This window comes from Paenibacillus azoreducens (assembly GCF_021654775.1).
In the GTDB taxonomy this organism is placed as follows: Bacteria; Bacillota; Bacilli; order Paenibacillales; family Paenibacillaceae; genus Paenibacillus_AQ; species Paenibacillus_AQ azoreducens.
On the sequence record NZ_AP025343.1, the window covers coordinates 4571501 to 4629171 of the forward strand.

Here is a 57671-nt window from a genome sequence, read left to right on the forward strand (position 1 = left end):
GAAAATTGTGGTAGCTCCTTCGATCAGCCTCATTTTGGCGTCGCTGTCTAAACCGCCCTCAATGACGAAGATCTGCACGCTGACAACATTCGTTGTCGCTTCTGCTTCTCCCATAAAGACGGTATCCTGATCGTAAAGATTAAAATAGGTCCAAACCGTACTTTTGACGAAGGGTGACTTTGGCAAGGTTTCGCATTCAAGCGCAAAATCTGTAAGTTCTCCGACAATTGATCGCCGTGCCTTCACATCGAACACAGCTTCAGGTGCGTGAACTATAATCATTGGCATTGTATTTTCCTTTCCTTAGACATATTATGAGGCCGCCGCATCTCCACGCAGTGGCCTCTGACAACTAGAAGGAAGGTACTTTTGCGGCCATTACTAGCGATCAGATGTTCTGACCACCCGAGACCTCGATTCTCTGCCCATTAACCCAGCGATTGTCGGAACCGAGTAAGCTGGCGACAGCGGGACCAATGTCGTCGGGTAGGCCGACTCGACCAAGAACAGTCATCGCGGCAAACGTGTCATTGTAAGCAGGTACGTCGCGTACAGAACCTCCAAGAAAATCGGTTTCGATTGCTCCGGGTGCAATGGTATTAGCGGTGATACCACGGTGACCGAGTTCTTTGGCCATATAGATGGTTAGAATCTCGACCGCCCCCTTTGCGGCAGAATAGGCGGAGAATCCGGGAAAAGAGACGCGAGTGAGACCCGTTGAGAAGTTCACAATACGACCACCATCTGCAAGAAGTGGCAGAAGGGCCTGTGTCAAGAAAAATACGCCTTTGACATGCACATTGAACAGGCTGTCGAACTGAGCTTCAGTAGTTTCGACATAATCGGCCATTTCTCCGTGGCCGGCATTGTTCACCAGATGATTGAAGGTCTCGCTCCCCCAAGTAGACTGCAGGGTCGAACGGACCGTCTCAGCAAAGGCCGCAAAGCTGGAAATGTTTTCAACATCGAGTTGTAGAGCGACCGCTTTACGCCCCAGCGCTTCGATCTCCGCTACGACAGATTTTGCTTCTTCTGCTTTGCTGCGATAGGTCAAGATGACATCGCCGCCATGACGCGCAATACTGATGGCTGTATTGCGACCAAGTCCGCGGCTTCCGCCAGTGACGATTGAGATATTGTTCATTGTAACTTCATCCTCTCAGAGATCATTATAATTTACATTGATATCATAAAAGATAAAGTTCACTTGAAGTCAAGGTTATTTTGATTATAATAATAAGTGCCTAATTAAACAGATAAATTCACTGATTTCATTATATTTCTCTATTTTTCATAGCTTAAATTTGGAAGAATCAATTTATGTTGCCAAGTATTCATTTAAAGTACACTTTAACAGATGGCGGTGAAGATTTAGTTATGTTGACTATAAAAGAAGTTACTGAAATGACAGGAATAGCGGCTCCCACACTTCGATATTACGAAAAGGAGGGGCTGCTTCCACATGTGAAGAGAAATGAAAATGGGAAGCGGTTATATGACGAAGAAGATTTAAGCTGGATACACTTTGTTACTGCGCTTCGAGCAACAGGAATGCCGATTGCTCAAATTCAGAAGTATGTATACTTGTATAAAGAAGGGGACTCGACGATTGCGGAACGAAAAATGATGATGCTTCATCATAAAAAAGAAATTGAGAAAAGCATAAGAGAATTATATTTTAACTTGGATAAAATAAACTATAAACTTGCTCTATATGATGTATTAGAATCCCAGATTGAACGGACTAGCATTAAAATTTGACTTATATCGCAATTTCGGAAGGAATGCGCGCTGCGGGTGTCATCGAGATTTATGGCAAAAAGCAACCATCTCGGTGAATGGCTGCTTTTTACTTGGTATGTGGTTGACCTTTACTTACGGCTGCTTATAGAGTTCCTATTTAAACCATTTGCATGCACAATGCCGTTCAAGATCACTTCAATTCCCCAATAGAACCGTTCCTTCGAAACGATGTCCCCTGAGAACAACTCCTCCTTCATACTGTGAATGAGAGGGAAGTGAACTGGATCCGTAGCCTGGTAGGAATGCTGGATGGCCGCCATATGTTCTTCTCCGTGCTTGGATCTAGCCGCCTGCTCGAAGGCGACGGAGGAAACGTAAAGCAATAACAGATCCATACCCCATGCCGCGGAGGTGGACGTGATCCCGCCTTTCTGCAAGACCGCAAGCAAGTATTCGTTCAACCGGAATGCATGGGTTCCAATCGGAATCGCCTGAAGCGATAGCTCGGCAAGGCCGGGCTGCTCCATCAGTAGCATTACATACGCATCCAGCGCCCGGAACAGCTGTTCCTTCCAATCACCATCCGTAAGTTCCGGCAGGATGAGCTGGCCAAGACCATAATCCAGCACATAAGAGCTCAGCTCCTGTAAATTTTTCACGTATACATAGAGCGACGATGGCCCGGTATCCAGCGCTTTGGCTACCCTCCTCATGCTCATGCCAGAGGTGCCTTCCTCTTTCAGCAGTTCATAGGCAGTCTTCACAATTATCTCATGACTTAGCGGTTCTTTGGCCGGACGAGCCCGACGACTGATAATTTCTCGATTTGGTTTCATCATACTTTCCTTATATCATGCCGGAAGCAAATAGTAAATCCTCTGTTAGATTTACTTATGCCTACATTGTTTTTAGCGGCATATAAATTTTACCCACTTCTCTCTGATTAAATTCAAGGGCTGTCAGATCTCTGTAAGATAAAAGTTGGTCTAGTATTGGTCAATTGAACCTGTCTACAAATGATATAATGTCTTTGTTGGTGGTAAATTTATGTCAGTACTAGTGTTACTCGTTATTTCACCGGGCCAGTTGCAGCAATTTGTGCGATTTCTTCATTCAATGTTTCAGATTCGTACAACCCGCCGTGGTAGCAGATCACACGTTTAATATCATAAGCAGCGAACTTCGCTATTGATTGATACGCTTTGTCTAAATCAGGCGTCTGCATCGGGTTTGGACCTTGAAATTTAGATCCGCGAATGACCAGTGCATCGCCAGCAATTAATGTTTTTGAATCAGGATGGTATAAGCTTATGTGACCCTCTGTATGACCTGGCGTATGAATAGTAATGAGGCCGTCAGCAATATTTAGTTCTTCGCCACCTTCTAATGTGCGTTCTATAAACGGTGTTGTCGGAGCTACGTAACCCTCACTAAATTGGGCATCTAATGGTGAAGGTAATCCTTTAACAAGAGGTCGATCACCTTCAATATATGGACGCTCTAACTCATGTGCAAATACTTCAATGTTTGGATTAACTTCAAGCAGTTTGGCCAGACTTCCAACATGATCGATATCTTGGTGTGTCAAAATGATCGCTGTTAATTGGCCGATGGATAAATCACATTTTTCTAATTCCGCAGCGATCATTTTTGCGCTATCTGGCATACCTGTGTCTACAAGTATTACAGCATTTTCACTTGTAATCAGGGTAGGATTAAGCGGCCATTTCCCCCCTGGAAAAGCCGGCACATCGATGTTTAAAGTGATTGGTTCAATAATCACTTTTGTCATATTAAATTTAGCCTCCATGTGTGTATTTATTAAAATTAAATACGATCAAGAATTTTGTAATTCGTTGTCAGATGATTTCATTATTTCACTTGTCAAGGCAAGATTAAGCTTCGTTATACTGCTCGTGGTATGAATTCATCAATTCAGTAAGATTCGGCGCTGCATCATCTGAAAAGCACAGGGTGAGATTATCATTGGACTCTCGAGCTTTTTCCGAAGCGTATTCGTACATTTTCTCCTCGTATTCCTCAATTGCCTTAGCTTGATCATCATGCCGAATAATCGCAAGAGCTAGTTCCATTGCGTCCTGCATCGCCAAATTGACTCCTTCGCCGGCGAAAGGTGACATGACATGAGCCGCGTCACCGATAAGAGTAACGCCGGGATTTCTGTTCCACTTAAACCCGATCGGTAACATGTAGATCCGTCTTGGAAGAACAACTTCTGCCGCATAGCGGATATAATTCTTTAGCGATTCATCCCAATCTTGGAAGAGCTCTAGCAGTTTTGCTTTCGCATCCTGCGGATTTTCAGACCCAATACCGATTGTATCGAGCCATTCCCGATCAACCTTCAGACTCGCATACACTTTAATGCGCCCGTCGCCATTCAACTGCCCCAAAATGCCTTTGTGATCGTCCAATGCAAACACTTTACCACGACGGTTAAATGCTGCTAAATCAGGATGACGATTAGCAGCGTCCACTACATTTAGCTCGAACATGGTTAGTCCCGAATAACTGACATCCGTATCCGAAAGCAGTGGACGAACACGGGAGAAGGCGCCGTCCGCTCCAACTACGAGATGCGCGGTATCTACGAAGCCGTTCTCGAAATGAAGCTCGGTCATGCCATTGGCGAGTGAAACGGCCTTGTTCAGTTTATATCCGTACCGGATGATCGCTGAGTCTAACTTGCTTAAAAGTAATTCGCAAAGCACGCCACGATCGATCTCTGGCCGGCCTCCTGGAGCATCCTCATCGGCCACTTCATCAATGAAGCATTTTCCAGTCTTATCGAATAACCGAAAGTCCTCGCCTTCGTATCGTGCCACTTTTTGAAAAGCCTCATAAAGTCCTGCTTCCTTTAGCGCTTGCTGCCCGGAGTCCTCATGTATGTCAAGAGAACCCCCGCGCTCGTGGCTCTTGTCTGCCATCTCACGTTCATAAATAACCGTTGGAATGCCATGTTGTTGAAGAATAAGTGCAAGTGTGAGTCCACCTGGGCCGCCTCCGATAATGGCGATATGCTTTTGATTTTTCGTAGTAGTTGTCATTTTAATCTCTCCTTAGCTTAATTATGGGATTTTATACGAACAACGTTCTTAAGGAACACCGTTCGTTTAAGGCAGTAGATGGGCTTTTACGTTAGTGAAAGCTACTTCGATTGAGGTGACTGGGATCGCGCAGTTGTAGTATCGGTACGTTTTGCGAAAAATAAACTGAGCACAAGTGCAGCCACTGCAAATCCAAACGTAATCCAGAACGTAGAACCAAAAGCATGCCCTAACTGATCGAGTGTATGATCGACTGGAAGTTTTCTAATCTGTCCAGAAAGAAAAGCCATCGTAATCGTTACACCGAAAGATGACATAATTTGCTGGGCAGAAGTCGTTATCGGTGTCACGCGGCTGACTAATTCCTTCGGAGCCGACTTGAGCACATGGGTATTGATCTGCATCAACGTTAAGCCCTGGCCAAGCCCTGCGAAGGCAAAGCTGCACATGATGTACAACGGACTGGTATGGGCAGTAATTTGTGTCAAGGCAAGTAACGATCCGGATAAGGACAGAATACCAATCAAGGCAACCGGGCGAACTCCGAAACGGTCAAACAACTTACCACCGACGTTGATCCCGATCGTCGACAGGATTGCCTGCGGGATGACATACAGCCCCGCCTCAAGCGGCGAAAGTCCCTTTGCCTGCTGCAAAAACAGCGGGAATAATAGAATGCTACCGAACAATGCGATCTGATTGAGCCAAGCAACGATAATCCCATGAACGAATGCAGGAGAGCGGAACACCCTAAGCTCCAGAAGCGGATATTTTTGCCGCAGTTCATGCCAGATAAATATAGCCAGCAGGAGAATTCCGCATACAAGCGAAACAAGCGTCCATATATCAGACCATCCCTTCTCACCTCCTTGATGAACTGCGAACACAAGCGATGCAAAGGAAACCGGAGCCAAGAGTGCGCCCACTACATCTAGCTTACTGTTATGCCGCGGCTTCGCTGTAGGCAGATACCTCCAAGCCATCAAGAGCGCGATTAGACCAACAGGCACATTGATGAGAAATATCCAATGCCAATTCATATACTCAATGAGCCAGCCCGACAGAATGGGACCAAGAATCGGAGCGAGCAGCATCGGAATGCCGAGAATACCCATTACTGAACCTCGCTTGTCAGGAGGAGAAATGGAGAAGGTTGTTGCAATCCCGATTGGAGCAACCATGCCACCTCCGAGTCCTTGGATGATTCGGAATAGGATCAGTTGCTCAGGCGTCTGAGCCAGCGCACATAACACAGAAGCGACAACGAACAGCACGATGCTCGTCATAAACATCCGTTTCGGTGAGAAACGGTCCGAGAACCAACCTGCGAGCGGAATGACGGCCGACAATGACAACGTGTAGGCAGTAATTACCCATTGAATGGTGCTAAGATTCGTATGAAAGGCGCTTACCAATTTCGGAACTGCGACATTCATAATTGTGCTATCCAAGATGACAAGAAACATCCCAGAAGCCACAGCAAGCAACACCGGCAATATTTGTTTCAATGAAAATGCGGCTTGCGTACTCCCTGAATTATTTGTTGACTGCATGTTTCACGCTTCTTTCTGTTTAATTTAGAAGAACCATTTAATGAACTACAATAGGAACATCTCAGTTATACCATCACGAACACCGTTCGTCAAGTACACTGTTCGTTAAAATTGCAGACAGTTTCGACACATACTGCTGCGGCAATTCATTTATTTCTCCTTTTCGTGCCCTTCGCTCCGCGTAACTGTGGTAACATACTTATGTTTACCATGTAATAATGCCATTCGTACCATCTACTTTAATCCGCTCTCCACTTTCAATGTATTTGTGACATTCTCAATGGCGACGACAGCTGGAATACTATATTCTCTTGCTACAATCGCCGCATGGGAGGTTGCGCTCCCAATTTTCGTAACAGGGCACCGGCAATCTTAAATAAAGGTGTCCAGATCAGCGCGCTATAAGTGGAAACGAGAATATCCCCCTTTCTCAGCTTCTTGAACTCCGAAGGATTCATCACGATACAGACTTTGCCCTCGTACACACTGCAAATCTGCTTCGAATATCATCGTGCTCTCCTCAGTTTTCTATACAAACAAATAATAAAAACACGACCCCATAGGCCGTGCTTGGCAGGTTAGTAAACCGGCGGTCATCACTTAAGCAGTGAGAAGATCTGCGGGCTTTGCGTGCACTGCCTTTCGACAGCTTTGCCGTTTACTTAAGGATATTACATAACAAAAAGGTTCCTGTTCTGCCAGAAAAAGCAGATCAGAAACCTATCATTGATAAAGTGATGCGGTCGAGAGGACTCGAACCTCCACGGGGGTCTTCCACCACCACTGGCGCTTCTGGAAGTGTTGTTACAGACAAGATTTTCACTGCTCCGGATCCACTGCGGTTCACAGCCTTTATCCCAAGCTTATAGGTGGTGCCTGCGGTTAAGCTGGTTATTGTATATTCCGTAGAACCTGTTGGAAGTTGTTCCGTTTCTTCTCCATTAACGAGGAAGACATATCCTTCCTCTCCGGGTACCGACGACCAATGGGCTGTTATTTCGGTGGTGGTTACTTCTGCTACGTCAAAAGAGTCAGGCTCACTCGGCAGCGTCCAAATATCATGAAGCTCCGAATATTCCCCTTCTCCCGTATCGTTTTCTGCAGCTACGCGGTAGTTATAAGGCGATCCAAGATTCCAATCCGGCATCCTGGTAATGAGTATCATCTCCGGAATATATATTTTCAAGCTCTCGATCAAGCAAGTAACCAATCGCTGTTTCGACTCGATTCCATGCTAGATCGATAGTTCTCTCCCCAATTTGCAGATGGGTAAATACACCCGGCTGGTCCGGTAGAGTTAAAAATCCGGTGTGAACCGTTTTTCCTTCTCCGTTCTCATTAATTGCCGAAGTAACAATATCGTAAACACTAGCCATGCAAACAACCTAACATGAAAACTGAAAACACCGCGCAAAGAAGCTCTTCACCGGCAACACCATCCATTGGGAGTTCTCCTTTTGTGAGTGTGATGGATAACATGTGCCACACTTTCACATTAGGAGAATTTTTTTTGGCTTGGGAAGACCCAATTCTGGATAAAGTTTAAACTTTTTCGTGCGCCCTTTAGTTCCTGACGCTTTATATTAGGTTTTACGCATGGCTAGTGTATCGTAAAGCGTGCCCGGCCCTAGCGAGGTAACTGGTGAGAAGGTGTCATTGACAACTGAATTAAAGACCTCTTGCTGCGTTGTATTATTTTGGGCCACGATCCGGTAAGATGTCGCTGACTCAACCGGAGAAATGGTGACTCGTACGGTATTGCTCCATTCTGACTCCCCAACATGGTTAACGGCCTGCACCTGGTACTCGAATCTCTGACCGCCGGCAAGCGTGGTGTCGATGTATGTGCTGTCTGGATATTGAATATCAAACACTTGCCCATTGGTGAGATTTTTTAACCTGTAGTAATACCCATCGGTCAAAGCGGATCCACTAGGTAGTGTCCACTCAAGCTTTGCAGTTGTCTCATCCGCAGAGACAACACTCAGAACTGGAGCCACTGGCTTTTGTTGAGTCTTTTTATTTCTCAATCCTCGTATTTCTTCATAATAGGAATGCTGCCCTCTTTAGGTAAATGAAAGAGCTGACGAATTATAATTAGATATGTGTCAAATCGGTAATCGGATCAAGTTCTTGTCCATTGCGGTAATCGGTACAAGTTCTTGTCCTCGGCTCGGAAGAGGATTCCTCGGCAAATCCGTTCGCCTTATAGTTGAACCGTTTCCGGTACCCGCATTTCCGGCAAAGCTCTTCCACCGCCTCACGGCGCGAAAAGCCTTCAACGATATTCACGGCCCGTTCGCTTTCAATGATTTCCTTAAACGGCTGCCGATGAATATTGCCCAAATTAATGACGCCTTCCCCGTCCAGGCAGCACGGGATGACAGTACCATCCGCCAGCACCCCGGCCTGGCTGCGCATACCATGGCAGAAACCCGGACTAAAGTCCTCTTCCGCATTCAAGTCGGGCCATTCGAATTCATGGTCCATATTGATGTATATCCGGTCCGCAATTTTAATGCCTTTTCCGGGCTCGACCTTTTCTTCGATTTTATAATCCAGACCAAATTCCTTCTCGATATAGGCCAACATTTCGCGGTTGCGGCTCTGCTCCAGGTTCGTCGCATTATCCATGTCGAGATTCCACAGCCGGAGCGATACAATCAGATTCGACTGCTGGACCGCTTCCTTGACGAAGTTCAATACCTTGGCGATATATTCATCCTTGTTCTTGGAGCTGATATGCCCGTCAAAGCTGTGCAGTGAGAAATTCATCTGCCGCAGCGCAGGTTTGTTCATCAGTTTGTGTCCCGCTTTATGCAGAAGCGTTCCGTTGGACGTTATGTTTACTTTAAATCCCTTCTCATGGGCGATATCCAGAAGCTGATCGATATGGGGGTGAAGCAGCGGTTCCCCTTTGACATGAAAATAAATGTACTCCGCATACGGCTTGATTTCATCCAGCGTATGGGTAAATTGTTCAATTGTAATATAATGGGTCGCCCTGTGAGTCGGTGGACAAAAGGTACAGGCCAGATTGCAGCGGCTCGTCAGCTCGACATAAAATTTCTTGAATTTCTTCATAAGCGAATACTCCAGTCTGTTCCTATTTAATCTGTAGCGTCTCACAAAATATTATATTAGAACCCCGCCTCTGGCAACCATAACCGGATCTCTGGCGCTCTTGGCCTGCGAAAAATAACCGAATGTGACATTTCTTGGATTGTTCGATACATATGATCTACTTAGGCGCGATAAAAAACACGAACAGTGCACGTCATTACGCTTCTTTCGGCAAATCGAATGCTCTATTATTTTTTTGATCGCGCTTAGGCTCAAAAAAGGAGCGTGAGGCGAAAGTGATACTAATCGGCGGTCAGGAAGCCGTGGTGGAGACGAGAACGTGGCCTGCTTTATGGCAAAAGGTTTTTATCTCCAAGAAAAGCAGTCCCACCGAATATCGGTATGTTTCTTTGACTCATTTGCAGTTTGAGCTGAAGTTAAGAACGGCGATCGTGGAGGCTGCCAAAGCGCTTCGGCGAAGCGGCGTTCAGTTCGAGGACTTCGAGCATTCCCATTGCAATCCGCAATTTTGGAATTTGAACAGGCAAGGCGGCTTTGAATTAAGGGAAAATATCACCCCCGCCGATGGAATACGGGATATCTTCGTTAATGGTCCCATGTACGGATTCGAATGCGCTACGGCGATCGTGATCGTTCTTTATAAAGGCGTGCTCGAGTGCATCAACGAACAGGATTTCAACAGGCTGTTTGCAGGTTTGCTCCTGTATGACTGGCATTATGACAGCGATCTGCGTCTGATCGAAAAACAAGGCGCATCCCAGGCCTTCCCGGGCGACGTTCTCTATTTTAAAAATCCGGAAGTTAATCCTGCGCAGATAGAGTGGCAGGGGGAAAATACGATCAAAATCGAAGAGGATCTGTATTACGGACATGGCATCGGGATCGTGTCTGCCCGCGGCATCATCGACAATCTGAACAGGCATCGCGTGCCGGGAAGCACGGTGTCCGCCTATCTGACCGACCAAGTGATCTATCCGGATTTCCTTTATTTATCCCGGTTTGAAGCCGGCAATGCCGGAGTGCACCCGGATACGGCCCAGGAAGACTTTATGCATGAGAGCGGTATGGTTTTCCGGATCGGACGGCGACGTTATCTGCTCGCTTGATGGTTTCAGTCGGCAAAATAACCCCGCAAAGAGTATCGGAAAGAAGTCCGACGCCTCTCGCAGAGGGGCGCTTTTGCGAAGCAAAAGTACGGAGTGACGCGTAACCTTTGAAGCCTATTCCGATTACTTTGCGGGGACCCCGGAGGTTTATACTTTCTGATATATCGAGCTAGCTGGCGCATGTTGCGGCAGCTTTTTTCCTGTCTTTTACTCTAAAACATCGAATTATGTCAAAAGAATCATCATTTTGTAAACGTTTTATAGACCATTGAATCGGGTCGGTGCTATAATATGGTATAATTAGTACAAATTAAGGAGGCCTATTTTCCTATGTCGTGGTTGAAAAATCTTCCGTTGTCTCAAAGGATCATTGCCGGGTGCTATTTGGTCGCGGCGCTTTTCGCCCTGCCGGCACTGGTCATCTTCATCCTGATCGGCAAAATCATCATCGGAATCTGTTTCGTGGTCGTACTGGCTTCGCTTACGTATCCTCTTGCACGCTATGTGGAGAGAACGCTTACTTCCTCTTTTGATAGCATAGCCAATGTGACGGCAGGCATTGCCAAGGGCGACTTCACCAATCGCGTGGATGAATCCGGGTCGATGGGAGATGTCAGCCGTTCGTTCAACAGCATGATCGACAAGCTCAAGAAGATTTTGAATGACGTATCGAGCATAACGCGCAAGGTTATAGAATCCAGTCGCGGCATTGCCGATAAAAATTCGGAGCTGAAAATGGTGATGACATCCGTTGCGGCGGCTTCGAATGAGCTGGCGATCGGCGCAGGCGAAATCTCGGCAGACGTGGCGGGCATGACCGAGTCCATTCAGGACATTGAATTGAAGGTCGGAAATTATGCCCATTCCACCAAGGAAATGAAGAAACAGTCGGATCTGACGCTCAGCTTCGTCGAAAAAGGACGCCAATCGGTAGAAAAACAAGCTGATGGCATGCGCAAAAACGTGGAAGCAACCGAAAATGTCGCCAGAACCATCGACGCGCTTTCCAAAAATGCCTACGGCATCAATAAAATCACCAAAACAATCTCCGAACTGGCGGAGCAAACTAACCTGCTTTCTCTCAACGCTTCCATCGAAGCCGCAAGAGCCGGAGAGCATGGCCTGGGTTTTGCCGTCGTAGCGCAAGAAGTGCGTAAACTTGCCGAGGAATCCACGGCTTCGACCAAGGAAGTATTCGGGCTTGTCAAAAGCATTGAGCAAGGTATCAATCAGGCTATAGAAAATATCCAGGTCAATGAAGAAGTCGTACGTCTGCAAAATGAAATGATCCGCGAAGCCGAGCAGATTTTCACGAATATCGTGGAGAGCGTTCAATACATAGACGAGCAGATCAACGCGTTCTCAAGAGAAAGCGATGTGATGCTCGAAAGCGCGCAAAAAATTTCCGGCGCGATTCAGAATATTTCGGCCATTACCGAGCAGTCCTCTGCCGGAACCGAGCAAATGTCCGCTTCGATGAATGAACAGATGAAATCCATTGAAGCTGTCGTCGAGGAAACCGAAGCGATGAGACAAGCCGTATTCCAGCTGCAGAAAACTATTCAAATTTTCAAATTTTAAAAGTTTTCATGGGCCTTATCGCGTTCGGCCATAAAAAACAAAGCAAACAAAACATCCCTGACGGATTCAATCCGTACAGGGATGTTTTGGGTTTGGGGCAATTGCGTAATTTGCATTCCTAAACAAAAAACCGCCTGTTTAGACGGTTTTAGTCAATCATGTTTTTCCAGCCATACATCTTTAAAATCGATCCAACCCAGCGCATTCAAGCTGATTCCGCGGACAAACGGATGCAAAAATGCGTTCAGCCGGCGGTGATGCAGAAAAATCAATGACGCCTCGTCGCGAAGATACTGCTCGATCTCACGTAAAACCATACGCCTTGCTTTTACGCTCTCCGCGCTTATCGCATCGTCGATCCGGGACTTAATCCAGCTAAGCCGCCCCTCGTCCAGATACCGATGCAAATAGCTGCTCCGGTTCAAATATGTTTCGATTTCGCAAACCTCATCTTCGGCAAACACGATGCTTGAGATTGAAAAATCAGCATCTTTCCAGGCGGTATAGTGCTGCATTTCCGTCCGGATTCCCCAAACCGCCAAACGCTTTTGAATCCACTTGGCATCTTCCAAATATTTATCATACACCGCCAAACGAATGACCGCGCCGTCATATCCGGCCTCCTTAAGCGCAGCCTTGACGCGTTCGGGCCGGACCGGATTAATGACGCGGCTTTGGCTCTCGTCGGGCCGAAACCCAAACGCGGGAAGGATACGGGGCCCTCCAAGCTCCGCAATCAGCTCCCTCGGGTGAATGATCATGCGTACGGCTCTACGGAAAGCTTCAGACTGCTGCGGCCCTTCCCGCCGTAAATTCCAGGATAGAATCGTACAAGCTTGCCTTAATTTTTCCTCGTTCTCATTGAGATGAGCCGCAGATTTCTGCGCATCCTGCCTGAAACTGCTCCAAGTATGCAGTACCGCCGGATAACCGATCGATTCCGGGGCGCAATCCTCCGGCATGATGACAATATCCACTTCGTCCAAATAAGGACGGCCTTGATAATAATCCGGATGCGCGGCAAGCTTGATGCGGTGTTTCGTATAAGATACGACCCGAAACGGACCGGTGCCGACCGGCAAATTCCAGAAGCCCTCTTCGCCCCTGCCTGCCAAGCCGGACGGAAGAATGGATGCTGCGACTGAACACATGAAACGGTCGAAGATTCGGTTGGCCTTGCGAAGGCGAATCCGCACGACACGCGGTCCAAGCGCTTCGATCGTTTCGGCTTCCCGAAGCAGCCATTGATTTTCCGTGTCTCCGCGCAGACGTTCGAAAGAAAACACAACATCGTTTGAGGTCAGTTCCTGGCCATGATGAAACCGGATCCCTTTACGCAAATAAAAAGTCCATTCCGTGGCGTCCGCGTTGGATTTCCAGTGATGGGCAACCCCGGGAACAATCCGGCCAAGCTGCTCATCAAAGGATAATAGGCGGTCAAAAATTTGCCGCTGCAGATGCGAGTCGAACGCAAAGTCCGCCGCAGCGGGATCCAGTGTGTGCGGAGCCTGAAGCACGGGGAAAATGAGCGTATCGCTGGCAGGCGTACCCTCCACTCCCGCTTCTTTTTTGTAACCGAAGTAGCCGTTCAGCCAGTCCAGGAATTTTTCCTTAGCCAGCGTTCCGCTGCCATACGTACTGAGCATTTCAAAGGCTTGCTTATAATCGCCGTTTTCGGCAAGCATGATGGACAGATGCAGGAGAAAATCCTCCCGCTCCGCCAAAAACGTGATCCGCGAATAATTTCCCCTTCCCCGGCCGGGGGTCCAGCCGATCAATTGCTCCTCAACCAGCTTGCGCAGAATGAGCTTCGCATTCCGCACGGTGCAAAACAATGCGGAAGCCAGCTCCTCCAAGGTGACTTCAATCGGCGTACAGTTCTCCTTCCCTTCCGAAAACCGGGTACACAGCGTTAAATATTGTTCTTTTAGAAGCACTGAACTCCCCCTCTTATCAACGGTTTTGGGCATAAAAGAGGAAAACCATTTTCGAAAGTATACACTTTTTTGCCCCTTTTGAATAGCAGATAATGAAAGCGAGGATGATGCAAAATCCTAAAGAGATAAAACGGAATTCACATCCTCCCCGATTAAAAAAAGGAAGTGGAGGAAACATCATGTTGGATGTATACACGTTTCAAAAGCTGCTCGAATATGATCAGGCGGACCGTAATAATCATCAAAAACGTCGGATCGAACAGGAAAAAAATATCATTTCTCAGCTCGACAAAGAAAAGAACAGCCAGGTAAAATGGTATTCGCTTCCGCGGGGAATATTCCGCAAAACCTATCGGCGCCAAAGATACCGAACATAGGCATCGGAGGGATGGTTGATGACAAACTGATGGCACAACACCTATCCGTACGGCGACCTTTCGATATACAAGAAAAAAGGGTATTCCTCAAGGCTTTAGACCTTATGGATACCCTAATGATTTCTTTTATTTCCCCTTTTGCGGCTGCAATGGTATTGCTCCGATCATAAGTCCGGTATCGCCCGGATCTTCCAGGTTAATCTCCGAGATCGCCCAGTAGTCGTTTCCTGTGCCGCTCACTTTTTCGATTATTAACGATGCTTTACCCGATCCGATCTTTCCGGTCGAAACGGTCAACGGATAGTCAAACGAAATTTGCACTTTATTCGGCGAGAGCGACTTGACGTCCTTTTTTGCCACATCTCCCATATGCGGGCTGGAGCCGCCGGTCACCCAGAAGTTGTCCTCAAATTCCTGCTTGGTGCTCTTCTGCAAGGAAGGCGCCATCACGGCATATTGCATCGGCCCGCTTCTTCTTTGCACTCCGCGAATCCAGGTTTCCGCCGCTTCCTCCGGCGTTTGGGCCTGCAGCCCATTTTGGAATCCGTCTACCTGATGCTTTAAATGGCTGGCTTCCGGCAGCGAAACATGAATGGCGTTGTCCTTGAAGGTCACTTCACCTTTCAGTTCCTCTACAATCGCGCGCAGGGAAACCATGGTCGTGCCGTTTTCCTCTTTCAACTTTAAATACGACTGCGCAAATTCGGCCTTGTTGATAAAAATCCGCGGAACAGCCGCCGCTGCCAAAGCCGAACCTGAAATAAGCACAAATGCGGAGCAGGCGGCAATCATTATTTTGACCTTTTTCTTCATGTTCAGTTCTCCTATCATATCATGTCACTGTTTATGTACGAACAGTTCCATTTTAGAAGATTAGCTTTCCACGAAAGTTACAACCGGGTTACGTTTTGGTTTAAATATCCTCATCTTTTGCGGCAGGCTCCTGGGGCCGGATCGTAAAGGTTATGCAGGCTCCGCCTTCTTGGCGGTTATATGCGCGGATGCTGCCTCCATGCTTTTCAACGATGATTTTGGCCGTATACAGCCCCAGACCGGATTGCCCCATCTCTCCACTGTAAAATTTCTCGAACAGATGCGGCAGGTCTTTATTGTTGAACCCCTGGCCATTGTCGCAAATTTCAAACTGGAGCATGGATGCATGCCGCTCGATCCGAATTCCGAGCCAGCCCCCCTTCACAGGCAGGTAGCGAAGACTGTTCGATATAAGGTTGTCCAAAACCTGGCTGACCCGCTGCACGTCCACCAACACGATCTCGCCAGCACCCGGCGCAAAGTCCTCAACATGAAAGGAGTGCCTTACCTGGCGAGAACCGCAAATGTAGCCGATTTCGAGTTCCTTATCTTGAAGGAATTGCTGCAGACGGATCTCTCCGGTCCTTAACGGAAAATATTCGATATCCTTTTCGGATGCCACCTGTACGTCCTGAATCAAACGGTTGACCCGCTGGATGTTGTCTTCGATGACTTTCAGATGTTTTTCAGCTTGGCTGCGCGGCATTTCGGGCGTATCCGCCAGCAGCTCCACATTCCCCTGAATCACCGTCATCGGCGTCCGAAAATCATGGGCGATGGCATCCATCATGTCCCTCCGCTCCTGTTCCAGCTTCCATTCTCTGAGCAGCGAGCTTTTGAGGGCGCTCCGCATATTTTCAAATGATTCCGTCAGCAATCCGAGTTCATTTTCCGCCTTGTAACTTACCGTAAAATCAAGGTCCTGATCGCTAATCCGCTCCGAGGCCTTAATAAGCTCATGAACCGGCCTGGCGATTCTTCGTCCGAGTCGGGCAGCAAATAAATAGGTAAACACTGCGATGTACAGAAAAGGAGACATCACCAAGAGAATGAGCACAACGATAAGCGTAATGTTAATCAAGTTAAAACCTTTATTGTTATTGTTATATTGGCTTGTAACCTCAAGCTTGTATTTCAGCAATATGGCCCCTTTTAATTCCCCGGCCTTGGAAATCACCGGATCAATCCTGACGTAACGTCCGCCTATCCCAGTAGATGGTTCTGCAGAAACCGTTCTGTTTAGTGTGTTGATCAAAGCTTCCCGACCGGATACCATTCGGTCAGCAATCGTTCCATATAGCGGCTTGCCATCCAAGCCTACGACCTGGTAGCGGATTCCTTCAGCAGGGATCATTTTTTCCAGCTCAGCGCGGTTACTCGGGTTTAATATCGCCTCATGCTGCAATCGTACATAGGAAGTGATCGCAGGGAGCTTATTTTCGTAGGTATTGGCCGGACGAAAAAAATTGTTCTGCACTAGCCACCATAAGCCAAAACCAATTGTCATGATCGAACAAAAGGCGCTTAGAAGCATGATCCAAACGAAAGTCAGGATCATCTGTCTTTTGAGGGGCTGGCGTTCTATCCGTCCGATCTTTCCCACTTGTATCCTACCCCCCATAATGTGGATATATAGCTGCCGTTTTGGTCATGGCTGCCCAGCTTGGCGCGGATTTTCTTGATATGTTCCGTTATCGTGCTTGCATCGCCGCTGGCTTCAAGCCCCCAGATCCGGTCATAGATCTGTTCTTTGGAGAATACCTGACCTGGATGCAGGGCCAGCATCTCCACAATATCGAATTCTTTGGCCGTCAACGGGACGACCGTTTGATTGACATGCACCTCACGGCCTTTCAGGTCGATCCGGAGTACGCCGTAACGAAGAAGCGAACGCTCGGCGGAGCTTTCCCGTATTCTCCGGCTGCCCCGGAGATGCGCCGCCACGCGCGCTTTCAGCTCCCGCAGGCTAAACGGCTTCGTAATATAGTCATCGCCGCCAATGGAAAGGCCTTGAATCCGGTCGGCCTCCGCCTGCCTTGCACTGACGAACAGGATCGGGCAATCCACCTCATCCCGGATCATCTGGCACAGCTCAAAGCCGTTCATCCCCGGCATCATCACATCAAGTATAATCAAATCAGGCGCAGGCGTAAGCGATTCAAGCGCTTGGGTCCCTTCCGAGGCGGTCTGCACCTCATATCCTTCCGCCGTCATAGCCTGCTCCATCAGCGATACGATGTCCACTTCATCATCAACAATCAGAATTTTTTCCCGCATGTCCAACTCTCCTGTTACAGGGTCTTACTTCACCCAGTTTCTTCGGTCCCACCACAACATTGTAACGGCAAACCCAAGAATCATACAAACAAATACCGGCAGAAGATAGCCATGCCCGCCGTATCCGGCCATCCATTTAAAAATAGCCGCCATTCCCATGAGCAGAAAACTGAATTTATTCGAAACATACAGCGAGCCGGCAGCAATCGCGATCCAGCCGAGATAGCAAATGATCGGACTCGGGAGCAAAGTGCATATAAACGCGGTCAGGCTTAGCTGCGCCAGCAGAATGAGCATAAACAGGCCGTAAGATTCCAGGCAGTACATAAAGGCGCCTGCGGGACCGTAGAGACGGTCCGGGTTCAAAAAGGCGACGGAATCGGCGCCGGGCAAGAACAAATGACCGAAGGTTTCCCCGGCAACAAAAGTTGCGCCCAGCAGGATCGCCATAAATAGGGCCAGATTGATCCATTTAGCGGCAAACAACCGTATAACCGATATAGGTCTGATCAGTACCATTCTTAGCTGGCCTGCATGATATTCGCCATTAAAGCTGTCAATCATCAAGATCGGGCCAATGATCAGCGTCAGGAAAAAGGAAACCTCCTTCAGCAGAAAAAGCGAAAAGTTTTGGGCCGTGAGCGGTACCGACGATATGTTATCAAAAGCGCCTATGCGCATCATTTTCAAAAAAAGGCAGTCCAGCATCACGATACATATAAAGATCAGCAGACTGACGAAGCTTTTCTTGCGTTTCCACATGCGCTGCCAGTCGCTTTGCATTAGCTGAAGCATATGATTTTCCTCCTTATATCCAGCGGTCCGATTTGGTGAAAATCAAATGAGCCGCTGCTGTAAATACGACCATGTACAAGGCCAGAATACATGCCATCCAGCCTCCCGGATGCATTGCCTTGATCACATCCGTACTCGACATCATGACGGCAATGCCGCTAAACTGGATTTCCGTAAGCGACAGGTATCTGAGCATGGCTGGCAGCTCCAGGCCAAGCACGCGGTTCGCCATATCAAAAATCAAGGGATAGCCGAGCGAGCAAAGCAGAAAACCCATGCCCAAACCGATAGCCGCAGTCGAAGAACGAGCTGCCGCGCCGATTCCGATAAACACCGACGCCATACCGACAATGGTGGCATACGCCATGCCATAATAACGCAGCGTATACAGAACCATCTCCCCGCTTGCGACGCTGTGATCATAATAAAACAAAATCTGCCGCGACGAACTCTGAAAGAATATATAACCGCAGGCGAGGGACGCAAGCAGATAGACCAGGAAAAAAAGCGCCATCATCAGCGCGAACGCCAGCCATTTCGCCCAAAACAGCTGCCCGCTGCTGTACGCCCGAAGCATGATCAGCCGAAGCTGCCCCGAGCGGTATTCCTCCGTAAAGGACATGGTCAGAAGCACCAGGGCCACCACGTTGAACACGACGATCAATTGCTCGATCATGGCCATGACCGGGAAGTTCTCCGCCGTCGTATATTCCGGGCTTCCCGAAGGAACCGTTAAATTATGTCCCGTATAATATTTGGCTGTCGCCAAGATAATCAGCGGGATTGAGATCAGGGACAACCAAGCGATTTTCCGTTTCCATAACCGTTCCCATTCACTATGCAGCAATGCCATCATGAGGTCATCATCTCCACGAAATGATCTTCCAGGCTGCTGCTTCCTGCAATTTGCCGCCACTGCTCCTGGGTTCCCTGCCATACAAGCCGCCCTTCCTTGATGATGACGAAACGGGTGCATATCCGCTGCAGCTCGTCAAGCAAATGGCTCGATACGAAAAAAGTAATTCCGTGCTTTTCATTCAGTTCAAGGATGAGATTCCGCAGTTCACGGATGCCCATCGGGTCAAGCCCGTTGGCCGGTTCATCCAGAATAATGAGTGTGGGATTGCCAAGAAGCGCCTGGGCGATCCCTAAACGCTGCTTCATGCCAAGCGAATACGTTTTAACCTTATCTTCGCCACGCCCCTGCAGACCTACAATGCCCAGCACCTCGTCCACCCGGGATGCATGTTTATCTTTAGGGATACCCGCATGCAGCTTTACCAGATTCATGAGATTGTCTCTGCCTGACATATAAGGAAAAAAGATCGGGGACTCCACGATCGCCCCTACCTGCCCCAAAGCTTTCATGCGGTCCCGCTGCACGTCGAACCCCTCAATCCGTATGCTTCCCGCATTAGGTTTGATCAGCCCCGTAATCATGCGGATCAGCGTCGTTTTTCCCGCTCCATTCGGTCCGATAAAACCGCAAACCTCCCCTTGCATAATATCAAAGGACATGTCACCCACCAGGGTGCGCCGTCCGGCTTTTTTGGTTATATCCTCGATTTCCAGTACCTTCATTTCGATCCCCTCCTGCGATTTATCTTAGGGGACAATTCTAAAGAATTTATAATGTCCGAAAAAAAGGCTCCATGCTGAAATTAGTTCTATATAAGTTGAGCCAAAAAAATATAGTCAATTCCGCTTTTATATTTTATAATAATAAAAATCCCATTTAATAAAACTATGTTTCGCTAGATAAAACTAAAGGGGGACTCATCATCATGCCTATGAATTTTCACGATCCCAAAAATCAGGTTAGTTATGCGACGCGGACAGCGGACGAATCCTGGCTGCAGCTCATATCAGAGCATTTGAAAGTAAAAGGGAAATTTGCTGCGGATATCGGATGCGGCGGTGGAATTTATACTGAGGCGCTGCTGACGCTTGGGGCAAAGCATGTCACTAGCGTGGACTTTTCGGCTGAAATGCTGAAAGGAGCGGCAAACCATCTTGGTGCCACGGACCGCGTAACTTTCGTTCAGGGGGATGCCTGCCGGCTGCCCCTGCCTGCGGAACATGCGGATATCGTGCTCGAAAGGGCGCTGATCCATCATCTGAACGATTTGCGCCCATGTTTTGCCGAAGCTTACCGGATTTTGAAGCCTGGCGGGACGCTGATCGTCCAAGACCGGACCCCGGAAGACAGCTTAAAGCCCGGATCAAACACCAATGTGCGCGGCTTCTTTTTCGAAAAATTCCCCCGTCTGGCCGAAACCGAAACTTCTCGGAGGCATCCCGCGGAGAGTGTAACTGCGGCGCTTCGGGACAGCGGGTTCCGGCAAATCAAAGAACTGAAGCTTTGGGAAACGCGGGCCATCTTTGCCACTCCGGAAGCGCTGTATGCGGATTTGCGGCACCGCACAGGCCGTTCGATTTTGCATGAACTCTCGGATGCGGAACTGGAAGAACTTATCGCGTATATCGCAGGAAAAATGGGTAGCGTCGGCTCCGGGCCTATTATTGAAAAAGATCCTTGGACCATATGGCTGGCCCAGGCGTAATGCGTTCAAAACGCAAATGGGGCTGGCCCAAAAGCAAGGTTCAATTGGTCTTGAAAGCAGCCGACCTCATAGGCTGCGAACTCCAATTAATTGCAAAAGTGCAGTTTTGGGAGCTCGAATTGCAAAAAAATATCAAGTGGTTGCGATAGTGCATTTATTTTCTCGTTCGAGGGATAAACGTAAGTATAACAACGTAAAAAGATGCACTTTTGCAGGCTTTCTCCTGAAATTGGGCTAATGCGATTGAAAAACCTGCACTTTGAATCCATTTCATAATGAATAATATTACGGGTATTTGAACAGTGACATTATGAAATGGATTTAGCAAAATCCTACATACAAAAATGACTGGCTGTGTTCTATCTGAAAAGTTGCAAAAGTGCATCTATATTAACGTTCCAGGAAATTATGGCTAGAAAGCTTGCAAAAGTGCATCTTTTCCCCAGCTTTTAGGAGTACACAGACGATTCATGGTCAAAAGGATGTACTTTCGCAACAATTTTCCATTTCACGCTATAAAATGCCTGAAAAGGATGCACTTTCGCAACATTTTTCCTGATCACTTGATCAACTGTCTGAAAAAAGCTTGCATCCTGAATCCATTTCATTATGGATTTATATCGAGTACTTGAACCTGGATATCGAATCATCTAATACTTATCGATCTATATCCAATCCATTTCATCATGGATGTATGTCGAATGCTTGAACCTATTGGATCAACCAGCGGTTGGCATGATGAAATGGATTTTATCTAACATGATTTCAAACAACAATTGGCATGATGGATTACTTTTGCAACAATCTCGAAATTGCCCCATACATCGCAGCACATCCTCAAAGTACATCGCAACTGACGAATAAAAATCAAACGAGTCTGCCCCTGAAGGTAACGACAGACGAACCAGTCCCAAATTTAGAATAAAGAAGCCTTCAAAACCACCGCAACAGCGGGTTTGAAGGCTTCTTTATTCCGTTTGAAATCATGCCTAAGGCGGGGGGCTTAAAAAGCATTAAACGACTTTTAGGACAGCCCCATTCTTGGGGAGGTTTACCTGCAAATCAAAATGCTAAACCGGCAGACCTTGTTCAAGCCTGGTCAGAGCCTCATCCAGCAGCTTGGCAAAATCCGCATCCGGATGTTCCGCGTATTGCAATGTAACGGAAATGTTGACCCCTACAACAGCTCCGGCCAAAGTGCGTATCGCAAAATCATCGGACTGGCCGCCGATACGCTTCGCAACCATATCGGCGATCAACTCCATCATCCGGGTATTGGCGTTCATCATGGCAGCCCAGAGCTCCGGAATCGAAATGGTCAACTCATTCCGTTCACGCATGGTGGCCAGTTCATCCTCCGACAGTTTGGCTGCTTCCGAAACCATCGCGTTTTTGAGCGCCTGCAGCGGGCTTAAACCATCCGGCTGCCGCTCGAAAGCATCGTTTAGCAAGGGATCGTAATTGTCCCGGGTCAGTATATCTTCTTTGCTTGAAAAGTAGCGAAAAAATGTGCTGTAGGATATTTCCGCCGCCTCGGCAATTTGTTCCACCGTGGTCGCTTTATATCCCTGCTCACGGAACAAGCGCATGGCATGCTTTTGCACTTCCGCCATAGCTTTGGCTTTTTTTCGCTCGCGGAGACCTCCGCTTTGCTTCGTATGTGTTGAAATGACGCACACTTCCTTTCCGGTCGAATGCTAAACATCATTGCAACTTCAAGATTATCATCCCGCCGCGATTTGGACAATGCCCTGACCGCCGTCAACGATGACCAGGTCCCCGGTTTTTAATACGGAAGTTGCACTGCCGCAGCCAACGACGGCGGGAATCCCGAGTTCCCTGGCCACGATGGCGGCATGGGAAAGCGGTGCACCAATATCCGTTATGATCGCCGCTGCTTTCGGAAATATAAGCGTCCATCCGATATTCAGGGTAGATGCTACCAATATTTCTCCCGGCTGCAGCTGATATCCGTCATCCAGATTGTCAAGAATGCGGACCTTTCCTTTGACTCTGCCGGAAGATCCCGGAAAGCCCTTCAGGCAGTCGTACGGCATATCATCGGGCGGAAGCGAAGCATCATAAAAGTCCAATCTGCGCTCCGGATCCTTCGCCCAGATGAATGGCTCAAATCTCCCCCGTATAATGGTTGGAAGCGGCGGCAGCTTCTGATATTTGGCGTAATTTTCTTTGCGGGCAGGCAAATGAGCGATTCCATTCAAAGTTCCCTCCTTCAGCCATGCAAGGATTTCGTCCAAATACAGAAAAAATACATCGTCCCCCATTCCCGCAAGCTCTCCGGCTTTTAGCGCAAACACGCGGTTTACCCGGCTCGTTCTTGTCCATTCGGAACGGACCGCTTCCCGTATTTTCGGGCCTTTCAAAGCCGCTTCGATCTTTGCGGCAAGCCGTTTGGCCATGCGGGGGTATTGACGTTCAAATTGCTCCCATGCCCTCACGCTTTTTATTTTCCTGTTCTCCAGAAGTTGGCCCCCGTCCGTAAGCATCTGCTGATATTCGGACATTTGATTGTCAAGCCACGCCGGATCTTCACTTGGCTCCGGGACGGAAAGCTCAACTTCTTGCGGCCCCCGGTGCCCGTATTTTTCAATATATTGCTCGCGGCTCATCTCCCCTTTGATGACTTTGGGAATTCCAAGAAGCGGACCTAAGCTTTCAAGTTCCAAATCTTCGATGTTGGACAATATTAGACCGGCTTCCTCTTCTCCGACCCTTTTGCTTAACTTGGCGTACAGTTTTTCGAATGTTTGCATTGCCTGCGAAGGCGCTTCTAGCGCAATCCACATCCCTTTGACGTTATAAGGCCAGATCTCTGTAACCCAAAGAGCGTCTAACTCCTCCCGGCTGCCTGCCGCTTGGATCCGTTCCGTCATTTCCCTGCACCAACCGGGAGTTTCCGCGATAAAATCGTCAATCGACCGTACCGCTTCTTTGGTTCTTTGCAAACTGTAAAAAATCTTCGGCAGCAGCATCCTGAACAGGTTCCACTTTGAAAAAGGGAACAACGGAATATCCATCCCTGCTGGAATATTGCCGAACACCCTTTTCATCTTATTTTGCATCATTTGAGGCGAAAATCCAAAAGCGGCAAACATGGATAAAGAATAGCTGATATTGGAATACACTCTCCCGCAAATATTGCCCGATAAGACATAATGACCGGGCAGCAAGTTATGTTCTTCGTCCAACATGCGAAGAATGGACCAGGTTAACGGAGTCATCACGCCGGATATCGATTCGCCGACATTGGTGTTGGTCCACAAAAAGTCGCCTGTGAGAGCGTCATTGATCTCGTACGCATCCCGATTCCCCGCGCTTAAGGTCGTCATTGGCCTGGTTTGCAAAATATACACCTTTCCGTCCGCCATCGCCCATTCGATATCTTGGGGTTCTCCGAGTTCTTTTTCCAGTTTGCACGCATATTTGCGTAAACGCAGCGCATACTTTTTGAACGACTCGGGACCGGAGTACTTTCCTTTGGATCGAAGCAGCGCAAAGGTTTCGGCATTGCTTTCGCCGGATACCAGCTGCTCACCTAAACCATACACGAAATTTCCCGGCATCTCTTTCCGGCTGCCGGTGATCGGATCTGCGGTAAACAGCACGCCGGATATTTCGGAACGGACCATAACCTGAACGACAACGGCGATCGGCGTACATGCGTCCATGCCTTTGGCCGAACTGTAAACTTGCACCCGATGCGCATATTTGGATTGATGAACAGTATACACCGCCTTTAGGATATCCTCATCCGATCCGACATTCAAAACGGTCTCGAATTCCCTTGCAAAAGACGCCTCTGATGAATCCTCCCCGAGCGCCGATGATCTGACCGCAAATAACGGTTCCCGATGCGACTTTCTAAGTTGATGCAGCCGGTATTTTATATCTTCCCACGCCTGTGAGGATAATTGTTCGCCCGTAAAAGCCGAGGGCATAATCACAAACCCTTCCGGCACGGGATATCCCATGCAATAAAGAGCGGAAAGCATCGCGCCCTTTCCTCCCGCCGCGCTGCGATCGTCCGCATTCATTTCCGCAAATCCCATCACCATTTTCCCCATTGCTTAGCACCTCTCCCGCTTCATCATATCTTGATATTTGATATCATTTGATACTTTATTTCATATTTTATTTCCAGTCAATCTTTTTTTTACTCATTGGAGATTAGCGCATGTGTACATTGGAAAACGATACACAGTTTCGTTAGATTCAATTCGGCCCGATTTTTAGGGTTATAACGTTTCTCAGTTTCGTTAGACTAGCTTCGTGAAACGCATCACACGCGGTATTAGTACGGGACAATAACCCCACAAAGTGACGTGTAGCCTTTGAAGCTTATTCCGATTACTTTGCGGGGGCCCCGGAAATGAAACCCCACAAAGTGACGCCCGACCTTCGAAGCTTATTCCGATTACTTTGCGGGGGCCCCGGAAGTTTATAATGTCTGATATGTTAAAAAAGCGGATGATCCGCTTTTTTACGGTCATCCGCTTTGCATGTTCAGCAGGGTAGCTTAAGGTTTTAACACGACTTTGATACACTGATCTTCCTTGTTGTCGAATATTTTATAGGCGCGCTCGGCTTCCGACATGGGCAGCCGGTGGGTAATGATATCGGTCGCATCGATCTCCCCCGACTTGATCTGCTTGAACAGCTCCGGCATGTAATGGATAACGGGAGCCTGCCCCATTTTCAGCGTAATGTTTCGCTCGAACAGATGCCCCAGCGGAAACATATTGTACTTTAGCCCGTATACGCCAACGACCGATATCGTACCGCACTTGCGCACTATATTTGCGGCCATTTCGAACGCTCCCAGCGAACCGCCTTGCAGCATAAGCATGGTTTCGACCTTTTCTACAGGCGTCCGTTTCGCATCCAGACCGACACAGTCGATCACCACGTCAGCCCCGCCTTTGGTTGTTTCGAGCAGCAGCCGTTCTAAATCGTCGACCGCCTCAAAATTGTAGGTTTCCACATGATTGTATTTTTTGGCGTGCTCCAATCTGTAATCCACATGATCGACGGCGATGACGCGTTTCGCCCCTTTTTTCCAGGCAAATTTCTGTGCCAGCAGCCCCACCGGGCCGCAGCCAAGGACAATCACTGTATCCCCCGGTTTGACGCCGCCGTTATCCACGCCCCAATAGGCCGTTGGCATAATGTCGGACAAGAAAAGAATCTGTTCGTCTTCAAGCTCCGCTTCTTTGGGGACAACAAAGGGAGTGAAATTCCCGTAAGGCACCCGAAGCAGCTCGGCCTGTCCGCCCATATAACCGCCATAGGTGTCCGAGTAACCGAAATAACCTCCCGTATCTTTGGCATCGTTGGCATTGTCGCATTGGCTTTCCATCTGATTTTGGCAATAAAAACATTGGCCGCAGGCTACATTAAACGGAATGATCACCTTGTCGCCTTTTTTCACGCGCGTGACTTCCGGACCTACTTCCTCTACGATGCCCATTGGCTCATGCCCAATCACGTAGTTATCATACATGCCCGGGATCAGACCGTGATAGATGTGAAGATCCGAGCCGCAGATCGCAGTCGAGGTGACCCGAACCAATATATCGTCTTTTTTCTCCAGACCGGGATCACGGACATCCTTGACTTCAACCTTCTTACGGCCTTGGTACGTTACTGCTTTCATGCCTTTATCCTCCATGGCTTTTTTTAATAGTCTGCCCGGAGAATGGATATTTCATTTCAGACCATCAGCAGCATGTTCATTCATAACGTCCCTTTTATTCGGCGATAGAAACCCACGGCAGCGGATTATGCAGTGTCGACCAGTCTATACGCATCTCATCAGGCGTAAGAAGACAAGCGTCAAACTGGCTTTCAATCGCTTCGCGGTCCATGTCGATGCCGATCAGAACGATTTCGTTCATACGGTCGCCCCAGGTATCGTCCCACTTGCTTTTCAGGCTTGGCTCCGCCTCCAATATATCCTTTTGCTCGGCTTCCGGCATGGCCGCGAGCCAATATCCGGCCGGACCGAACTGGATGGATGGTCCCGCCTGGCTGAAGCTTGCAGCCACGTCATCCTTGACCGCCAGCCAGACAAGCCCCTTGGCGCGCACGACCTCTTCCGGCCAGTTCGACAGCATGCGAGCCAAACGTTCGGGATGGAAAGGAACGCGCTTGCGGTAAACAAAGGAGCTGATACCATATTCCTCCGTTTCCGGCGTATGGCTTTCCTTTTCAAGCTCCTGAATCCAACCGGCGGACATGCTTGCTTTTTCAAAATCGAACAAACCCGTATTCATGATCAATGTAGGATCCACTTGCCCGTTTACGATGCGAATGAGCTTGGCCGACGGCTGCAGCTTGCGCAGCAGGCCCTCCAGTTGATTCAGCTCTTCGTCCTCCACAAGATCGCATTTATTCAGCAGCAATACATCGCAGGTTTCGATTTGGTCGATCAGCAGATCCACCACATCACGGTCGTCATTTTCGCCGGAAGCCTCTGCGCGATCAAGCAATGTCTCGCCGGATGCAAAGTCCTTCCAGAAGCGGTACGCATCCACAACGGTTACCATGCAATCCAGACGGGCCGATTTCGTCAAATCAATGCCGGATTCCTCATCCATATAGCTGAAGGTTTGCGCTACGGGAATCGGTTCCGAAATTCCCGTCGATTCGATCAAAATATAGTCAAACCGCCCTTCCTCCGCCAGCTTCTTCACCTCGCGCAGCAGATCATCGCGCAGGGTGCAGCAGATGCAGCCGTTGGACATCTCGACCAGCTTCTCTTCGGTGCGGGACAAGCTCGAACCAGATTGCACGAGCGCCGCATCCACATTGATCTCACTCATATCATTTACGATAACGGCTACCTTCAAGCCTTCGCGGTTGTTCAGAACATGGTTAAGCACGGTCGTTTTGCCTGCGCCTAGATATCCGCTCAAAACGGTAACCGGTATGATTTTGTCGCTCATTTTTTTCACATTCCTTTCCAATTGTCTATTCATTCAGCGCTGCCTTCAGCGCCTCCAAGTTTTTGCGCATCACTGCGATATAATCCAAATGATTCGCCTGATCTTCTTCAGTCAATCCTTCGAGCGGATTCAGAACATCGGTTTTTGCTCCGATCTCTTTGGCGATCGTCTCGGCAACCTGTGAAGAAACCAATGTTTCGAAGAAAATCGTCTTCACCTGATGTTCCTTCGCAAACTTCACGACCCCTGTCATGGCTGAGGCGGACGGTTCCTGTTCCGGGGACAGCCCGGCGATTGGAACCTGCGACAAACCGTAAGTTTTGGCCAAATATCCGAATGCGGCATGCTGGGTGATAAAATCTTTGCGTTTCGTGTTTTCCAGTGCTTTCCGATAATCTTCATCCAGCTGTTCCAGCTTGGCGGCGTAAGCATTCGCATTTTTAGTGAACTGGTCCTTGTGTTCAGGCGCTTTCGCAATCAGCGCGGCTTCAATATTGCGCACCTCTTGAATAGCGAGTTTAGGGGATAGCCATACATGCGGATCCAGTCCGCCATGATTATGGTCATGGTCATGGTCATGTTCATGGTCATGCTCTTCTTTATGTGCGCCTGCTTCATCATGATGCTCGTGCCCGTCTTTATTCGCTTCGGCATCATCATGATGATCATGAGCTTCGCCCGCATGTTCATGATCATCCGCGCCTTCCATCAGCTCAAGCCCTTTGCTGGCTTCGACCGCGCTCAGTTTGCCGGAATTCGAGCTTGCCAGAATCTGCTCCACCCAACCTTCCATGCCGGCGCCGTTATACACAAGAACATCCGCCTGCTCTATTTTCCCGATATCCTGGGGTGTCGGCTCCCAGTCATGGGGTTCCACGCTAGCAGGGATCAGCAAATGAACATCCGCCAAATCACCCGCCACCTGGCTGGCAAACTCGTACATCGGGTAAAAACTCGCTTCAATCTGCAGCTTGCCGGAAGCCGCGCCCGATACGGCCGGTTTTGCAGCCTCTTCAGCCTTCTTTTGGCCGCAGCCTGTTAATGAGACGGCAAAAACAGCCATCGTCAGTGCCGAAATTGCAGGAATCCATTTTTTCATTACTTGATAACTCCTTCTGGTATGGTTTGATTGGTTTGACTCTTTTGATGCTGCATGATCGTCCGCGATTGATTTGTACGACGTTTCTTCACAAGCTTGAATGCATGTTTAATACCGATACCGCACAAGAGAATAAAAAGCATGATCAGAGCAATAGCTCCTCCAGGCGGGGTATCCGTATAATAGGAAGCTGTCAGTCCGCTGCAAACGCCGGCCATTCCGGTGATGACCGCAATCATGGAAGCCGAAGCAAATCCTCTGGCGAACCGTAAAGCAAACGCAGATGGCAAAACGATCATAGATGAAACCAGCAGTACGCCGACAATCGGCATCGCTGCAGCGACGGTCATACCCGTAACGACCGCAAAAGCAAAAGACAGCAGTTTCACTCTCACTCCGCTCACCGCAGCCGTATCTTCTTCAAACGTTAAGCTGTAAAGCGGTCTGCGGAACATCATAAAAAACAGGAGCCCAATCAGCGTGACGGCACCGATGATGATCAGCTGGGATTCGCTTACGGCGACAATGGAGCCGAACAAATAGGAACTGAAGCTCTTGTTCAGATTGGTTTTAAGGCTCATCAGCACCATCGCCAGCGCCAGCCCTGAAGTCATGATTATAGCCACAGGCACTTCACTGTACGTTTTGTAGCTTCTTCGAAGCTGCTCGATCAGTACTCCGCCCAATATCGCGAACAAAAAGCCGCATAATACCGGATTCAAATGAAGAACGGAGCCAAGGGCGACGCCGGCCATCGAGACATGGGACAATGTGTCGGACAGCAGGGATTGTCTGCGCAATAACAGATATACGCCCAGAACCGGTGCTATGAATGAAATCAGCATCCCCGCCAAAAACGCCCGCTGCATAAATTCATACTGGAACATGATCGCCCTCTTCCCTCCCTTCCAAATAAATGACCCGGTCAAGATATTCCTCCGCTTCATCCAATCCGTGGGTGACCATCAATACCGTTTTGCCCTGCGTTTTGACCACTTGCTGCATCCACTTATAAAAACGAAGCCGGCTGGCCGGGTCCATCCCGGTCACGGGTTCATCCAAAACGAGCAAATCCGGCTGCTGTACCATCGCTCTCGCAATACATGCCCGCTGCTTCTGGCCACCGGATAGATCCCCGATTTTCCGATTTCGCAGCTCCCATAGCCCAACTTCTTTTAGGGTTTTTTCCACGAGCTCATGATGCTCTTTACGGAACCGCCGGAATAATCCAAGCTCCGGGTAACATCCCGATCTGACAAGCTCGATCACTTTGCTCGGAAAGCCGGGATTAAAGGAAGATATCTGCTGCGGTACATAGGCAATGGCGCTCCGGCCGTATTCAGAGCTGAACCGAATTGTGCCGCTCCACGGTTTGACCAGTCCGAGCAGCAGCTTTAACAGCGTCGTTTTGGCAGCCCCGTTTGGTCCTGCGACAGCAATAAATTCACCGGCATGTATATCAACGGACACATTTCGGATGACGGGTTCATTTTCATATCCAAAAACAATGTCGCGCAGCGAACAAAGAATCATATGTACCTCCTTGAACCTTTTTAATAGTAATTATTACGATTTAAAATAGGACAAAAAAATATATCACTGTTTAGATACTTATCTGGTCGGTCTGTTAGCCATTATTTTTCTTATTCGTATTAATTACGTTTAACATTAAAACATATATTTTACGGATTGGCAAGTTATTCGTAATAATTACGATTATTAAATTATATTTACACTTGATAATATTTCTTTAATTTGTTAATATAACTGACGAACGTTCGTTAGTTTGGAGGTGCTTTTAAATTGAAAATAGATGAAATTAAGGATGCAGCTCTAAAATATTTCACCATCCATGGTTATGAAGGAGCGTCCCTTTCCCAAATCGCTGAAGAAGTCGGCATGAAAAAACAATCCATTTACGCTCACTTTAAGGGGAAGGACGACCTGTTCCTGCAGGTTTTACGGGATGCGAAAGAAGCGGAGCTGGCTTCTAAAATTGAATATTTCGATCATGCCGATTCAACCGATCCCGAAAAAGATTTATATCGTTATTTACAACTGGTCATCGACCTGTTCCAAAAAAATGAGCAGTTAAAGTTTTGGCTGCGCATGACTTTTTTTCCACCGGCACATCTTGCGAAAGCAATCGAAAAGGAAGTCATCGAGATTGATACGGAAATTCAGGCCATACTGAAAAGAAAATTCAAGGACTGGATCGATGCCAAGGCTATATACGGAGATACGCCAAAAATACCGACTCTTGCATTTGTGGGAGTTGTCGATACCATTATGATCAGCCTTGTTTACGACAATGACGAAAAACGGCTGCAGGATAAACTGGAAGCCTGCTGGACCGTGTTTTGGAGAGGTATTTCTCATCCATGATTCTTACGGAAAGTGATGTTGATGTATATGAAAAAAACAATTAAAGAGCAAAAAGCGGTATTCATGATTCTGCTAAGCAATGTATTCATTGTATTTCTGGGGGTTGGCCTCATTATCCCCGTAATGCCGTCTTTTATGGATATGATGCATTTATCGGGAAAAACGATGGGTTCACTGGTCGCCGTCTTTGCTTTGTCCCAGCTGCTGATCTCGCCGCTTGCGGGACGCTGGGTTGACCGTTACGGCAGGAAGAAAATCATCATCATCGGCCTATTCCTTTTTGGCTTGTCCGAACTGGTTTTCGGGATCGGCACCAATGTATGGGTGCTTTATCTGGCGAGGATTCTAGGAGGCATTAGCGCTGCCTTTGTCATGCCCAGCGCTACTGCATACGTGGCGGACATTACATCTCTTGAGGAGCGCCCGAAAGCGATGGGATACGTTTCTGCCGCGATCAGTACCGGCTTTATTATCGGCCCCGGCGTCGGCGGCTTTATCGCGGAGTACGGGATACGCGTGCCTTTCTTCTTTGCGGCCGTCATTGCCTTCGTCGCATGCTTGTCCTCCATCTTCATTTTGAAAGAACCGCTGAGCAAAGAAGAGCTCGCTGAAATTGCAGCGAATGCAAAGCAAACAAGCTTTATCGGCGACTTGAAAAAATCGCTTCATCCGCTCTATTTTATTGCGTTTATTATCGTATTTGTGCTCGCATTCGGTTTATCCGCCTATGAAACGGTATTCAGCCTGTTTTCCGATCATAAATTCGGCTTCACGCCAAAGGATATCGCAGCCATTATTACGATCAGCTCCATCTTCGGCGTCGTGGTGCAAATCTTTATGTTTGGAAAAATGGTCAATAAGCTCGGTGAAAAGAAAGTGATTCAAGCTTGTTTGATTGTCGGCGCGATCCTGGCGGTGGCATCAACCATGATCTCTGGCTTTTTGGCGGTTTTGCTTGTCACGTCCTTTATATTCCTGGCATTCGACCTGCTTCGTCCGGCTTTAACGACGTTTTTATCCAAAGCAGCCGGCAAAGAACAAGGATTCGTTGCGGGAATGAACTCCACCTATACGAGCCTAGGCAACATCGCCGGCCCGGCGATCGGCGGAATTTTGTTTGATGTTAATATCCATTATCCTTATCTATTCGCTGCCGTCATTATGGGCATCGGCCTGATCATCACCGTCATGTGGAAAGAAAAGCAATTTGGAGAAAATCTTTAGGAGCATGCCAAAACGCCGCTACCTCGGTATCTGATAGCGGCGTTTTTATATTTCCGCAGCTGTAGAAATCATTCAGAAGCCTTTTCATTTTGTTTCACCCAATCCGGGATATGCTGAGCAAAATAGGTCGATATTTTTCTGGCTTCCGTCAGAACCAATCGAATGTCATCATCATTTTCAAACCAATTTTGCCGGCTGACCCGAAGATCGTCTTGCATGACTTGGATGGTTACGTCCTGCGGAAACACCGTTTGATAGGTCATGAGCGCCCTTCTGGAAAAATAGGATTTGCACACAATAATGGCACGCTTCACTTCGATGTTATTCTTCTGAATCACCTGCCAGGAGTTTCTGGCGTTATCGAATGTGTTTCTGGCTTGATCTTCTTTGAGAATGCGCTCTTCGGGAACGCCCAATGAAAGCCCGATGTCTCTAAAAAATTCCCATTCGGTTGTTCCAAGTTTCATATTGTATCCGCCAGACGGCAAAATATAAGGCGCCATACCGGCGAGGTATAATTCTGAAGCCATGGTCATGGGATCCGTGTGACTTCCCCCGGGAACGAGTATAATATCCGCCGGAAGAATGGGCTCTTCTTCCACGAAAACAAGATCTGTGAGACAATCAAAAGGATATTTCAATGGATGTCACCTCCTTGTTGTTTGACTTCAATATCCTGCCAACCAACCTTCGCGTTGATTTCTATATATCATATGAAACAAGATTCCAAAGTGTCGACTACAAGAATCTAATGAAATCTATGAAATGAATAAAGTCACCTCCTATTTTTATTTACCCATGCTTCCGTACCTTTTAAAACCATCATCAGCGCATGTTTTTCCATTCATCCTCTAGAATGCTCATTTCGATCAGATTCCAGTATTGATCCCTATATTTTCTTGCATCTCTCAACAATCCTTCCTGCTTAAATCCGGCTTTGCGGTAACATTGCACGGCAGAGTGGTTAAAATCAAAAACTCCCAAGCTGATTCGATGCAATCGAAGTTCTTCAAATCCGACCCTTAAGACGCATTTCATCATCTCTGTTCCAATCCCTTTCCCCCGCGCCGATGGGCTGAGAAGTACCCTTCCAACCCTCCCCGATCTGTTGTCGCGCTCAATTCTGCCGATGGTGATATGCCCGACTGCCTTTCCGGTATCGTCTACCGCTTTATATATCATGATCTCTGAACGATGAATATCGTTTGCGCCTTCGATATATTTCTCCAACTGCTGCTCATCTAATGGAAATGTAAAATGCGTCCCTGCCCATTGAAGCAAAAACGCCTCGTCCCCGCTCCACTCTATTAATTCTTTAAAGTCTTTTCTTTCAAAATATTCAAGTTTGATCACGATAAACCCCTCCCTAATTTGGCTATATTACCTTCAATGCCATTTGACTAAATTCTTGCATTCGTTCGATGTACTCCATACCGCATTCTCCTCATCATCGCATGATTGATCAAGAAATATGAACGCCCTTGCTTTATGCTCATATTAGTTGATTATAAGGAGGATGTAAAAGAAAATGGGCAAGACTATCCTGCAAATGAACTGCACCCCGTCAAGTAGACAGTACAAAAAATAAAAATCAATTAAGCGGCCTTTGTCCTGAATTCCATCGGACTGAGGCCGTTTAGTTTTGCTTGTAATCGTTCGTAATTGTAAAAGTGGATATAGGCCTGGAGGTCTTTTTCGAGCTCCTCAAAGGTATGGTAGGTGTGTAAATAATACTTCTCGCATTTTAGGGTTCCCCAGAAAGATTCCATTGGACCGTTATCGATGCATCGTCCAACACGTGACATACTCTGAGTCATTTCGTCATCGTCCAAGAGCTTCTTGAAATCCAGAGAGGTATATTGGAAACCCCGGTCGCTATGAAGCATGGGCTTGCTTCCTGGTACTTCTTGCAAGGCCCGTTTCAACGTCTGAAATACAAGAGGTTTGTTATTGGAATGCCCGAATACATAGGAAACGATGGATTTATCATAAAGGTCGAGAATAGCGCTTAGATACGCTTTTTGGCCATTGCCGTACTTGAATTCCGTCACATCCGTAACCCACTTTTCATTTGGCGCATCTGCAGTGAATTTGCGGTTCAGCACGTTCTCTGCCACCTGCTGTGGGGTGGATCTCGCATATCTCTTTTTCTTCCTCCGGATGACAGATTGAATTCCTTGTATCTTCATCAGCCGGTACACGCGCTTTTGGTTAATCGTTTTTCCCGTTTGGCGGCGCATGTGCAACGTTAATTGACGGTATCCAAAGGTACGCTCGACTTTCTCATAAATGGACATCATGACATGCGTTAACTCTGCATTCTCCTGCTCATGGGAACTGGGCTTGCGATTTAGCCACTTGTAATAGCTTGAACGTGAAATGTCTGCAATGTCACACAGCAGCTGAACGCTGAACAACGCTTCTTCCTGAAGCGCTTGAATAGTAAGATAGACGTTCTCATGACGGTATTGGCTTAGCTTCGCCTCCTTTGGAATTCCCGTAACTTTTTTAGAAATGCATTCTCCGCCCGAAGCCGCTCGATTTCATACTCCATCTTTTTCATCTCGAGTTTTTGGCGATCGGCCTCTGTTAGTTCCTCCGGCGCTTTCTTTCTCCCCCGGCCATCCTTTAACGCATCCTGACCGCCATTCTCAAACTTCTTCACCCATTGGTAGACTTGCTGGTAGGAGACCTGAAAATGGTCCGCTGTCTTACGGTAGTCATACTGATGAGCAAGACAGTATTGCACAATATCGATCCGTTCCTGCCAAGTCGTCGAACGCCCCTTCGTCATTGCTTTCGCTCCTCCTGAGTAAGCTTTTAAGCTGCTATGACGATTATACTCCTTAATCCAGTTGGAAAGCTGCGTTCTGCTTGCAATCTTGTATTTATCGATGATCTGATATTGAGACAATCCTCCCTCTATGTAATCCTTCACCGCTTGGAGCTTAAGCTCAGCGCTATAATTTCGATTATGAGTGCGTTTCTCTAACCCTTCATAACCATACACCTTGTAACGACGCCGCCATTTCGCCAAAGTCGTTTTGGTGATACCGTATTTCTCGGCTGCAGCTTTAACGCCAATTTCCCCGCTTTCGATTTCACCAATAATAACGAGTTTCTCTGACGCATCATATTTTTTATTAGGCATAAAAAAGCCCCCTTACAGTAGCAGGTTTTATTATTTCACCTGTCTACCGTAAGGGGAGCATATCAAAATTCGCACCGAACGGCAGACGGTCGTCAAAAAATAGAAGAAACCAACAGTGCATCTGCGGCGTATTACTGGTGAAATTGGAATAAAAAAGGAGGAGTAGTGATGAATTGCCCGGTTTGCGAAGGCTCTCGCATGAAAGAAGTAGAGAAAAACGGCATTCTTATCGACATTTGCCCCACCTGCAAAGGGGTATGGCTGGATCGGGGTGAGCTGGACAAGCTGATGCAGGATGTCAGGGAAGTCCGCCAGGATTACAACGAATGGTATTACGGGGATCCCCCCAGCCAGCATCAAGCACCGAGAGAAAACCAACCTTCAGGGCAGCATTATCCACCTCAGCAGCAGTACCCACAGCATGGCCACTCGCCCCACAAGAAAAAGAAAAAAAGTGTCATGGACATGTTCGGAGACTTGTTCGACTAATCTATGCTCCAAAAGAATGCCATGGGTTATTCACGACAGCAATATTTCATGGATGCAAAAACAAATTCAGAACTTTGCAACAAATCCGCCTCAATCTGTGATTGAGCCGGATTTGTTGGTAGATGGGGCTCAGTATGAGAGGTTAACTTTAATTTTGATGCCGCATCCTGGGTGTTGACATTAATGATTTATGCAGGTAAGTGGGTGCAGGTGTTCCCTTCCCTTTGATGTATTTTCCGGACATTCCTTTCTTTCAGATGTCACTCCGATATAAATTTCAGCAGCTCACTCGTATATTTTTCGCGCTCTTCTATCCTTGGAAAATGTCCGCTGCCTTCAAAAAGAATGATCCTCCGGTTAGGAGTTAAGTCTTTAAAAGCACGCGTCTGTTCTTCACAGCATACGGGATCATATTTTCCGGACAAAAGCAGCGAAGGCTGCTGAATGCTTGGAAGAAGCGGCAGTAAACTTTCAAAAAACGCCCCTTCTTCCTGCAATCGACGGCCGTGAATATAACTTCTGTTCAATAGCTCTTCGGTGACTTCCGGATTATCAAATATTTTATTGTATTCAAGTGGATCAATCCCATGAAAATAAACATAATCCCGTTTGTCTCCCAATTGGTTCCCTATTTGCAGCCACGCATTCCATAGTTCACTAGATGAATATGTACCATGAATGTATTTTTGGCATTCTTGGAAATAGTCCGCCTGGTTTTCTTGTTCAAACAGAGGTAATGCGAATCGAAATAATGATGTCATCGAAAGCGTTGAGTCAAACATAGGAGCTTCATAAATTACCTTTTTTACCGAATTCGGATATTGATGTGCGTACAACAGCGCCATATATCCGCCAAAAGAGTGGCCTAAAACAGACCAGCGCTCGATTCCCAGAGTTTTTCTGATCTCTTCGCAATCTTCAATGATGTCTTGAATGCCGAATGGATCACCCTCTTGGATCGGGTCGGATCTCAGTACTCCCCGCTGATCTATCGCGATTACTCGAATGCATGAAGAAAGAACTTGTGCTTGATGGTATGTAAAATCAATACAGCTTGCGCCGGGGCCTCCATGCAAATATAATAACGCTTCTTCGTTTGATTGACCTAATTCCTCAATGTAAATTCGGGTTCCGCGAATATGTATCAGGTTCCCCATGGTTCATCCCTCCGTCAATAACCCCACAATGGCAGTCATTTACTTTAATGCTGGTATTACGAGGCTGAAAAATCCAGAATGGATAGACGGCTCAGCCGTGTATTATTACTTCAATAGTGCGATGCTGGGTTTTAATGACACAATGCTGTCGCTGTTTAAGCCCCTTCTTATATCACCATTTGTGTTTGTGATCACATGGGGAACGACGGTGGCAGAGTTGCTTCTGGCAGCAGCATTGTTGGCACCGATCAAACACTACAAGTGGTATTTTTGGATTGGTATGCTGCTTCATGCATTAATTGCTGTATTGCTAGGACTGTGGAGGTTCTCTGCGATTATGATTGCTGGTATAGTTAGATCAGTCTATCGTCAATTGATGCATTTGAAAGCAGGTGATCATCATGCAAGTTCTCATCTATGATGGGGGATGCTCTATGTGCAGTTCACTGATCCAGAAAATGGTTAAGAGTTGCCGGAACGATGCCTTGCGCATCACAGACTTCCATAGCACATGGACACAGGAACATGTGGAGTTGGATGAAAGTGTGGACAGCATGTACTATATTAAGCATGGACGCACTTATTTATACTCTGACGCAGTAATCCGCGCCATTGCAGATACGAGGCGAGCATTTCGCCCAATTTTGCTACTGCTGGTTATCCCACCCTTCATCCGAAATCCTGTCTATCGTTTCGTGGCTAAGCATCGAAAAAAAATTCGGATAACGAAAACCTGTCCTTTACCTACACAGAATTTCAAACAGATGTACTTGCCATAATTCAGTTGTCAGATGAGTAGCGCTGCGTAGCAAAAAGATCTGGATAAATGTTAATTTTACCCATGTAGTCACTAAAATCGATTATAATTAAATTTATGTTCAAGTCGATTACCTATCCTAAGTTAATAGGATAATCATACGCAAAAAGGCATAGTGATGAACCGCCTATGCTCTAAGGGTTATAGAGTTTTTGAATACACACTTATGTATAAGAGGAGGCGAATGATATGACGATAATGCCTGTTATAGTAATGATCTTTGTATTTGTACCTACCATTGTACTCATGGTAAGCATGCCTTATTTAACAAGAGAGACGATTAGTTTTGGGGTCACCGTCAGCGCTGTACAATTCCACAGTGAGCCTCTGCGCCAGATGCGGAAGTCATATGCTAGGATTAGTGCTACCTTGCATACCATCCTATTCATTGTTTGTATCATCTGCCTAATATACGGTGATGAACATTCCAAGCAACAAAGTTGGATCATTGTCACTTATTCACTCGCCATGGTCGTAATCTCCCTAGTCATAAACATTAGCTATCATTTCAAAATGAAAAGTTTACTTTCTATGCTGCCTATTGCTCCGGAACCATCGATCATGGCAGTGGACACTGGTTTTCGGAAAAGAAACATTGGCTTGTCTAGTAATTGGTTCCTCATTCATGTTTTAATTAGTGTTGTTAGTATTGTAACTGTGCTACGCAACTACGATCTGATTCCTGATCAGATTCCGATCCATTACAACAGCAGTTGGAACGTAGACCGCTATGCAGCTAAATCTTATAGTTCTGTGTTTATGCCTACGATAATACAAGTGTTCATAACACTTTTGTTCATATTTGAGAATTGGAGTATTCGCAGAGTGAAGCAGCAGGTTCGACCCAATGATCCGAACCGTTCCATCAGACAAGACGTAACTTTCCGCCGTACTTGGTCATATTTTATGATTACAGCAAGCTTCTTAATAGTTATCCTGTTTTCCGTCGTGCAACTAAACATGATATCTCTGCTTGATATCAATTTCGCTATCCCCATTATCCTAATTATAATAGCCTCTGTCATCCTATACGCCTTCGCCTTATCGTTCTGGGCTGGTCAGGGCGGAAGCCGCATGGAGCGATCTGCCGATTTCTCCAATGTCAGACCTGTCCATGATGATGATAAATGGCTATTAGGTATGATTTATTTCAATCGCAAGGATTCAAACCTAATCGTCGAGAAAAGGTCCGGAGTCGGCTGGGGATTAAATTTCGGTCACCCAGTAATCTGGCTGATTGGGCTCGGAATTATTGTACTATTAGTTGTGGTGTGGTAACAAGGCTTTGAGGTTAGTACTCACCGGAGTATTCTTGCTTTCAACAAATAAATATTTTCGCTTCCAAATTAGACGCCATCCACATTAGACAATCAGATTCTGTATGTTGCCTTTCATTTTCTTCTTAGCTCGTTGAATTCTTTTTGTAACAGTAGCAGCAGTATCATTAAAAGCATCAGCAATCTCCCTGCTCGTATAACCCCAAATCACATTTAAGATTAAATACTGTCGCTCTACTATAGATAACTTATATAGCAATTCCTGCAATTCATCGTGGAATATATCAACGGATAGACTGACAGTGATATTCATAATGTCATACCCTATATAAGTACCACCCTCAGTGCCTAGCGTTACTGCAATCTCCTTCAATGCGGAATCTAGCTTCTCTTGTTTGTCTTTCTTTTTTACATATTGACTGATGATATTCTTCAGCATTTTCACTGCATAAGCTGCTGGATTGTTTGGCATTCTCTGAGATCTTGCTTGATACAGTGCACTAATCCAATCTTGAAAAGAATCTTCAGCATCATAAACACATTGTAGCTTCAACACAATAAAAGAGTAATATTCTACTCTTAACATTTGATAAAGTTCCGACAACCTTGTTCACGTCATCACGTCATGTTGACTAAAAAACTTATAATCTTAAAAAGCCCCAGCCCGAGAATTCGCTTCTCTAAGGTCTGGGACTCTAGTTTTCGAGCTCCTATCATGATTATACATCTGTTCACCGTGATTTTCATATTCTGATCTAAATCTATTCCTGATCTTCGGCTTCGCCACTTAACTCAGCATAGTAACGGTCTACCTGCTCAAGTATTCCTATCATGACTTCCAGCGATTTCATTGCATCCTGTAACTCCAAGCCGTGGTTGGCCCCGTCGATGACAAGCAATCTTGCGCCGGATATTTGGCTTCTTTCGGTTTCCGTGAATACAGGGTCCTCTGTACCCGTAACCACTAAACAGTTATGTTCATTGATGAAGGGAATGGTCTTAGCAATCGGCGTCAAAAATATATGTTTTACATCCATTCTTAATCTCTCGTCCAGCAAACCGGCGATACATGTTCCTAAGCTTTTGCTCAGAAAAATCACTTGCTTATATTTCTGGATATCCAGTGTGTTAAAAGCAAGTTCAAGATCAGTTACTATGGACTCTATAAGCTGATCATTCATCTCAGGTTTTAAGCGGGCGCTTTGGTAGCCGTATTCAAGCGATAACACATCAAATCCGAATTGAAAGGCCAGTTTTCGGGTGTAATGAAAAAGCGGCAGCTCGGTGCTGTAATGGGCTCCCGGGAACTCTACAACCAAAGTCGCGGCATTTTCCTTTTCAAATCGTTTGAAGATGGCATTCACATCCCATGCAGTGGGGAAAACGAGTTCCTGGATCTTCATTGGATTCATCCTTTCGAATAGGTATGATTAGTTTACATATAAGGTATAACAAGAGTTTCATACTGTAAACTATGGTCTAAAAAGGAAGCTCAGTACTTATATATTCAATGCCAAGCTCCTTATACCAATCATTCAAACCCGTCCATAAGTTTTCGCAGAGTTGGTATATGTGCTCCTTATCACTTAGTTTCCCTTCCATTACGCAAATAGCGAGCTCCTCATATCCAAAAGGCTTCGATTTCATTTTTAACGATTCTTCATATGTCGTGGCCCGCGTGCAATAAAATTGCCTATTCGCAAGACCGATCAGCTTAGCTGTTTGCCAGCTTAAATCTTTAGCTCCCAAAGGAAGATAGTTCAAGTTTCCCGCTATATAGTTATTTCTTATTTTGCCGATTGTTTCATAGGGTTCCCAAATCATAAACTCTCTCATCGCGGATCTGACGGCATCCTCGGAAACCTGAAAAGGGAGTTTCGACAACCTTTCGAAAAAATGGCCGGGATCGTAAATAGGCAAGATGTTTATAAACACTCCTGCTTTAATGGCCCAGGAATCATCTACTTCCATCGCCTGACTTAATATTTCATTTTCCTGCATAGTGCTGATTTCAATTTTAAATTTGTCATAAATGAATTCCTGGCCTTTTATTTGAACCCCATCCCTGGAAACCACATGCATCTCAATATCCGAAAACGGGCCTTCTTTTCCTAAAGCCGTAGAACCATAGATTCCGATCCCGACGATGTCGTCACCATGCAGATTCAGCAGCTTGTCCTTTATAACTTTTACGATTTGAAGTTTCTCTTCCCTAGAAGTCGAAACCGGAAATGGCATCATTGTTTGTCCTCACTTTTCATACCTAATTCTCTTTTAAAAATTTATGATATACTTCCTCAGCCCATTCAAGCACTTTGATTCGATGGCTGTCGCCTTCAAGCTTCGCAACCATTTGCCGAGCCGTTTCAAAATTCATAACGACCCTGCCTGTCGTCTCAAAACCATCTGGTAATGCCGTAAATTCCCTGACTTTAGCAACAACAAAAACCGTATATGTATCTGTATGATCCCAATACCACGAAGCAATAGGAACCCTATTCGTATCTAAAGTAATCCCTGCTTCTTCCATGGTCTCACGGTCTAATGCGGTATGAATCCCTTCGTTATTTTCCAATCGTCCGCCGACGGTTGTTAGTACTTTTTCGTTTCGATCCCATACCATCACAACCATGCCATCATCCGTAACAGGGACGCTATGAATACCGGCAATTTTCTTATCGGCAGGAAATTCGCTGATCGCCTTTAGCATGAACTCACTCACCTACTTTTTAATTACTTTGTTTGCCATCCTTAAGCCAATGACTTGTAAAAGCTCTAAACCTGTTGGTTCATAGAATTCGTCATGCGAATAATCGATACTCGAAAAGGCGCCTGGCACACTCCATGCTCTCCCCGCTTACACAAATTCCTCGGAATCGCCTATTGGCAATCCCGAGGACTCAATAGTTTAACCGAACCGAATTGCGACATTCTTCAAGGTTGGCAAACCTACTAGCGCTGACCCGCATGCTAGGTGGTGAGAGGACTGCGACTAGCTGTCCCTTCCCGCTCGATGATCTTCCCCTTCATTCTGGTTAAGCACGACTATTCCTTCTTAGTTGCAGCAGGGATATTTCGAGTGTGGCAGTGAATACCGCCTCCATACAAGTTTAGGGCCAATGTGTTGATTTGAACAATTCTCCGATCAGGGAAAGCTGTCTTCAATACTTTTAAAGCTTCCTCATCTTTCTTGCGAATTTCTTCCGGCATCCCCTCTTCATAATATTTCTGGGCCACAACGACCCCATTCGCTATTAAAAAATTGCAGTAGCTTAACGCAGGCAATACATTGATCGGTGCTGTCGGGAATGGACTGCCATCGAACAGCGTGTCCTTCCCTTTCAACGATTCCTTCATAAACTCCCAAGTCTGAAATGCCTGATCCTCTGGGTAAAGATCAATATAAATTGGCTCTGGCATCGGTATTTTCAAGATCGTAAACGGTTTTCCATCAACGGTAGTTGCAGCCTTTACCGCTTCATAAGCTTGATCTAATCGCTCTTTATTGTAAGCGTGCAGCTGGCTGCTCTTGGCCTCTTCCTCAGTCACATGCGCGAGGATTACCGTATCCGGGCCGACAAATCTGCACATCTCATCAATATGCCCATTCGCAGAAGCACTTCGATACGAACGGAACGTGCCATCTGCAGAAGGTATCGCTCCCATACCAGGATGCTCATCGTCATAGGTCGCTCGCGGAAGCCAAATGATTCGGTCAAGTCGAAAGACTCTTTTCAGTTCCTCTTCAACCTCGGCAAATGTCTTCTCCGGATTGCGCTTATCCACTTCCGTTTCTCGTATTGACATCATCACGCCGCGTCCATTAAACTCCCGATCTCCGCCTTCGCTGATTAAGTCCGCATGAATCGTATGCTCGATGCCAACTTGCTCAGCTTGAAACTTCCCAAAGCCTCGATGCAAGCGAGAAAACTCGTCTTCTTCAGTTAAGAAGCCATACATGTTAAAACGAAAATCAACGCGTGCACGCTCCCCCTCGTCATTGATGATGACTTCTGCCCCAAAGTCCCGCGGGAAAACAACACTCGCAGGAAAGCGCACAAAGCGGATGCATGCAGTGTCTACACCCTGATCTTGAAGTGCTTTCCGAGCTCGCTTCTCTACTTCCTCGTTAAAGCTGCATATCAGTACGATGACCTCTCCCATCAAAGCTTGAACAACCTGTACACTAACGATATCAACATTGAGGCTTCTCGTCGCATTTGCAGGAGGCGGCCAGATCAACAAGACGGATTCTTGCTGTTCAAACTCCCCAACGGTTCTAAACTGCTTCATCACAACATCTCCTTTACTGGTTGTTTATCCTATGTATCCATCTTCATGATGTACGGTTGAAACTTTTCGTTCTAAAATGAATGATAGACTATGGAGTAACTCCAGAGTCAAGGAGCATAATTTCATTTATCGTAAATATGTAAAAACATCACACAGACGAATTTGCTCACTCATTGACATCAAAAAGGCCACTTCCTTTACCACATTCCTGAGCCAGTTCCCCTGTCCACATATCCCCCGTACTGATAAAGTATGATTTTTCCATCTGTCCATCGATCATGTATTCATTGGTTTGAACGGCTTTTCGCTTCGCCGCTTCCATCTCCTCCTCCGTTTCCAGATCGCTCTCCCACACATAATATCCGTTGATGCATCTCTCCCATGTGAATCGATCGAAACAAGGATGTTGGGATTTGTAAGGGAATGGCTTGGGATCCGGATTTTTGATAAAAATCCGCTCGTAGTATTCGATTTCTGAACGAACAGCCGCTACAACTTGCGAATCCATAAACTCCGGGTCTCCCACCCAAATTTTAAGATAATAGGGCTCTTTTAAGTTGTTTAGTTTCTTTTCCCATTCAAGATATATTTCCATGAGCTGGTCCAGCACTTGCGTTCTGAATTTATAAGGGGGATTTTTCTTGCCAACTTCGTTTTTATTGATTTGATGCAGATTGTAAAAGGGACTAATCCATAACTTGACGTATTCCTTCTGATCCTTGACCAAAGACTCAATATCCAGTTTCTTATGGTAGGCCCCCCAGTGAGGAAGGTTCCTTGCCCTCCTGCTCATGCCTCTGGTCTTTTTTCGGACCGATGTAAAATGATAGCTCATTAAATGCTCCTTCTTATAAAATATCTATTAAAACCGGTTTGATCTGGCGAAACAATTGATGCGAATCGACCTTTTCGTAATTCCACAGCATAATTACCCGCAAGTCGCTTGCCGGATAATGCCAAATTTCGGACCGGAAGCCTGGCGTCCCTCCACCGATCAGACGAAAATCGGACCCCAAAAACCATCCATATCCATAATTCAAGTTCGGATCGAACGTTGTCGCGTAATATGGCGCAAACATCTTTTCCATCGTCTCAGGCTTAAGCAGTTCTCCGCCAAATAAAGCTTTGCACCATCGATCCAAATCGCGAACGGTTGAATATAGCTCTCCAGGCGCGTCCACATCGCTTAGTTTATCATTGTCGGCATTCGTGATTTCTCCATTTTCCATGGCATGTCCGTACGCACGGTCAGGATTGATTTTCCGCGGGTTATCTGGCCCGGTAGATTTCATCTGCAGAGGCGAAAAGAACCATAAATCAAAGATTTCCTCATATTTCATCCCGGTCAAAACCTCTAAAATATACCCTAACATGATAAAGCCGGTGCTGCTGTACCCCCAGCGCTCCCCCGGATGAAACTCCTGATTGAGCTGAGTTAAATAGTCCGCAATATTTCCGTCTTCGACTTTTAATTTGCTCATCTCGTAACGTAAGTTAGGTACCGCATATATATCCTGCAATCCTGACGAATGGCTTAATAAATGATGAATGCTGATTTCAGGATGAAGTATCTTAAATTTTTCTACGTATTTGCCGGGATGTTCATTAAGATGAATAAGCCCTTGTTCGTGAAGTTTGAGCGTCGCGGCGGCAATAAACATCTTCGTAACGGAAGCAATATGAAACTTGGTATCGATATGATTCGCAACATTTAACTGCATGCTCGCATGACCGTAGGATTTACTGAATAACTCTTTTCCTTCTTTTGAAATCAGGATGTTGCCGCATAAGAGGTTTTCTCTATTATAATTTTCAATAATTTCTTCCAATTGACGGATCACGGGCGATACACCTCATTTTTTAATATAATTAGGGCTCAATACTAAAATCAGTTCCTGACATTGTGCGAAGTGACCGCTGCGGTTACGGATCGTTCTTCTGATCGCTGCCCGCCTTCAATTTACCTAATACAACCTATCCATAAATGTTAATATGTGTAATTATATACTAATAGCGATAAAATGAAAGGAGATTTCAAAAATTAAATCTATCTACGAAGTTTTAAAAATCTTTTATGATCGTATGCCTGTTACAGATATTGTTTGGATTGTTGCAGGTTCAGCAGCATCCCTAATTCAAGGGTGCAATCTTCAACCCCATGACATTGATATCTTGGTAAAGCGGAGTGATGACGTAGATAAAATCGCCCATCTGTTTACGGACTTTTTACCGGAATCAAACCAGCCCCTTATATTTAATAAAAACTGGATTTCCACAAAGGAAATTGCTGTCTATTCTATGAATGGGGATAAGGATAAATGGTCATATGCCCGATTGAATATTCACGGGATCCAAATTGAAATTTCCAACACAGCTTCGCATGAGTACCTTGAACTGAGCCCTGTAGTATGGGAAATCAGAAGATATGAAAATTATCACGGAATGTCTATTCCTGTTGTCCCATTGGAACTACAGTTGCATTCAAATCATGAAATGAAAAAGTTTGATAGAATCAGCAAAATCAAGGACGTTATAAAGTTAAAAAATCTCGATCTTCAATTTCTGGAGAATTATCTTACTGATAGCGATTATCGCCAGTTGTTGAATTTATTTTGATCTCTTTCGATCTAAGAGCCATTTTAGAAAGAAGTGCTTAGGCAAGTTGCTCCTATATATTAGCTGGTTTTGGTTAACGTCCTATACGGCCTTTTTTATTCAGCTGAACTTCAGAAATACTTCAGAATTTCCTTTGCTCGTTCCGAAGAAATCTTTCTTAGTATTGAGATGCTGGTATGTGGAATGAGGAAGGAGAAATCGAGTGATGATGAGAAGTATTCAGGAGAAAGTGTTGTTTCTGTACAAATTTTCGCAGGCGCCGAAACAAATCGGCAGTATTACGCCCAGTTCCGCGTTTTTGGCTAAAAAGATGCTTGAATCGGTGGACTGGAACCAGGTCGAACACATCGCTGAGCTTGGAGCGGGCACAGGGGCCATCACCAAATATATCGAAGCGGTAAACCTGAAACATGCGCATGTACTGTTGTTTGAAAAAGATTCTCTGCTCCGCAGCCAAATAGCGGAAAGCTTCCCCGCTTATTCTTGTTATGAAGATGCATGCAAGCTGACAGAAGCGCTCCAAAATGAGCAGATTGAGCAACTGGACTGCATTTTGAGCGGGCTGCCATTTTTTAACTTCCCGCAAGACCTGCGCGATCAGTTGATGGAGCAAATTGTAACTTCATTGAAGCCGGGCGGTTTGTTTATCGCCTTTCAATATTCGCAGCAGATGAGAAAACAGCTCAGCACTTTGTTCGATATCGAGCATATCCATTATGTTCCGTTGAATATACCGCCGGCGTTCGTATACGTTTGCCGCAAAAGGGATGAATACGCATGAAAAATAAGCTCGCCCCTTATTTGCCGCTGGCTTGGCTTCTGTCCATTCCCGTATTAAATATATGTTATGGCTTTCTCAACCGCGGCGGTTCCGACACCGCCCAATTGATTACCGCGTGGGATCGCCTGATCCCGTTCGTGCCCGCTTTTATCATTCCATACCTGATTTGGTATCCGTACGTCTTTCTGATGTTTATCGTATTTTTCCGGAAGGATCGCAACGTCTATTACCGCAGCTTAACGCTGACATGTGTCGGGCTTGCCGTATGCTATCTTGTTTTTTATTTGTACCAAACAACGTTTCCGCGGCCGGAAATCGGCCAAGACGGCGTATTAAACTGGCTCGTCGGCATCGTTTATCAAATGGATGCGCCGTACAATTGCTTCCCGAGCATTCATGTCCTGACCAGCTATATCGTTGTGAAGGCGGCTTATCAATGCAAGCTCAGCCGGCTGGCAAACGCTGCGGTTTGCGCAACCTCCGGGATCATTATACTTTCCACTCTGTTTGTCAAACAGCATGTATTGATGGACGTTGTGGGAGGAATCGTATTGGCGGAGATGCTTTATTTTTGGATCGGACGCAAAATATTCAAGCCGGGCAGAGAGAAGCGTGCGGCTCATGGATTATAATACGCTGATGTCGTATATTCAGCATTTCGGTTATGCTGCACTATTTTTCGCCTTGTGGCTCGGCATCGTCGGCATGCCGATTCCCGATGAAGTGGTCGTCATGACCGGAGGCGCCGTTACGGCAAGCGGGCTTCTGCACACGCTCCCTGCCTTTATTTTAACTTATTTAGGCGTTGTCTCCGGATTATCGCTGGGTTATGCGCTTGGACGATGGTTCGGGCTATCTGTGCTTGATCGGCTGCGCCGCAAAGAAAAAATGAGGAAATATATTGATTTTTCAGAGAAGCTCGTGCATAAATATGGTAGTTTTGCATTAGTCATCAGTTACTTTTTCCCGATCATACGCCATATCATGCCATACATGGTCGGTCTTAACAAAATGGCGGTATGGCGTTACGCTTTGATTTCCTTCACAACCGGGCTTGTTTGGACGGCCATTTTCTTTACCACTGGGCATTTTGCCTTTGATCACGTGCAGGAGTTAGGTGAACTGATTTATCATTTGGGAATCAAGCTGCTCTGGATACCGCTCGCGCTCGGGGGCTTATATTTCGGGATCCGTTATGCTCGCATCAGCAAAAATCGAAAAGGAGGAGATAAACTTTGACCTCAAAAATACTCGTCGTTGACGATGATCCGGAAATTCGGGACGTGGTTCATATATTTTTGCGCAATGAAGGATTCCAAGTATTCGAGGCCGAGGATGGCCTGCAGGCGCTCAATATCTTGAACCGCGAGGAGGTTGATTTGATCATTTTGGATGTCATGATGCCGAATCTCGACGGAATTAAAACCTGCTTCAAAATCCGCGAGGCATTAAACATCCCGATCATTATGCTGTCCGCCAAAGGCGAGGATATCGATAAAATAACGGGGCTGACGACGGGAGCCGACGATTATGTCGCCAAACCTTTTAATCCGCTGGAACTGATCGCGCGGGTCAAAGCGCAGCTCCGCAGGCTTAAATTAAGCGGTGACAATGACGGGAAATCCCAACCAATCGGAGATGTCATCGAAATAAACGACCTGGTCATCGATAGAAGCCGCCATATCGTTACGGTTCGCGGCAGGGAAGTATCGCTTACCCCGCTCGAATTCTCTATTCTAGAACTGATGGCCAGCCATCGCGGGCATGTATTTAATGTGGAAAAAATATACCAAAGCGTCTGGAAAGAAAATAAATTTTTATCCGATAACACCATCATGGTTCATATCCGCAATATCCGCGAAAAAATCGAAGACAACCCGCGGGAGCCTAGATATATCAAGACGGTTTGGGGAGTGGGATATAAAGTTGAATAGGAAGTTTCTTTCTGCTCTGAGTGGAAAAAAAAACATCCGGATACGCATGTTCTGGGCGGCTTTGATCAGTTTCATCCTCATGCTGGCTACGTCTTGGCTTCTTGCGTATTTGTCCCTCGACCTTAGGGAACTAAGCGCTGTCGGCGATGTTTTGTTCCTGATCGCTTCGTTTATGTTTTACTTTTTTCTGCTTACCAGGCCCATCGTGCGTTATTTACGGACGCTTGCCGACGGCCTCATGACCATAGCGGGCGGGAATCTGGATTACCGGCTGCCGACGTCCAGCGAAGACGAGCTGGGGGAAGTCGCCAAAAGCATCAATTTCATGGCAGAACAGCTGCAGGAAAAAATGAATCGCGAGCGCCAGATCGAACAGTCGAAACTGGAACTGATTACGGGCGTCTCGCATGATCTGCGCACGCCGCTTACCAGCATCATCGGTTATCTGAATTTGCTAAAAAACGACGATTACACGAACCTGGAGGAACATAAACGTTATATCAGCAATGCCTACAATAAATCGCAGCAGTTAAAGCAGCTGATTGACGACTTGTTTGAATACACGCGATTAACCAGCGGCTCGGCAACGTTTTCCTGGAAAGAGGTCGATATGGATGGTTTGCTTACGCAGATCATAAACGAGTTCGAACCGATTGCCCTGGAAAATTCATTAACAGTCCATATCATCCGAGATCAGAAGCCAATCTATGGATATATCGATACGGAAAAAATGGTCCGCACCATCGACAACCTGTTGATGAACGCACTTAAGTTTTCCATCAAACCCGGTGAAATTACGGTGCGGCTTGCAGTGCAAGGGCAGCAGATTTATTTTACCGTTGAAAATGTCGGTAAGCCGATATCTCCGGAGCAGGAGAAACTGCTGTTCGAAAGGTTTTACAAGGCAGATCCGTCGCGTAACGAATATCATGCATCCCCCGGCGCGGGTCTCGGGCTATCGATCGCCAAAAACATCGTAGAGCTGCATGGAGGCCGCATTGGCTTACAGCATCAAAACGGGCACTTCACTTTTTTTATCGAGTTGCCCCGAATTTCGAAGTAAAGTGCCCGCAGCAAGCAGGTAATGTTATAAATTTTATGCCGATTTTAACGGTTCAGCCGCCCGTTTCCCTTTCGGGCTGCCTTTGAAACGGTCGGCGTTCAAAAATACGATCAATCCGGAAATGGCCAACATCCCGCCCGTAATCTGGAACAAAGTCATTTGTTCGCCAAGCAGAAGAAAAGCGAGCAGGCTGGAACCGACAGGTTCTCCCAATATGCTCATGGAGATCGTCGTCGCCGACACATACTGCAGCAGCCAATTGAACAATAAGTGGCCAAAAACCGTCGGCACGACCGCAAGCAGCGCAAACATCGCCCAATCATTGCCGGAATATGCCGTAAAAGAAATGCCGCACACCACGTTGTACACCGCAAACACGATCGTTGCAGACAGAAATACGATAAAGCTGTATATATATGAGGATACCTGCTGCACCGCTTTTTGACCGATCAGCATATGGACGGATACCGCGAGCGTTCCGAGCAGCGACAGCAAATCGCCGATCAAATTATTCCTGGACACGCCGATATCTCCCCAGCCGATCAGAACCGCGCCAGCAATCGCTACGCCCATGCCAATCATGGCGACACGCGAGGTGCGTTCCTTATAAATGAAAAATGCGCCGATGACAATAAAAACAGGCTCCAGAGCCAAAATAATCGTCGAGCTGGATACCGTCGTCAGCTTTAGCGAACCCATCCACAGCAGAAAATGCAGCGCCAGGAAAAATCCCGAAGCAAACAGCATCATAAATTTCTTCCCGGTCAATGACTTGAGCTCCGCCAGATGCGGGCGAATAAACGGAAGCATCAGGAGCACGGTAAATAAGAGCCGGTACATGCCTTGGATCGATGCTGGAGCCGAGGACCATTTGACGAAAATCGATGAAAACGAAACGGCGATAATACCGATGAACAAAGGGATGGCGGTTGGAATCGGTGCATTTTTTTTCATGGTGTTTCCTTTCCGGTACAATGATCACAACAACTTATTGTATCACGGCCCGGCAAAAGCATCTATCCCAAAATAACCCCACAAAGAGTATCGGAAAGAAGTAAGGGCGCCTCTCTCAGAGGGGCGCTTTTGCGAAGCAAAAGTACAGAGTGACGTGTAGCCTTTGAAGCTTATTCCGATTACTTTGCGGGAACCCCGGAAATTCAACCCCCACAAAGTGACGCATAACCTTCGAAGCTTATTCCGATTACTTTGCGGGGACCCCGGAAATTCAACCCCCACAAAGTGACGCATGACCTTCGAAGCTTATTCCGATTACTTTGCGGGGACCCCGGAAATTCAACCCCCACAAAGTGACGCGTGACCTTCGAAGCTTATTCCGATTACTTTGCGGGGACCCCGGAAATATATACTTTCTGGGCGTGTAAGCGGATTCACGGATTAACGTCCCGGCAAGCAAACAACCGTCACCGAACAAGTTCCTGCAAAAACGGAAAACGGTATATTTGTTTGGGCCGTCCCTTCGACGGAGCTTTGATTTCATGCGATATTTCCACGAGGCCGGCATCCAGCCATAGCGACAACAGCCGATGCGTACTCCGGACCGTAATGCTCAAGATCATGGCCAACTCAAAAGCGCTGTATTCCGTCCTTCCGGAGCGGGCAACCTGGACAACAAGTTTGCTCAGGTGCAGCGGGGACATCCCTGCAGCTTCCGCTTCCTTCAACAGCTTGTTATTGATCAGCGACATGTCGCACTCGTTCGACTCCGCCATCTCGAGCGGGCCGATGATACTCCGGTCTTCCCGTACGATAAAGCATATATTTCCGCCTGCGTCTTTGGCGTGGCGCAATGCGATGCCGGCATTTGCCCCCGCATCGGATGCGCTTGAACCGAATCCGGCTCCAATACTCATCCGAATACCGTATTCCTTACCGATTTCCTTGGCCAGTTGAATCGATTTATAGCCCCCGGTAACGGCTTCAAAAATTCCCCGCGTTGTGATGAACAAATAGTCATGCTCGTCCAGGTTGGAGACATGGCCATTCAATGATTCCACGAAGCTTTTCACCGCTAAATCGATTCGCTGCCTGTCCTTGTCTTGAAAAAGCCGCCCCCCTGCTTCTTTCGTATAGTCAATGCTAATATAACCAATCACGCACTGGGCTTCTTTGCCGCGCCGCGTTTCTGTCGAAAGCAGGGCCCGCTCCAGACTGACCGTGATATCCTGCTCCGTAGGCATGACCCATTCGTTGGGGATTCCATGAACGCTAAGCATCTCGGATATTTCCCTGCTGCCGGTCAGAGCTGCGTTGCTCTTCCCTTGTTCAAAATGCTGTATATGGAACCTCAGTACCTCATCCCGCGAAAGCAGCGGCTCCCCTTCGTAATAAAACATATCGGACCCATGCATGCCCAGTTCGGTAAACACCCGTTCGACGGCAAGCTTCGAAATGGAGTCGACCGTGCAGGCCGGCATGTCGCTTTTATAATCAAGGTGGAACAAAGCGCGGTATAATCCTGTCCCGCTGTTCGGCACATAAAATGCGGGCACGCTTAATTTAAGCTGCTGCTTAGCGATACGGTATGGTTCGGGCCCTGAAAACAGCAGTACCTCAACTTGATCCATCAGCTCACGAGTTTGCTGGAATATCTCCGCTTCATGACGATAAACCCTAACTTCAGGAACAAAGGAAGGAAAGGCTTTAAGCGTCTGCAAAATAAGCGGCAGCAGTTCCAAGGGCCCGATTACACCGATGATAATCTCTGTGGGCAGTTGCTGCATAAGCTTGACCAAGGCCATCATCATCCTTTCCTGTTCGTCCTGGTGATCATCGCCCTCTATACGATCATGACTTCGACCTTCATCCAATCAACTTGATAAACATGACATCATCGGTATCCACGATATCAAAGAATTCGCCGATTTGTAACGGCCGGATGATCCGCACCGAAAGCGTCGTCAAATCAGGAACATCTTGAATGACCGCCTCTCCGCCGCTGACGCCGATGACCCTCATCCCGTAAAAAGCGCTTTTGCCCGCTCCGGGGGCCGCAAACGGAAGCGGGATGCCCGTCTTGATTCGGTCTTCATCCGTTTCGGCGACGACTCCGATCGATACGATCATTTCGTCAAGAAGATTGACGATACAATCTCCCGGCTCCAACGCTGCATCCAACGAAGCCGGGTAGACGGTAACTGCGGAGCGGGAAGCTCCGCGCAGTCCGATAAAACGCGGCTTTCTACCCCATGAAGTTTCAGGACTCAAGCCGTGAACGGCCAGCCTGCTTGCCTTCCAATCGATCCAGGCAACCTCGTATTCTTCTTGTCCGAAACCAAAAGCTGACCATTGCCCTTCAAAGTATGCCTCATCTCCCGAGCAGGGAGTAAAATGAACCTCACGGGAGGCGACGGCATGGACATATATGGTTTTCCGCGCGGCGCCTTCCAGACGAACGCAACCGCAGCGGCCCTTGACCGTCACTTTTCCTTCTGCCGCCTGCCACGTATAAACGTCGGTTTCGAAACTGTAGAGCCACAGATCCCGGGTTCCATCCGACCATTCCAGACGCAAGGCGGTTGCCGTTCCGCCGTTAGTTCCTTGAACCATTGCATTGCGCGCCGAGACAAGAAAGACGCCGTCTCCCGCGTAAGTAACCGATGTGAAACGTTGCGATTCCCGCTCGCTATGAATAATGAGGAAGGGATGAACGCAGCTGCCGTCCAGATTCGGCCCCATCCCTGTGTACAGCTTCTCCTCCCCTTCAAGCAGGACATGCCGATGCACTTGGCTATCCGCCGTTCTCCAGCAAGCATGAACGGATTCGCCTTCGCAACCATGCGTCCCGTCCGGTTGCAGCCTGCGTATATCATATATATATCCGTAGCCGTTGTTCGGCTGCGTTGTCCAAAGCCTTTCCTCTTCACCAGGCAAAAGCTTTTCGAACGTCTCCCCTGTCGTTAACCGTTCTCCAAAACTGAGTCCCGGACAGTCGTATTGCAAGCTTTCCCCCGGATCTTTGCTTGCCGCTCCGGCCAACGTCCAAGCACTGCAGGGTGCCGCCGTAAATCCGGAAACGTCCAGTTCGCTTGCTTCATGGAATGCATGAAATGACAGGTCTTTGCCGCCTTCTGCCTTAACGTCGAAAATATCGAGCACATAAGAGCGGGAGCCGCTGAGCGGAACTGCGGCCAGCAGACGCTGGTAACGCTCCGCTCCATACAGGTCCGCAGCCTCGCATTCGCTGGCGGCCCACCCGCCATGCTCGTATATTGCCTTCGCTTCGCCACCGGCAAACGGCTTATAAATCTGCCCGCGTTCCATCTGCTCATCCTGCCGCAGAACGACCGTTGGATGAGCGATCGTTTTGGATGCCCAGCCCAAATGGCTGTTGGTCCCGTAGATGCCATAACCCAAATCGGCCGTAAGTTCCCTGCCGTCGGCAAACCACTGGTAAGACAGCACATCGTCATGGGCATGCGTCAGATTCGGGCCATAGCGGGTAAGCAGCGTCATATCATATTTATCGCGCAACACGATATACCCGGCTTGTCCTGCCAAGGTTATGCCGCTCGCGGGCCGGGCATCATCGCTGCTTGCCGCTTCTCCCTGGGGATGCGGCAGGAACAGCTCGATTCCCGACGTTCCGCCCATCCGGTCCACATGATCGCGGAAGCGTTCCAGCACGCTCCGCGCCTCTTCCCGGATCCCCGCATCGGTAGCGTAATAGGCGAAATGAAGGGCCGACCGGTAGACCACGGACAATACTTCCGGCTGGATTTCCGTGCCGATGTAAACGTCTCTGCCCCAATCCCCGTTGCTTGGCAAATGTCCTTGGCAGCTCATCGCGAGCGGATTTTGAACCGCGAAGCGGAAGAATCGCCTGCTGTTGAACGGCTGGAATTCTTCTGCGCCGTTCCCGTATGCGGAAGCCGCCTTCTGAGCCAGCAAAGCCATATCAAGCAGCACTCCGATCGTAAACATGGAATACCCGAAGGAACCTTCGAAATACATGCCGTCGCGCCCGATGGCATTATAGATGAACCCCCGCACGGCCTGAACGCCCCATTTGCAATAAGAAGGAATGTCCAATGCCAAACCGACGGCCAGCATGGCCCGCACGCCGTCCGCCTCATGATTGTTCAGAAGCGTCAGCTTTCCTCCCCGTAAATCGTATACCGGTCCGCCGGGCTCATCCAGCAAATAGTCCTCCAGCATCCGCAGAATATTGCCGCGAATGGTCAGATTATCCCCGGTTCCGGCAAGCCGGCAGCCTGTGGAGAGCTCGTTCATGAGCGGCAGGCCGGAGAGCCAGTCATAATCATGAGCCAAAAATACTTTAACCCGAAAGACAATGCTTGTCAGAAGATGCAGCCTTCCGATCTCGAAAGGGCTTCCGAATGGAGTAAAGTCGCGGGGCCCCATCGTTCCGGCCCAGATCGCGCTAAACGCATCCAGCAGCACGATAGCCCTGCGCGCATAGCGTTCTTCCCCGGTCAGCATATAGAGATAGGTCAGCTTCGTTACCATACCTTCATGATTGCGCACCCCGCCCAGCCAATGGCCGGCGACGGTGAAGTTCCACAAACCTATCGGGTAATACGCCTTACCGTTATACTGAAACCCGCTGCCGTCATCAGGGAATTTTTTATTGGGAACGACGGTTTGACAGGCTGGACATGTGACCGTTTTGGCCGGAAAGCTCTCCCATCCAGACAGGCAAAGGGCCAGTTCCTCCGGCCTTGCCGGATATGCCGAGCCGCAGGCCGGGCAGCCCGTGATGCCGTAAGCGAAGGTTTGCCCCCGCATGCTGAGGATCACCTCATAAACGAAAGAATCCTCCAGCTGCAGAAACTCGTCGCATTCCCGCCGCATCTCTTCCATCATCCGCTCTGCCCAGGCCAAACGGCTTTTCTGTTCCAGCGCGATTTCCACCTGCTCTGCCCCGATATAAAACCCCTTCGGATTATGCGAAGGCGGTGTAACATGTTTCTTTTCAGCATTCATATCCGCCACCTATCCTTTCAAAGAACCGACCATAACCCCTTTGACGAAATATTTTTGGACAAAGGGATATACAAGTATAATCGGAATGGTCGCAACCATGATCGTTGCCGATTTGATAATATCCGGCGTAACCGCAGGCTGCCCGTTTTGGTTAAAGCCCTGATCGAACTGCTGGAATTGGGATGAACCCTCAATGACGATTTTCCGGAGCACGTTTCCGAGCACAGCCTTATGCGGATCGGAAATATAGAGCAGCGAGTCGAACCATGCGTTCCAATGGGCAACGGCGTACCAAAGCGAAATGGTGGCGATGATCGGCACCGAAATGGGCAGCACAATGGAAAAAAGAATTCTGATTTCATTGGCCCCGTCGATGCGGGCGCTTTCCTCAAGTTCCTCCGGGAGCGACATAAAGTAATTGCGCACAATGATCATCGTAAACGCCGCGATGAGCCCCGGGAGAATCAGCGCCCAGCGGCTGTCCAGAAGTCCCAGCTCCTTGATCAGCAGATAATTCGGAATCAGGCCGCCGCCGAAAAACATCGTAAATACGATGAACGCCGTAAACAAATTGCGGTGGGGCAAATATTTTTTGGAAAGCGGGTAAGCGCACATGACGGAAAATAATACATTCAACAAAGTGCCGAGCACGGTACGGAAAATTGTATTGTAATATCCCGTCCAAATCAGCTTGTTGGCAAAAACGGCCCTGTATCCTTCAAACGATATTTCTTGCGGCCACAGCTTCAGCCCGTAAGCATTGGCGGCTTGCGACGTGCTGAACGATATGGACAAAACGTTAAGAAACGGATACACCGCAGTAATCGAAAACACCGTAAGAAAAATAATATTGGCAGCATCAAATATTTTCTCTCCCGGTGATTTTTTTCCTACTGTTAGCGACATGAAAGTCTCCTCCTACCAAATTCCGTAATCGCTGAAACGTTTGACGATGCTGTTCGTGACCAAAATCAACACGAGCGCGATCATATTGGTAAACAGTCCCGCCGCTGTCGACAGGCCATATTCCATCTGGCTGATCCCGACCCGGTACGTATAGGTGCTCAGCACGTCTCCGACCTCATACACGTTGGCATTGTAGAAGTTGAATACCTGATCGAAATCGTCATTGATAATGCCGCCTACAGCAAAAATAAACATGATGGTAATCACCGGCACCAATGCCGGGAGAGTAATATGCAGCATCTGCTTCCACCGGCTCGCTCCGTCGACGACAGCCGCCTCGTACAGCGTCGGATCGATCGAGGACAGAGCCGCAAGATAAATGATGGACCCCCAGCCGACGCTCTTCCAGACCTCGGTACTGACAAGCAGCGTACGGAACCATTCTTTATCTCCAAAAAAGAAAATCGAATCTCCGCCAAACAGGTTAATGATATAATTGACAACGCCCCGCGTCGGCGAAAACACTTCCATAAAGATCCCCGCCAAAATGACCCAGGAAAGAAAATGGGGCAAGTAGCTTAACGTCTGCACGAACCGTTTGAAAAAAATGACGCGTAATTCATTCAACAACAGCGCTAATACAATCGGCGCC

Annotated in this window: 59 protein-coding genes and 1 riboswitch (2 of these 60 running past the window's edge); of the genes, 17 read left to right on the plus strand and 42 right to left on the minus strand. The window is 47.4% G+C overall.

The window, feature by feature from the left end:
- Nucleotides 1-288, minus strand: the 5' portion of a protein-coding gene (locus tag L6442_RS20100) for a tautomerase family protein (RefSeq protein ID WP_237100008.1). The gene continues 141 nt to the left of window position 1, outside the view; only the first 288 of its 429 coding nucleotides appear in the window; it begins with the start codon at nt 286-288; the stop codon falls past the left edge of the window.
- Between the two features lie 100 nt (nt 289-388).
- Nucleotides 389-1144 carry an SDR family NAD(P)-dependent oxidoreductase gene (locus tag L6442_RS20105; protein WP_212976815.1) on the minus strand — a complete coding sequence of 252 codons (756 nt, stop codon included), beginning with the start codon at nt 1142-1144 and terminating at the stop codon, nt 389-391.
- A gap of 233 nt (nt 1145-1377) precedes the next feature.
- Between L6442_RS20105 and L6442_RS20110 the strand changes: the two genes are divergently transcribed.
- On the plus strand, nt 1378-1761 hold the full coding sequence (locus L6442_RS20110; RefSeq protein WP_212976883.1) for a MerR family transcriptional regulator: 384 nt from the start codon (nt 1378-1380) through the stop codon (nt 1759-1761).
- A gap of 110 nt (nt 1762-1871) precedes the next feature.
- Here the strand turns inward: L6442_RS20110 and L6442_RS20115 are convergent, their stop codons facing one another.
- From L6442_RS20115 to L6442_RS20150, 9 genes are all read right to left on the minus strand, one after another.
- Nucleotides 1872-2582, minus strand: coding sequence for a TetR/AcrR family transcriptional regulator (locus L6442_RS20115; RefSeq protein WP_212976816.1), 711 nt, complete (start codon nt 2580-2582; stop codon nt 1872-1874).
- Nucleotides 2583-2812: 230 nt separating this feature from the next.
- Nucleotides 2813-3535 (minus strand): MBL fold metallo-hydrolase, encoded by a 723-nt coding sequence (locus L6442_RS20120; protein WP_212976817.1) that lies wholly within the window; start codon nt 3533-3535, stop codon nt 2813-2815.
- Nucleotides 3536-3638: 103 nt separating this feature from the next.
- Nucleotides 3639-4811, minus strand: a complete 1173-nt coding sequence (locus tag L6442_RS20125) for an FAD-dependent oxidoreductase (RefSeq protein ID WP_212976818.1) — start codon at nt 4809-4811, stop codon at nt 3639-3641.
- Nucleotides 4812-4912: 101 nt separating this feature from the next.
- Complete coding sequence (locus L6442_RS20130) at nt 4913-6364, minus strand: MDR family MFS transporter (protein WP_212976819.1); 1452 nt, start codon at nt 6362-6364, stop codon at nt 4913-4915.
- Nucleotides 6365-6598: 234 nt separating this feature from the next.
- Nucleotides 6599-6712: a PEP-utilizing enzyme gene (locus L6442_RS33160; RefSeq protein ID WP_212976884.1), complete on the minus strand. Its 114-nt coding sequence runs from the start codon at nt 6710-6712 to the stop codon at nt 6599-6601.
- A gap of 230 nt (nt 6713-6942) precedes the next feature.
- Nucleotides 6943-7030, minus strand: a riboswitch (cyclic di-GMP riboswitch).
- Between the two features lie 46 nt (nt 7031-7076).
- Nucleotides 7077-7511, minus strand: coding sequence for a fibronectin type III domain-containing protein (locus L6442_RS20135; RefSeq protein ID WP_212976820.1), 435 nt, complete (start codon nt 7509-7511; stop codon nt 7077-7079).
- Nucleotides 7480-7740, minus strand: a complete 261-nt coding sequence (locus tag L6442_RS20140; protein ID WP_212976821.1) for a hypothetical protein — start codon at nt 7738-7740, stop codon at nt 7480-7482. Before L6442_RS20140 ends, L6442_RS20135 begins: the two co-directional genes overlap by 32 nt.
- A 207-nt stretch (nt 7741-7947) precedes the next feature.
- The gene (locus L6442_RS20145) at nt 7948-8394 is read right to left on the minus strand and encodes a fibronectin type III domain-containing protein (protein ID WP_212976822.1); all 447 of its coding nucleotides are present in this window, start codon (nt 8392-8394) and stop codon (nt 7948-7950) included.
- Nucleotides 8395-8461: 67 nt separating this feature from the next.
- Nucleotides 8462-9448, minus strand: coding sequence for a radical SAM/SPASM domain-containing protein (locus tag L6442_RS20150; protein ID WP_212976823.1), 987 nt, complete (start codon nt 9446-9448; stop codon nt 8462-8464).
- A 275-nt stretch (nt 9449-9723) separates the two neighbouring features.
- On the opposite strand from L6442_RS20150, the gene L6442_RS20155 reads away from it, so the two are divergent.
- A complete protein-coding gene (locus tag L6442_RS20155) occupies nt 9724-10554 on the plus strand; it encodes a protein-glutamine gamma-glutamyltransferase (protein WP_237100010.1) in 831 nt (276 codons plus the stop codon).
- A 330-nt stretch (nt 10555-10884) separates the two neighbouring features.
- The gene (locus L6442_RS20160) at nt 10885-12135 is read left to right on the plus strand and encodes a methyl-accepting chemotaxis protein (RefSeq protein WP_194231180.1); all 1251 of its coding nucleotides are present in this window, start codon (nt 10885-10887) and stop codon (nt 12133-12135) included.
- A gap of 152 nt (nt 12136-12287) precedes the next feature.
- Here L6442_RS20160 and L6442_RS20165 read toward each other — a convergent pair whose 3' ends face one another.
- Nucleotides 12288-14072, minus strand: a complete 1785-nt coding sequence (locus tag L6442_RS20165; RefSeq protein ID WP_212976824.1) for an SgrR family transcriptional regulator — start codon at nt 14070-14072, stop codon at nt 12288-12290.
- Between the two features lie 179 nt (nt 14073-14251).
- Between L6442_RS20165 and L6442_RS20170 the strand changes: the two genes are divergently transcribed.
- Nucleotides 14252-14449, plus strand: coding sequence for a hypothetical protein (locus L6442_RS20170; RefSeq protein WP_212976825.1), 198 nt, complete (start codon nt 14252-14254; stop codon nt 14447-14449).
- A gap of 126 nt (nt 14450-14575) precedes the next feature.
- Here L6442_RS20170 and L6442_RS20175 read toward each other — a convergent pair whose 3' ends face one another.
- From L6442_RS20175 to L6442_RS20200, 6 genes are all read right to left on the minus strand, one after another.
- On the minus strand, nt 14576-15262 hold the full coding sequence (locus L6442_RS20175; protein WP_212976826.1) for a hypothetical protein: 687 nt from the start codon (nt 15260-15262) through the stop codon (nt 14576-14578).
- 100 nt (nt 15263-15362) lie between these two features.
- Entirely contained in the window at nt 15363-16865 is a 1503-nt protein-coding gene (locus L6442_RS20180; protein ID WP_212976827.1) for a HAMP domain-containing sensor histidine kinase, read from the minus strand.
- Entirely contained in the window at nt 16844-17539 is a 696-nt protein-coding gene (locus L6442_RS20185; RefSeq protein WP_212976828.1) for a response regulator transcription factor, read from the minus strand. Before L6442_RS20185 ends, L6442_RS20180 begins: the two co-directional genes overlap by 22 nt.
- Nucleotides 17540-17563: 24 nt before the next feature.
- Nucleotides 17564-18334 (minus strand): ABC transporter permease, encoded by a 771-nt coding sequence (locus L6442_RS20190; protein ID WP_212976829.1) that lies wholly within the window; start codon nt 18332-18334, stop codon nt 17564-17566.
- Between the two features lie 13 nt (nt 18335-18347).
- On the minus strand, nt 18348-19190 hold the full coding sequence (locus tag L6442_RS20195) for an ABC transporter permease (protein ID WP_212976830.1): 843 nt from the start codon (nt 19188-19190) through the stop codon (nt 18348-18350).
- Nucleotides 19187-19915: an ABC transporter ATP-binding protein gene (locus L6442_RS20200; protein ID WP_212976831.1), complete on the minus strand. Its 729-nt coding sequence runs from the start codon at nt 19913-19915 to the stop codon at nt 19187-19189. Before L6442_RS20200 ends, L6442_RS20195 begins: the two co-directional genes overlap by 4 nt.
- 203 nt (nt 19916-20118) lie before the next feature.
- Here L6442_RS20200 and L6442_RS20205 point away from each other — a divergent pair, with 203 nt between their 5' ends.
- Nucleotides 20119-20898, plus strand: a complete 780-nt coding sequence (locus L6442_RS20205; RefSeq protein WP_212976832.1) for a class I SAM-dependent methyltransferase — start codon at nt 20119-20121, stop codon at nt 20896-20898.
- A gap of 1070 nt (nt 20899-21968) precedes the next feature.
- Here the strand turns inward: L6442_RS20205 and L6442_RS20210 are convergent.
- The 7 genes from L6442_RS20210 to L6442_RS20240 all read right to left on the minus strand — a co-directional run bounded on the left by L6442_RS20210 (nt 21969) and on the right by L6442_RS20240 (nt 30495).
- Nucleotides 21969-22511, minus strand: coding sequence for an acyl-CoA-like ligand-binding transcription factor (locus tag L6442_RS20210; protein WP_194233625.1), 543 nt, complete (start codon nt 22509-22511; stop codon nt 21969-21971).
- A 111-nt stretch (nt 22512-22622) separates the two neighbouring features.
- Nucleotides 22623-24983, minus strand: a complete 2361-nt coding sequence (locus L6442_RS20215; protein WP_212976833.1) for a PEP/pyruvate-binding domain-containing protein — start codon at nt 24981-24983, stop codon at nt 22623-22625.
- Nucleotides 24984-25435: 452 nt separating this feature from the next.
- A complete protein-coding gene (locus L6442_RS20220; protein WP_212976834.1) occupies nt 25436-26572 on the minus strand; it encodes a zinc-dependent alcohol dehydrogenase in 1137 nt (378 codons plus the stop codon).
- A 94-nt stretch (nt 26573-26666) separates the two neighbouring features.
- A complete protein-coding gene (locus L6442_RS20225) occupies nt 26667-27863 on the minus strand; it encodes a GTP-binding protein (protein ID WP_212976886.1) in 1197 nt (398 codons plus the stop codon).
- Nucleotides 27864-27888: 25 nt separating this feature from the next.
- Nucleotides 27889-28962, minus strand: a complete 1074-nt coding sequence (locus L6442_RS20230) for a metal ABC transporter substrate-binding protein (RefSeq protein WP_212976835.1) — start codon at nt 28960-28962, stop codon at nt 27889-27891.
- The gene (locus L6442_RS20235; RefSeq protein WP_212976836.1) at nt 28962-29849 is read right to left on the minus strand and encodes a metal ABC transporter permease; all 888 of its coding nucleotides are present in this window, start codon (nt 29847-29849) and stop codon (nt 28962-28964) included. The genes L6442_RS20230 and L6442_RS20235 overlap by 1 nt, the downstream gene beginning before the upstream one ends.
- Complete coding sequence (locus tag L6442_RS20240; protein ID WP_212976837.1) at nt 29836-30495, minus strand: metal ABC transporter ATP-binding protein; 660 nt, start codon at nt 30493-30495, stop codon at nt 29836-29838. The genes L6442_RS20235 and L6442_RS20240 overlap by 14 nt, the downstream gene beginning before the upstream one ends.
- A gap of 270 nt (nt 30496-30765) precedes the next feature.
- On the opposite strand from L6442_RS20240, the gene L6442_RS20245 reads away from it, so the two are divergent.
- Together L6442_RS20245 and L6442_RS20250 are read left to right on the plus strand one after the other, a co-directional pair.
- The gene (locus tag L6442_RS20245) at nt 30766-31347 is read left to right on the plus strand and encodes a TetR/AcrR family transcriptional regulator (RefSeq protein ID WP_212976838.1); all 582 of its coding nucleotides are present in this window, start codon (nt 30766-30768) and stop codon (nt 31345-31347) included.
- Between the two features lie 27 nt (nt 31348-31374).
- Complete coding sequence (locus L6442_RS20250) at nt 31375-32571, plus strand: MFS transporter (protein WP_212976839.1); 1197 nt, start codon at nt 31375-31377, stop codon at nt 32569-32571.
- A 68-nt stretch (nt 32572-32639) separates the two neighbouring features.
- Here L6442_RS20250 and L6442_RS20255 read toward each other — a convergent pair whose 3' ends face one another.
- From L6442_RS20255 to L6442_RS20270, 4 genes are all read right to left on the minus strand, one after another.
- Entirely contained in the window at nt 32640-33212 is a 573-nt protein-coding gene (locus L6442_RS20255) for a YdcF family protein (RefSeq protein ID WP_212976840.1), read from the minus strand.
- 184 nt (nt 33213-33396) lie between these two features.
- Nucleotides 33397-33924, minus strand: a complete 528-nt coding sequence (locus L6442_RS20260; RefSeq protein WP_212976841.1) for a GNAT family N-acetyltransferase — start codon at nt 33922-33924, stop codon at nt 33397-33399.
- 242 nt (nt 33925-34166) lie between these two features.
- Entirely contained in the window at nt 34167-35087 is a 921-nt protein-coding gene (locus L6442_RS20265; RefSeq protein WP_212981628.1) for an IS3 family transposase, read from the minus strand.
- A complete protein-coding gene (locus L6442_RS20270) occupies nt 35045-35722 on the minus strand; it encodes a helix-turn-helix domain-containing protein (RefSeq protein ID WP_212981627.1) in 678 nt (225 codons plus the stop codon). The genes L6442_RS20265 and L6442_RS20270 overlap by 43 nt, the downstream gene beginning before the upstream one ends.
- A gap of 168 nt (nt 35723-35890) precedes the next feature.
- Here L6442_RS20270 and L6442_RS20275 point away from each other — a divergent pair, with 168 nt between their 5' ends.
- Nucleotides 35891-36211 carry a TFIIB-type zinc ribbon-containing protein gene (locus L6442_RS20275; RefSeq protein ID WP_212981496.1) on the plus strand — a complete coding sequence of 107 codons (321 nt, stop codon included), beginning with the start codon at nt 35891-35893 and terminating at the stop codon, nt 36209-36211.
- A 260-nt stretch (nt 36212-36471) separates the two neighbouring features.
- Here L6442_RS20275 and L6442_RS20280 read toward each other — a convergent pair whose 3' ends face one another.
- Complete coding sequence (locus L6442_RS20280; RefSeq protein ID WP_212981497.1) at nt 36472-37368, minus strand: alpha/beta fold hydrolase; 897 nt, start codon at nt 37366-37368, stop codon at nt 36472-36474.
- Between L6442_RS20280 and L6442_RS20285 the strand changes: the two genes are divergently transcribed.
- From L6442_RS20285 to L6442_RS20290, 3 genes are all read left to right on the plus strand, one after another.
- Complete coding sequence (locus L6442_RS20285; protein WP_212981498.1) at nt 37367-37789, plus strand: hypothetical protein; 423 nt, start codon at nt 37367-37369, stop codon at nt 37787-37789. The two genes, L6442_RS20280 and L6442_RS20285, sit on opposite strands and share 2 nt — an antisense overlap.
- A 37-nt stretch (nt 37790-37826) precedes the next feature.
- Nucleotides 37827-38147, plus strand: a complete 321-nt coding sequence (locus L6442_RS33165; protein ID WP_373871869.1) for a thiol-disulfide oxidoreductase DCC family protein — start codon at nt 37827-37829, stop codon at nt 38145-38147.
- 227 nt (nt 38148-38374) lie between these two features.
- Nucleotides 38375-39463, plus strand: a complete 1089-nt coding sequence (locus L6442_RS20290; RefSeq protein WP_212981500.1) for a DUF1648 domain-containing protein — start codon at nt 38375-38377, stop codon at nt 39461-39463.
- 84 nt (nt 39464-39547) lie between these two features.
- Here the strand turns inward: L6442_RS20290 and L6442_RS20295 are convergent, their stop codons facing one another.
- The 7 genes from L6442_RS20295 to L6442_RS20325 form a co-directional block, all read right to left on the minus strand.
- Nucleotides 39548-40048, minus strand: coding sequence for an RNA polymerase sigma factor (locus tag L6442_RS20295; protein ID WP_212981501.1), 501 nt, complete (start codon nt 40046-40048; stop codon nt 39548-39550).
- 175 nt (nt 40049-40223) lie between these two features.
- A complete protein-coding gene (locus L6442_RS20300) occupies nt 40224-40865 on the minus strand; it encodes an alpha/beta fold hydrolase (protein WP_212981502.1) in 642 nt (213 codons plus the stop codon).
- Between the two features lie 76 nt (nt 40866-40941).
- Nucleotides 40942-41703: a kanamycin nucleotidyltransferase C-terminal domain-containing protein gene (locus L6442_RS20305; protein WP_212981503.1), complete on the minus strand. Its 762-nt coding sequence runs from the start codon at nt 41701-41703 to the stop codon at nt 40942-40944.
- Nucleotides 41704-41725: 22 nt separating this feature from the next.
- Nucleotides 41726-42172: an NUDIX domain-containing protein gene (locus tag L6442_RS20310; protein WP_212981504.1), complete on the minus strand. Its 447-nt coding sequence runs from the start codon at nt 42170-42172 to the stop codon at nt 41726-41728.
- Between the two features lie 335 nt (nt 42173-42507).
- On the minus strand, nt 42508-43755 hold the full coding sequence (locus L6442_RS20315; protein WP_212981505.1) for an agmatine deiminase family protein: 1248 nt from the start codon (nt 43753-43755) through the stop codon (nt 42508-42510).
- Between the two features lie 166 nt (nt 43756-43921).
- Complete coding sequence (locus L6442_RS20320; RefSeq protein WP_212981506.1) at nt 43922-44590, minus strand: hypothetical protein; 669 nt, start codon at nt 44588-44590, stop codon at nt 43922-43924.
- A gap of 13 nt (nt 44591-44603) precedes the next feature.
- Nucleotides 44604-45596: a serine hydrolase domain-containing protein gene (locus L6442_RS20325; RefSeq protein WP_212981507.1), complete on the minus strand. Its 993-nt coding sequence runs from the start codon at nt 45594-45596 to the stop codon at nt 44604-44606.
- A 241-nt stretch (nt 45597-45837) separates the two neighbouring features.
- Here L6442_RS20325 and L6442_RS20330 point away from each other — a divergent pair, with 241 nt between their 5' ends.
- The 6 genes from L6442_RS20330 to L6442_RS20355 all read left to right on the plus strand — a co-directional run bounded on the left by L6442_RS20330 (nt 45838) and on the right by L6442_RS20355 (nt 50149).
- Nucleotides 45838-46371 (plus strand): nucleotidyltransferase family protein, encoded by a 534-nt coding sequence (locus L6442_RS20330; protein ID WP_212981508.1) that lies wholly within the window; start codon nt 45838-45840, stop codon nt 46369-46371.
- 208 nt (nt 46372-46579) lie between these two features.
- Nucleotides 46580-47152 (plus strand): class I SAM-dependent methyltransferase, encoded by a 573-nt coding sequence (locus tag L6442_RS20335; protein WP_373871870.1) that lies wholly within the window; start codon nt 46580-46582, stop codon nt 47150-47152.
- Entirely contained in the window at nt 47149-47784 is a 636-nt protein-coding gene (locus L6442_RS20340; protein ID WP_212981510.1) for a phosphatase PAP2 family protein, read from the plus strand. Before L6442_RS20335 ends, L6442_RS20340 begins: the two co-directional genes overlap by 4 nt.
- A complete protein-coding gene (locus L6442_RS20345; RefSeq protein WP_194233646.1) occupies nt 47774-48391 on the plus strand; it encodes a DedA family protein in 618 nt (205 codons plus the stop codon). Before L6442_RS20340 ends, L6442_RS20345 begins: the two co-directional genes overlap by 11 nt.
- On the plus strand, nt 48388-49086 hold the full coding sequence (locus L6442_RS20350; protein WP_194233647.1) for a response regulator transcription factor: 699 nt from the start codon (nt 48388-48390) through the stop codon (nt 49084-49086). Before L6442_RS20345 ends, L6442_RS20350 begins: the two co-directional genes overlap by 4 nt.
- Complete coding sequence (locus L6442_RS20355; RefSeq protein WP_237100012.1) at nt 49079-50149, plus strand: sensor histidine kinase; 1071 nt, start codon at nt 49079-49081, stop codon at nt 50147-50149. The genes L6442_RS20350 and L6442_RS20355 overlap by 8 nt, the downstream gene beginning before the upstream one ends.
- A 33-nt stretch (nt 50150-50182) precedes the next feature.
- Here L6442_RS20355 and L6442_RS20360 read toward each other — a convergent pair whose 3' ends face one another.
- The 5 genes from L6442_RS20360 to L6442_RS20380 all read right to left on the minus strand — a co-directional run.
- The gene (locus L6442_RS20360) at nt 50183-51103 is read right to left on the minus strand and encodes a DMT family transporter (protein ID WP_212981511.1); all 921 of its coding nucleotides are present in this window, start codon (nt 51101-51103) and stop codon (nt 50183-50185) included.
- Nucleotides 51104-51570: 467 nt separating this feature from the next.
- On the minus strand, nt 51571-52914 hold the full coding sequence (locus L6442_RS20365) for a hypothetical protein (protein WP_237100013.1): 1344 nt from the start codon (nt 52912-52914) through the stop codon (nt 51571-51573).
- A gap of 55 nt (nt 52915-52969) precedes the next feature.
- Nucleotides 52970-56113: a heparinase II/III domain-containing protein gene (locus tag L6442_RS20370; RefSeq protein ID WP_212981512.1), complete on the minus strand. Its 3144-nt coding sequence runs from the start codon at nt 56111-56113 to the stop codon at nt 52970-52972.
- Nucleotides 56114-56122: 9 nt separating this feature from the next.
- Entirely contained in the window at nt 56123-57019 is an 897-nt protein-coding gene (locus L6442_RS20375; RefSeq protein WP_212981513.1) for a carbohydrate ABC transporter permease, read from the minus strand.
- A gap of 12 nt (nt 57020-57031) precedes the next feature.
- Nucleotides 57032-57671, minus strand: the 3' portion of a protein-coding gene (locus L6442_RS20380) for an ABC transporter permease (protein WP_212981514.1). Its footprint extends 302 nt past the window's final position; 640 of the gene's 942 nt are visible here — the last part of the coding sequence; its start codon lies beyond the right edge, outside the window; the stop codon is at nt 57032-57034.

What these genes read in the sequence shown, in the direction of transcription:
- L6442_RS20105 (WP_212976815.1), bottom strand. Translation starts at nt 1,144, where the DNA reads ATGAACAATATCTCAATCGTCACTGGCGGAAGCCGCGGACTTGGTCGC.
- L6442_RS20110 (WP_212976883.1), top strand. Translation starts at nt 1,378, where the DNA reads ATGTTGACTATAAAAGAAGTTACTGAAATGACAGGAATAGCGGCTCCC.
- L6442_RS20115 (WP_212976816.1), bottom strand. Translation starts at nt 2,582, where the DNA reads ATGATGAAACCAAATCGAGAAATTATCAGTCGTCGGGCTCGTCCGGCC.
- L6442_RS20120 (WP_212976817.1), bottom strand. Translation starts at nt 3,535, where the DNA reads ATGACAAAAGTGATTATTGAACCAATCACTTTAAACATCGATGTGCCG.
- L6442_RS20125 (WP_212976818.1), bottom strand. Translation starts at nt 4,811, where the DNA reads ATGACAACTACTACGAAAAATCAAAAGCATATCGCCATTATCGGAGGC.
- L6442_RS20130 (WP_212976819.1), bottom strand. Translation starts at nt 6,364, where the DNA reads ATGCAGTCAACAAATAATTCAGGGAGTACGCAAGCCGCATTTTCATTG.
- L6442_RS20135 (WP_212976820.1), bottom strand. Translation starts at nt 7,511, where the DNA reads ATGCCGGATTGGAATCTTGGATCGCCTTATAACTACCGCGTAGCTGCA.
- L6442_RS20140 (WP_212976821.1), bottom strand. Translation starts at nt 7,740, where the DNA reads ATGGCTAGTGTTTACGATATTGTTACTTCGGCAATTAATGAGAACGGA.
- L6442_RS20150 (WP_212976823.1), bottom strand. Translation starts at nt 9,448, where the DNA reads ATGAAGAAATTCAAGAAATTTTATGTCGAGCTGACGAGCCGCTGCAAT.
- L6442_RS20160 (WP_194231180.1), top strand. Translation starts at nt 10,885, where the DNA reads ATGTCGTGGTTGAAAAATCTTCCGTTGTCTCAAAGGATCATTGCCGGG.
- L6442_RS20170 (WP_212976825.1), top strand. Translation starts at nt 14,252, where the DNA reads ATGTTGGATGTATACACGTTTCAAAAGCTGCTCGAATATGATCAGGCG.
- L6442_RS20175 (WP_212976826.1), bottom strand. Translation starts at nt 15,262, where the DNA reads ATGAAGAAAAAGGTCAAAATAATGATTGCCGCCTGCTCCGCATTTGTG.
- L6442_RS20185 (WP_212976828.1), bottom strand. Translation starts at nt 17,539, where the DNA reads ATGCGGGAAAAAATTCTGATTGTTGATGATGAAGTGGACATCGTATCG.
- L6442_RS20190 (WP_212976829.1), bottom strand. Translation starts at nt 18,334, where the DNA reads ATGCTTCAGCTAATGCAAAGCGACTGGCAGCGCATGTGGAAACGCAAG.
- L6442_RS20195 (WP_212976830.1), bottom strand. Translation starts at nt 19,190, where the DNA reads ATGATGGCATTGCTGCATAGTGAATGGGAACGGTTATGGAAACGGAAA.
- L6442_RS20200 (WP_212976831.1), bottom strand. Translation starts at nt 19,915, where the DNA reads ATGAAGGTACTGGAAATCGAGGATATAACCAAAAAAGCCGGACGGCGC.
- L6442_RS20205 (WP_212976832.1), top strand. Translation starts at nt 20,119, where the DNA reads ATGCCTATGAATTTTCACGATCCCAAAAATCAGGTTAGTTATGCGACG.
- L6442_RS20210 (WP_194233625.1), bottom strand. Translation starts at nt 22,511, where the DNA reads ATGGCGGAAGTGCAAAAGCATGCCATGCGCTTGTTCCGTGAGCAGGGA.
- L6442_RS20215 (WP_212976833.1), bottom strand. Translation starts at nt 24,983, where the DNA reads ATGGGGAAAATGGTGATGGGATTTGCGGAAATGAATGCGGACGATCGC.
- L6442_RS20220 (WP_212976834.1), bottom strand. Translation starts at nt 26,572, where the DNA reads ATGAAAGCAGTAACGTACCAAGGCCGTAAGAAGGTTGAAGTCAAGGAT.
- L6442_RS20225 (WP_212976886.1), bottom strand. Translation starts at nt 27,863, where the DNA reads ATGAGCGACAAAATCATACCGGTTACCGTTTTGAGCGGATATCTAGGC.
- L6442_RS20230 (WP_212976835.1), bottom strand. Translation starts at nt 28,962, where the DNA reads ATGAAAAAATGGATTCCTGCAATTTCGGCACTGACGATGGCTGTTTTT.
- L6442_RS20235 (WP_212976836.1), bottom strand. Translation starts at nt 29,849, where the DNA reads ATGTTCCAGTATGAATTTATGCAGCGGGCGTTTTTGGCGGGGATGCTG.
- L6442_RS20240 (WP_212976837.1), bottom strand. Translation starts at nt 30,495, where the DNA reads ATGATTCTTTGTTCGCTGCGCGACATTGTTTTTGGATATGAAAATGAA.
- L6442_RS20250 (WP_212976839.1), top strand. Translation starts at nt 31,375, where the DNA reads ATGAAAAAAACAATTAAAGAGCAAAAAGCGGTATTCATGATTCTGCTA.
- L6442_RS20270 (WP_212981627.1), bottom strand. Translation starts at nt 35,722, where the DNA reads ATGCCTAATAAAAAATATGATGCGTCAGAGAAACTCGTTATTATTGGT.
- L6442_RS20275 (WP_212981496.1), top strand. Translation starts at nt 35,891, where the DNA reads ATGAATTGCCCGGTTTGCGAAGGCTCTCGCATGAAAGAAGTAGAGAAA.
- L6442_RS20285 (WP_212981498.1), top strand. Translation starts at nt 37,367, where the DNA reads ATGGTTCATCCCTCCGTCAATAACCCCACAATGGCAGTCATTTACTTT.
- L6442_RS20280 (WP_212981497.1), bottom strand. Translation starts at nt 37,368, where the DNA reads ATGGGGAACCTGATACATATTCGCGGAACCCGAATTTACATTGAGGAA.
- L6442_RS33165 (WP_373871869.1), top strand. Translation starts at nt 37,827, where the DNA reads ATGGTTAAGAGTTGCCGGAACGATGCCTTGCGCATCACAGACTTCCAT.
- L6442_RS20290 (WP_212981500.1), top strand. Translation starts at nt 38,375, where the DNA reads ATGACGATAATGCCTGTTATAGTAATGATCTTTGTATTTGTACCTACC.
- L6442_RS20295 (WP_212981501.1), bottom strand. Translation starts at nt 40,048, where the DNA reads ATGTTAAGAGTAGAATATTACTCTTTTATTGTGTTGAAGCTACAATGT.
- L6442_RS20300 (WP_212981502.1), bottom strand. Translation starts at nt 40,865, where the DNA reads ATGAAGATCCAGGAACTCGTTTTCCCCACTGCATGGGATGTGAATGCC.
- L6442_RS20305 (WP_212981503.1), bottom strand. Translation starts at nt 41,703, where the DNA reads ATGATGCCATTTCCGGTTTCGACTTCTAGGGAAGAGAAACTTCAAATC.
- L6442_RS20310 (WP_212981504.1), bottom strand. Translation starts at nt 42,172, where the DNA reads ATGCTAAAGGCGATCAGCGAATTTCCTGCCGATAAGAAAATTGCCGGT.
- L6442_RS20315 (WP_212981505.1), bottom strand. Translation starts at nt 43,755, where the DNA reads ATGAAGCAGTTTAGAACCGTTGGGGAGTTTGAACAGCAAGAATCCGTC.
- L6442_RS20320 (WP_212981506.1), bottom strand. Translation starts at nt 44,590, where the DNA reads ATGAGCTATCATTTTACATCGGTCCGAAAAAAGACCAGAGGCATGAGC.
- L6442_RS20330 (WP_212981508.1), top strand. Translation starts at nt 45,838, where the DNA reads ATGCCTGTTACAGATATTGTTTGGATTGTTGCAGGTTCAGCAGCATCC.
- L6442_RS20335 (WP_373871870.1), top strand. Translation starts at nt 46,580, where the DNA reads ATGAGAAGTATTCAGGAGAAAGTGTTGTTTCTGTACAAATTTTCGCAG.
- L6442_RS20340 (WP_212981510.1), top strand. Translation starts at nt 47,149, where the DNA reads ATGAAAAATAAGCTCGCCCCTTATTTGCCGCTGGCTTGGCTTCTGTCC.
- L6442_RS20345 (WP_194233646.1), top strand. Translation starts at nt 47,774, where the DNA reads ATGGATTATAATACGCTGATGTCGTATATTCAGCATTTCGGTTATGCT.
- L6442_RS20360 (WP_212981511.1), bottom strand. Translation starts at nt 51,103, where the DNA reads ATGAAAAAAAATGCACCGATTCCAACCGCCATCCCTTTGTTCATCGGT.
- L6442_RS20365 (WP_237100013.1), bottom strand. Translation starts at nt 52,914, where the DNA reads ATGATGATGGCCTTGGTCAAGCTTATGCAGCAACTGCCCACAGAGATT.
- L6442_RS20370 (WP_212981512.1), bottom strand. Translation starts at nt 56,113, where the DNA reads ATGAATGCTGAAAAGAAACATGTTACACCGCCTTCGCATAATCCGAAG.
- L6442_RS20375 (WP_212981513.1), bottom strand. Translation starts at nt 57,019, where the DNA reads ATGTCGCTAACAGTAGGAAAAAAATCACCGGGAGAGAAAATATTTGAT.